At 44.0% G+C, this 57,671-nt stretch carries 38 protein-coding genes (1 of these 38 running past the window's edge); 7 read left to right on the top strand and 31 right to left on the bottom strand.

Annotated elements, in window-relative coordinates; genetic code table 11:
* The 5 genes from FIU99_RS16790 to FIU99_RS16770 all read right to left on the bottom strand — a co-directional run.
* On the bottom strand, positions 1-1,118 hold the 5' portion of the coding sequence (locus tag FIU99_RS16790; RefSeq protein WP_045985178.1) for an acetyl-CoA C-acetyltransferase. Its footprint begins 91 nt before the window's first position; 1,118 of the gene's 1,209 nt are visible here — the first part of the coding sequence; it begins with the start codon at positions 1,116-1,118; its stop codon lies off the left edge, out of view.
* Positions 1,119-1,129: 11 nt separating this feature from the next.
* A complete protein-coding gene (locus FIU99_RS16785; protein WP_006961113.1) occupies positions 1,130-1,870 on the bottom strand; it encodes an SDR family oxidoreductase in 741 nt (246 codons plus the stop codon).
* Positions 1,871-2,507: 637 nt separating this feature from the next.
* Positions 2,508-5,570, bottom strand: coding sequence for an efflux RND transporter permease subunit (locus FIU99_RS16780; RefSeq protein WP_099608294.1), 3,063 nt, complete (start codon positions 5,568-5,570; stop codon positions 2,508-2,510).
* Positions 5,567-6,622, bottom strand: a complete 1,056-nt coding sequence (locus tag FIU99_RS16775; protein ID WP_152472407.1) for an efflux RND transporter periplasmic adaptor subunit — start codon at positions 6,620-6,622, stop codon at positions 5,567-5,569. Before FIU99_RS16775 ends, FIU99_RS16780 begins: the two co-directional genes overlap by 4 nt.
* 1 nt (position 6,623) lies before the next feature.
* Positions 6,624-7,700 carry an efflux RND transporter periplasmic adaptor subunit gene (locus tag FIU99_RS16770; protein ID WP_152472406.1) on the bottom strand — a complete coding sequence of 359 codons (1,077 nt, stop codon included), beginning with the start codon at positions 7,698-7,700 and terminating at the stop codon, positions 6,624-6,626.
* 186 nt (positions 7,701-7,886) lie between these two features.
* Between FIU99_RS16770 and FIU99_RS16765 the strand changes: the two genes are divergently transcribed.
* Positions 7,887-8,618, top strand: a complete 732-nt coding sequence (locus tag FIU99_RS16765) for a TetR/AcrR family transcriptional regulator (RefSeq protein WP_099608292.1) — start codon at positions 7,887-7,889, stop codon at positions 8,616-8,618.
* Positions 8,619-8,632: 14 nt separating this feature from the next.
* Entirely contained in the window at positions 8,633-9,640 is a 1,008-nt protein-coding gene (locus tag FIU99_RS16760; RefSeq protein WP_152472405.1) for a substrate-binding domain-containing protein, read from the top strand.
* A 55-nt stretch (positions 9,641-9,695) separates the two neighbouring features.
* On the opposite strand, the gene FIU99_RS16755 is transcribed toward FIU99_RS16760, so the two are convergent.
* The 9 genes from FIU99_RS16755 to FIU99_RS16715 form a co-directional block, all read right to left on the bottom strand.
* The gene (locus FIU99_RS16755) at positions 9,696-11,273 is read right to left on the bottom strand and encodes a glycoside hydrolase (RefSeq protein ID WP_152472404.1); all 1,578 of its coding nucleotides are present in this window, start codon (positions 11,271-11,273) and stop codon (positions 9,696-9,698) included.
* A gap of 56 nt (positions 11,274-11,329) precedes the next feature.
* Complete coding sequence (locus tag FIU99_RS16750) at positions 11,330-12,283, bottom strand: hypothetical protein (RefSeq protein ID WP_006961122.1); 954 nt, start codon at positions 12,281-12,283, stop codon at positions 11,330-11,332.
* 25 nt (positions 12,284-12,308) lie between these two features.
* Positions 12,309-13,661 (bottom strand): melibiose:sodium transporter MelB, encoded by a 1,353-nt coding sequence (melB, locus tag FIU99_RS16745; protein ID WP_006961123.1) that lies wholly within the window; start codon positions 13,659-13,661, stop codon positions 12,309-12,311.
* A gap of 80 nt (positions 13,662-13,741) precedes the next feature.
* Positions 13,742-16,789 carry a beta-galactosidase gene (locus FIU99_RS16740; RefSeq protein ID WP_039952109.1) on the bottom strand — a complete coding sequence of 1,016 codons (3,048 nt, stop codon included), beginning with the start codon at positions 16,787-16,789 and terminating at the stop codon, positions 13,742-13,744.
* Positions 16,790-17,260: 471 nt separating this feature from the next.
* On the bottom strand, positions 17,261-18,052 hold the full coding sequence (gene icmH / locus FIU99_RS16735) for a type IVB secretion system protein IcmH/DotU (protein WP_006961128.1): 792 nt from the start codon (positions 18,050-18,052) through the stop codon (positions 17,261-17,263).
* Positions 18,049-19,374 carry a type VI secretion system baseplate subunit TssK gene (tssK, locus tag FIU99_RS16730; protein WP_039952110.1) on the bottom strand — a complete coding sequence of 442 codons (1,326 nt, stop codon included), beginning with the start codon at positions 19,372-19,374 and terminating at the stop codon, positions 18,049-18,051. The genes icmH and tssK overlap by 4 nt, the downstream gene beginning before the upstream one ends.
* Positions 19,375-19,385: 11 nt before the next feature.
* On the bottom strand, positions 19,386-19,886 hold the full coding sequence (tssJ, locus tag FIU99_RS16725; protein WP_019277701.1) for a type VI secretion system lipoprotein TssJ: 501 nt from the start codon (positions 19,884-19,886) through the stop codon (positions 19,386-19,388).
* Positions 19,879-21,264 carry a type VI secretion system-associated FHA domain protein TagH gene (tagH, locus tag FIU99_RS16720; protein ID WP_006961133.1) on the bottom strand — a complete coding sequence of 462 codons (1,386 nt, stop codon included), beginning with the start codon at positions 21,262-21,264 and terminating at the stop codon, positions 19,879-19,881. Before tagH ends, tssJ begins: the two co-directional genes overlap by 8 nt.
* A 12-nt stretch (positions 21,265-21,276) precedes the next feature.
* Positions 21,277-21,879, bottom strand: coding sequence for a hypothetical protein (locus FIU99_RS16715; RefSeq protein ID WP_006961135.1), 603 nt, complete (start codon positions 21,877-21,879; stop codon positions 21,277-21,279).
* Between the two features lie 498 nt (positions 21,880-22,377).
* Here FIU99_RS16715 and FIU99_RS16710 point away from each other — a divergent pair, with 498 nt between their 5' ends.
* From FIU99_RS16710 to FIU99_RS16700, 3 genes are read left to right on the top strand one after another with little or no spacing between them, the layout of a single operon-like run.
* Positions 22,378-23,715 (top strand): type VI secretion system ImpA family N-terminal domain-containing protein, encoded by a 1,338-nt coding sequence (locus FIU99_RS16710; RefSeq protein ID WP_006961137.1) that lies wholly within the window; start codon positions 22,378-22,380, stop codon positions 23,713-23,715.
* 2 nt (positions 23,716-23,717) lie between these two features.
* Positions 23,718-27,113 (top strand): type VI secretion system membrane subunit TssM, encoded by a 3,396-nt coding sequence (gene tssM, locus FIU99_RS16705; RefSeq protein ID WP_039952112.1) that lies wholly within the window; start codon positions 23,718-23,720, stop codon positions 27,111-27,113.
* Positions 27,114-27,150: 37 nt separating this feature from the next.
* A complete protein-coding gene (locus tag FIU99_RS16700) occupies positions 27,151-27,603 on the top strand; it encodes an Lrp/AsnC family transcriptional regulator (RefSeq protein ID WP_019277704.1) in 453 nt (150 codons plus the stop codon).
* 68 nt (positions 27,604-27,671) lie between these two features.
* On the opposite strand, the gene tssG is transcribed toward FIU99_RS16700, so the two are convergent.
* From tssG to FIU99_RS16635, 13 genes are all read right to left on the bottom strand, one after another.
* Positions 27,672-28,670 carry a type VI secretion system baseplate subunit TssG gene (tssG, locus tag FIU99_RS16695; protein WP_006961140.1) on the bottom strand — a complete coding sequence of 333 codons (999 nt, stop codon included), beginning with the start codon at positions 28,668-28,670 and terminating at the stop codon, positions 27,672-27,674.
* Positions 28,667-30,415: a type VI secretion system baseplate subunit TssF gene (gene tssF, locus FIU99_RS16690; RefSeq protein WP_006961141.1), complete on the bottom strand. Its 1,749-nt coding sequence runs from the start codon at positions 30,413-30,415 to the stop codon at positions 28,667-28,669. Before tssF ends, tssG begins: the two co-directional genes overlap by 4 nt.
* A gap of 18 nt (positions 30,416-30,433) precedes the next feature.
* Entirely contained in the window at positions 30,434-30,844 is a 411-nt protein-coding gene (gene tssE / locus FIU99_RS16685) for a type VI secretion system baseplate subunit TssE (RefSeq protein WP_019277706.1), read from the bottom strand.
* A gap of 63 nt (positions 30,845-30,907) precedes the next feature.
* Positions 30,908-32,383 carry a type VI secretion system contractile sheath large subunit gene (gene tssC / locus FIU99_RS16680; RefSeq protein ID WP_006961143.1) on the bottom strand — a complete coding sequence of 492 codons (1,476 nt, stop codon included), beginning with the start codon at positions 32,381-32,383 and terminating at the stop codon, positions 30,908-30,910.
* A gap of 9 nt (positions 32,384-32,392) precedes the next feature.
* Positions 32,393-32,902, bottom strand: a complete 510-nt coding sequence (gene tssB, locus FIU99_RS16675; protein ID WP_006961144.1) for a type VI secretion system contractile sheath small subunit — start codon at positions 32,900-32,902, stop codon at positions 32,393-32,395.
* A 27-nt stretch (positions 32,903-32,929) separates the two neighbouring features.
* A complete protein-coding gene (gene tssA, locus FIU99_RS16670; protein WP_006961145.1) occupies positions 32,930-34,495 on the bottom strand; it encodes a type VI secretion system protein TssA in 1,566 nt (521 codons plus the stop codon).
* 3 nt (positions 34,496-34,498) lie between these two features.
* Positions 34,499-36,493, bottom strand: coding sequence for a protein kinase (locus FIU99_RS16665; RefSeq protein WP_006961146.1), 1,995 nt, complete (start codon positions 36,491-36,493; stop codon positions 34,499-34,501).
* A gap of 211 nt (positions 36,494-36,704) precedes the next feature.
* Complete coding sequence (locus FIU99_RS16660) at positions 36,705-37,658, bottom strand: hypothetical protein (RefSeq protein WP_006961147.1); 954 nt, start codon at positions 37,656-37,658, stop codon at positions 36,705-36,707.
* Entirely contained in the window at positions 37,651-38,637 is a 987-nt protein-coding gene (locus FIU99_RS16655) for a DUF2169 domain-containing protein (protein WP_006961148.1), read from the bottom strand. Before FIU99_RS16655 ends, FIU99_RS16660 begins: the two co-directional genes overlap by 8 nt.
* Positions 38,618-39,937, bottom strand: a complete 1,320-nt coding sequence (locus tag FIU99_RS16650) for a hypothetical protein (RefSeq protein WP_006961149.1) — start codon at positions 39,935-39,937, stop codon at positions 38,618-38,620. The genes FIU99_RS16655 and FIU99_RS16650 overlap by 20 nt, the downstream gene beginning before the upstream one ends.
* A 19-nt stretch (positions 39,938-39,956) precedes the next feature.
* A complete protein-coding gene (locus tag FIU99_RS16645; protein ID WP_006961150.1) occupies positions 39,957-40,442 on the bottom strand; it encodes a hypothetical protein in 486 nt (161 codons plus the stop codon).
* Positions 40,442-42,520, bottom strand: a complete 2,079-nt coding sequence (gene tssI / locus FIU99_RS16640) for a type VI secretion system tip protein VgrG (protein WP_006961151.1) — start codon at positions 42,518-42,520, stop codon at positions 40,442-40,444. Before tssI ends, FIU99_RS16645 begins: the two co-directional genes overlap by 1 nt.
* A 71-nt stretch (positions 42,521-42,591) precedes the next feature.
* On the bottom strand, positions 42,592-43,110 hold the full coding sequence (locus FIU99_RS16635; protein ID WP_006961152.1) for an Hcp family type VI secretion system effector: 519 nt from the start codon (positions 43,108-43,110) through the stop codon (positions 42,592-42,594).
* 462 nt (positions 43,111-43,572) lie between these two features.
* Here FIU99_RS16635 and tssH point away from each other — a divergent pair, with 462 nt between their 5' ends.
* Positions 43,573-46,245 (top strand): type VI secretion system ATPase TssH, encoded by a 2,673-nt coding sequence (tssH, locus tag FIU99_RS16630; protein WP_039952115.1) that lies wholly within the window; start codon positions 43,573-43,575, stop codon positions 46,243-46,245.
* Positions 46,232-47,869: a sigma-54-dependent Fis family transcriptional regulator gene (locus FIU99_RS16625; protein WP_006961154.1), complete on the top strand. Its 1,638-nt coding sequence runs from the start codon at positions 46,232-46,234 to the stop codon at positions 47,867-47,869. The genes tssH and FIU99_RS16625 overlap by 14 nt, the downstream gene beginning before the upstream one ends.
* 152 nt (positions 47,870-48,021) lie before the next feature.
* Here FIU99_RS16625 and FIU99_RS16620 read toward each other — a convergent pair whose 3' ends face one another.
* The 4 genes from FIU99_RS16620 to FIU99_RS16605 form a co-directional block, all read right to left on the bottom strand.
* Positions 48,022-49,167, bottom strand: coding sequence for a lipoprotein (locus FIU99_RS16620; protein WP_006961155.1), 1,146 nt, complete (start codon positions 49,165-49,167; stop codon positions 48,022-48,024).
* Between the two features lie 131 nt (positions 49,168-49,298).
* On the bottom strand, positions 49,299-54,044 hold the full coding sequence (locus FIU99_RS16615; RefSeq protein ID WP_006961156.1) for an OmpA family protein: 4,746 nt from the start codon (positions 54,042-54,044) through the stop codon (positions 49,299-49,301).
* Positions 54,041-55,180, bottom strand: a complete 1,140-nt coding sequence (locus tag FIU99_RS16610; protein WP_006961157.1) for a hypothetical protein — start codon at positions 55,178-55,180, stop codon at positions 54,041-54,043. The genes FIU99_RS16615 and FIU99_RS16610 overlap by 4 nt, the downstream gene beginning before the upstream one ends.
* Before the next feature lie 71 nt (positions 55,181-55,251).
* The gene (locus tag FIU99_RS16605) at positions 55,252-56,997 is read right to left on the bottom strand and encodes a hypothetical protein (RefSeq protein WP_006961158.1); all 1,746 of its coding nucleotides are present in this window, start codon (positions 56,995-56,997) and stop codon (positions 55,252-55,254) included.
* Positions 56,998-57,671: the final 674 nt, after the last annotated feature.

Below are 57,671 nucleotides of genomic sequence, written 5' to 3'. Positions count from 1 at the left end.
TCGTGAACAAGGGAAACCAAAATACGGTTACCTGATGCACCTAGAGGGTGACCAAGAGCAATCGCACCGCCATTTACATTGGCTTTATCTAAAATCGAAGAAACGGATACATCGTGTTCTTGCGCTAGCTTATGGATGACACCGAGTGCTTGAGCAGCAAACGCTTCATTCAATTCATAAACATTGACATCATCTGTTGTGATTTCTGCTTTGCTCAGTGCTTGAGTCACAGCTTCTACCGGACCCAATCCCATGATTTCAGGGTTTAGTCCAGACTGCGCGTAACTTGCAATCTCAGCAATAGGTTGCAAACCATGCTTCTGAACCGCACTTTCACTCGCAACAATAATCGCGCTCGCACCGTCGTTAATACCAGACGCATTACCAGCAGTAACAGTGCCTTCTTTTTCGAAAGCAGGACGTAGCTTCTCTAAACCGCTCAACGTTGCATTCGCTTTCGGATATTCATCCGTGTCAAAAACAATCGTTTCTTTGCGTTTTTTCACGTCAACAGCAACGATTTCATCCACAAATTTACCTGCCTCAATCGCCGCAACGGCTTTCATTTGGCTTGCAAGTGCGTATTCATCCTGCTGTTCACGGTTGATCCCTACTTCGCGAGCAACGTTCTCAGCTGTTTTGCCCATATGGTATTGATTAAAAACATCAGTCAATCCATCGTTGATGAGCAGATCCGTTAGATTCATGTTGCCCATCTTGTGTCCGTCGCGAATGTTGCTAGGCACAATGAAAGGAATCTGGGACATCACTTCAACGCCTGCCGCAACCACGACAGAAGCATCACCAGATCGAATGTGACTAACCGCATCCATAACCGTTTTCATACCGCTGCCACACACCATATTGAGTGTGTAAGCAGGTACTGATTCTGGAATACCAGCATAGAGAGCAGCCTGGCGGCCAATACCCATACCTTGTCCGGCACCTACGACGTTACCAACGATAACTTCGTCCACTAGCTCAGGGGCAACTTTACCTTGCTCCAAAGCGGCTTTAATCGCAATTGAGCCTAGATTTCCTGCTGAAATGTCTTTTAACGTTCCGCCAAATGAACCAATTGGCGTGCGCTTAGCTGCAACAATATAAACTTTTTCCATCTCATTCATCCTTAATGCATGTATAAGCCGCCATTTACAGACAGTGTCTCGCCTGTAATGTATGCACCCGCATCGCTCACTAAGAAGGAAACTGACTTAGCAATTTCTTCCGGTGTTGCGAGGCGTTTCATTGGGATTTGAGCTTTGATTGATTCAAGTACTTCTGGCTTCATTTGCTCAACCATAGGAGTACCTGTATATCCAGGAGCAACAACATTGACCGTCACACCGCTTCTCGCACCTTCTGCGGCAAGCGCTTTGGAGAACCCAATCATGCCTGCTTTTGCAGCCGAGTAGTTTGTTTGACCAAACTGACCTTTTAGGCCATTCACTGAAGAGATATTGATAACGCGCCCGTTGCCTTTTTCACACATAGCAGCAAACAGTGGCTGCGTAACGTTGAACAAGCTGTTTAGGTTTGTTTCAATGACTTCTTTCCAAGCCGATGCTGTCATCTTTTTAAACACGCCATCACGAGTGATACCTGCGTTATTTACAACGACATCGATAGTCCCTTCCTCTTCTAACAAAAGAGCTAAACGTTCAGCACACTGCTCAGTATTGGTTACATCCAATTCGAACAAGCGAACTTGATCTTCATTGAATTCTTTATCGTTAAACCAATCTAAAGCACACTGATAGTTACCAGTAAAATAGGTAGCAATTACACGATAACCATCGTTAACTAGTTGAGAAGAAATTGCAGAACCAATTCCGCCTTTTGATCCCGTGATCAAAGCGACTTTTTTCATTAAGAGACTCCATTCTTAACAGCAATTAAAATAATTTATTCGCCATTAACCGGTGCCAACAATAAGCACCAACCAACGTTATTAATAATACTTAAATAAGGAACTTTCCGTCCTCGTTCTGTTAATTAAAACTAATGTCTTAATGTTACAGTTCAAATACTTTTTGAGTTTAGTTGCATAATGTTGAACAAGATCTCATAAGGAATGTAATGTTATATAGTTGTTAATCCCATATATCTTATTGTTTTATAAGGATAAAATTTAAACTCTTCTTTTATCAGCAATAGCTAAAACACTGTTTTAACTTCACTTTTCGTCGTTTGCACCTATTTCATCAATCTTTATCACCTTTTAAAACGTAATTATTTTCGTTACAGATAGGTTTACGTTTACATGACAAAAGAATCATTTCGTTATTAGACTTTGGTTTAACTATGCAATCCATTGCAATTTATAATATGGTTAATTAAATCGATAAGTTCATGTTAATTTTAATATATATATCGATTGACGTTATTTATACTAAGGTCTAGCCAAATCGGCGAATTCTGTACTTACTTTATAAAATAAAGACATAAAAAAACCCGGTAAAAATTACCGGGTTGGCCAATATCGAATCGAATTTCTATCCGTGAATTTATCCGGCAGTGGATGGTTTGATTCGGTAGAAAATGGCAAACAGAACTGGTACTACGATCAGTGTTAATACCGTAGCAAATCCCAAACCAGCCATTATTGTTATTGCCATCGAGCCAAAGAAAGCATCGAATACAAGTGGAATCATCCCTAATATCGTTGTCAGTGCGGCCATACTTACCGGGCGTACACGAGATATCGCACTATCAAATACAGCTTGGTAAGGGTCCTTACCCGACTCAAGCTCAATATTAATTTGGTCTAGTAGAACAATGCCATTTTTCAGAATCATGCCACTTAAGCTCAGCAAACCAAGGAAAGCAGTAAAGCTAAACGGCATATCTGTCGCCAGTAAGCCTATCGAGACACCGATGATTGACAGTGGAACTGTGAACCAAATAACCAGTGGTTTACGCAGTGAGTTAAATAGGAACATGGTGATAATGAACATCAGCATGTAACCCATCGGCAATGAACCAAACAAGGCTTCTTGTGCATCCTTAGATGACTCATATTCCCCGCCCCAGCTAATGCTGTATCCTTCAGGTAAGCTCATTGCCTGTACTTTAGGCTGAATACGAGCAAATAGACTTGCCGCAGTTTCATTACCTAACACATCATGATCAGCCAATACGGTTAAAGTACGTTTACGATCACGACGCTGAATCAGCGGTTCTTGCCATTGAAGGCTTACCCCATCAATCACCTGATCCACTGGGATATATGTCTGCAGTGACGGGCTCCAAATCTTCACATTGGCCAAGGATTCGAAATCAACGCGTTCTTCTTCTGGCAAACGAGCTATAATCGGCAGCATATGCGTTCCATCACGCAACAAGCCAATTGGAGTTCCACCAAATGCCATTTGCAAAGTGTTGGATACATCTTCTTTTGAGATGCCTAAACGACGGGCTTTTGACTCATTAAACTGAGGCACTAGCTCCTTGGTACGTTCACGCCAGTCGTGACGAACATTTCGTGCTCCAGGATCAGCCAGTAAAATGTCTTCAACCTTAGCCGCAATCGAACGTAGAGTCTGAGGGTCTGGACCAGTGATCCGTGCTTCAATCTTGGACGCCGGTGACGGGCCAAACTCCATCAACTTGAACTGGAATGTGGGCTGATTGAACTGAACTGAAAGTTCTCTATCAAGCTCCTCCAGAAGCGAGAACATCACTTCTCGATCTGTCGTTCGAACTTGAAGCTGAGTATACGCTTCGTAACTTTTCTCAGGCTGATAAGTCAGCGCGAATCGCTGCAAGCCTTGGCCTGTTGTGGTGGTTACAAATTCAACATTGTCTTTAGCACGAATGTACTGTTCCACCTTCTTCGTTTCTTCAACAGTTTTACGAATGTCCGTCCCTTCTGGCATCCACATATCTACGTAAAACATGGGGGTGTTTGAAGGTGGGAAGAATGATTGCTTGACCATGCCAAAACCAATTACAGCAACCACGAGCAGTCCAACCATGCTGGCGACAGTTAACCAACGAAAACGAAGCGCGAATTTTAAGCACGCACCAAAAACGGTAAACAAGATTCCTTTGTAAGGATCAACGTCTTCAGCGTCAGCATTCGTTTCATTTTCCTTGAGCATTAAATCCGCAAGGAAAGGGGTCAGCGTGAGAGCCGTGATCCAGCTTAGGAATAGTGAGAAACATAGCACCCAAAACAGAGAGCCCATAAACTCACCAGTCGCATCCTGAGACAGGCCAATTGGAGCAAATGCAGTAATAGCAATAACTGTGGCACCTAGTAGCGGCCACTGAGTCTGTTTGACAATATCAACAGCTGCTTGAAGTTTAGTCTTGCCCTTCTTAAGTCCGACCAATATCCCTTCAACGACAACAATGGCGTTATCCACCAGCATACCCAAGGCGATTATCAGCGCACCTAGGGAAATACGGTGTAATTCCACATCATACTGCTTCATTAAAATGAACGTACCAAATACGGTCAGTAAAAGCACAGCACCAATGATAAGGCCACTACGTAATCCCATGGCGAAAAGCAAAACGATGATAACGATCGCAACGGCCTGCCCTAGGCTGATAATGAAATCATTGACTGAATTATCGACTTCTGCGGACTGATTGTAGAAATAATTAATTTCTACGCCTGCTGGCTTAATGTTTTCCAATTCCGCAAGTTCCGCTTGAATCGCGTTCCCTACCTCGACAACATTGACACCAGATCCAAAAGAGATCGCTAGATTGATTGCTGGTTTACCGTTGTATGTCAGTACGTTAGAAGGTTTGTCTTGAATTCCTCGTGACACGGTCGCCACGTCTTTCAAACGAATCAGGTTACCCGTATCGCGGCCGTGGATAATGAGGTCTTCCAACTCCTGTTCCGAGCTCATAGTTCCGTTTGGTCGAATCGTTAGTGACTGGCCATTGACCATCACATCACCAGCGGACTGTACACTGTTTTGCTGACTTAACAGGCCAACCACGGTGTTCATATCCAGATTAAGGGCAGCGAGTCTTTCCAGCGAAACTTCGACGAACAATTGTTCCTGCTGATCACCTGAAATAGTTACCTTGCCGACACCATCAACTAATTCCAGCTCACGGCTCAAATAGTCAGCATAACGTTTTAGCTCGATATAATCGTAGCCATCTCCAGTTAGCATCAACATGACGCCATATACATCACCAAAGTCGTCAATGATCTGGATAGAGTTCACGCCACTTGGCAACGATGGTTGAAGATCATAGATTTTACGGCGCATTTCATCCCAGATTTGTGGCAATTCGTCCGGGCCGTATTCCATTTCCATGCTGACCATAATTTGTGACATGCCATTGGAAGACGTGGATGTGATCTTGTCGATATAAGGCAGCTTTCGAATTTCTTTCTCAAGCGGGTATGTTAATTCTTCCTCGACTTCCTGTGAGGTAGCCCCCGGGTACGTAGATATGATCATCGCATCTTTAATGGTGAACGCAGGGTCTTCCAAACGACCAAGATCCATAAATGACGTGTAGCCACCCACCGCCAAAATGACCAGAAATAGCCAACTAATGACTTTGTTTTTTATTGAATACTCCGCAATGCTCACTGCTGCGCTCCTTTAATTTCCATGCCTTCACGCAGCTTGCGTAAGTTAGAGTTAATAATGATGTCACCAGTATCGACGCCTCCTGAAATTAACGCGCCAGAGCCGTTAATCTGGCTCACCGAAATGGGATAACGATGTGCAATATTGTCTTCCAACTTCCATGCAAAAAAGTCCTGTGGATTAAAGCCTGTATCAACCGCTGTCATTGGCAATTGATAACCTTGAATGGTGTTGAGACCAGCCTTAACCAGATCGACTGAGACTTGCACACTCGTACCCGGCAAAATACGTTGCTCAATCTGAGGCATAGACAGCCAGAACTCATACGTTTGGCTATCTGGGTGCAGTTCACTCGTGTGCTCCAAATAAGACACGGTGTAAGTTCCATCATGACCCGCAAAAGTTGCTGTTGGCTGATATCTTTCTGAACTCAACTCGGGTTTGAGCATTGCTAGGACGGTATCCGACACGTTGAGTTTGACGTAAACTTTTTCGTCTTGATAAATGGAGACAACCATTTCACCGGGGCTGGTGTTCTCAAACTTTTGCTTGTCTACGCTAGACACCACACCATCAAACGGTGCTTTTAGACGCGTATAAACCACTCTGAGTTTGGCAGTACCTAAGTTCGCTTCTGCTAGTTTGAAACTTGCACTTAACTCATCAAGGTCAGCACTTGAGATCATTTTGTTGTGTCTTAATTCCTGACCACGCTTAAACTGCTTTAGTGCCAGCTCGTATTTGGCCTGAGCATCGGTAAGGTTTTGTTTTGCTTTCGCATCATCAAGAATCGCAACGACCTGTCCCTTTGTGACATTGTCACCTTCCTGAACCAGAATCGAAGATATCTCGCCATCAAGTCGGAAAGATAAAGGGGTCAGCTCAGCGGGCATCACCTGACCATTGAAGCTTCTATGTTGACTGGTGAGAGGCGAGCCAACTTCAAATGTATCAACTCGTAGTTCATTTTTTTCTCTGTGTTCCACAGATGGTTTACATGCCACAAGACCTAAAACAGAGAGCGCAATGATTGAGGCTTTAAACATTTTCATATCAGATGCCTCCCTCTCTAATCCAAGCTTTAACCTGCTGACCAGAGGCCAATTTGTCTACGCCAGCTTCTACAATCAGGTCGCCTTTCTCCAACCCGGAGATAACGTCACCATGTTCATCTAGCGTTACTTGAATTTGTTGGATGGTCTGATTTTCAGAATTAAATCGATACAAAAGTCCAGTCGTATCGTGCTTTGAAATCCACGCAGAAGGCGCAATTTTTATCGTCGCTTTCTTCTCATCATTAACCAAGCGAACTTGGCCCGTCATTCCAGGTAATAGGTTTAATTCTTGTGGTCGTTGAATCGTGACGCTGGCGCTGTAACTGTTGGTATCAACGTCAGGTTGCGTGGAAATCTCTTTGAACTCAGAAGGAATATCGACATCGCGATGACTGTCCATAGAGACTGTGAGTGTCGAAGCGCTGAACTTGTCTAATCCATATTGCTCGGTGTAAGTCACAGGTACGGTGAAAACAACATCCATGACACTGTTATCGATAAGGTTTAGGATCGGTTGGTTTGCACCAACTACTTGATGTTCTTTGGCAAAGGTAATGGATACAACACCATCAAAAGGAGCAGTAATACGGGTATAGTTTAGATCTGTGACAGCCTGTTCATAGGCAGCTTTGGCCGCTTTGTACTGGGTCTCTGTCTGGTCAAAATCATCCGTACTGATCAGCTTTTTTGAGTACAATTGATCTGCACGATTAAAGGCTGTCTTAGCTAAACTGTATTCGGCCTGACGAGCATCCAACGCGAGCTGATAATCATTAGGGTCCAAAATAGCAAGCACATCCCCTTTCTCAACCATACTTCCCATCTTTACGTTAAGGCTCTCAATTTCTCCTGCGACTTGAAAAGAGAGTGCAGCTCGGTCAGTGGCATCGATTTTGGCAATGAAGGAATCGACCTGGCTTAGGGTTACATCCGGCACTTCCATCAACTTCACTGGTGTCACAACGGGTGTTGTCACTTCTGATACGGCTTTATTACAGCCAACCAGCGTCAACCCAATCGCACTTGCGATCAAAAGCTTTGCTGATGGCCTCATTCTGAATGCAGATTTGATCATGTGGTGATCTCATTTTAATTTTATTACACAGTTGTGCAGTATATGGATAATATAAGCGAGATCAATGTTTATTTTCCATGTGTGCAGTATAATTTTTTGGTATGCTTGTTTTATAAGTGACGTATGAGATGAAAAGCGATTCGATTTCTGTTAGAAATACCGCGTCGTAAGCAATTGAACGAGAAAATGACTGAAAGAAAGCAAGGCCGCCGAAGCGCCCAAGATGCAGAAAAGACAAAATGTGAAATCATGAAAGTCGCGACAGAGCTCTTTTGTGAGCTAGGTTATGAACGCGTGTCACTTCGTAACATCAGCGAAAAAGCCGGAGTTTCGCATAGCTTGATCAGGCATCATTTTGGTAGCAAAGAGAAAATCTGGTACGCGATTAGCGATAGCCTGCACTGTTATATGGAGACCTATATCCATACTATCGTTGAGAACATGCCAAAAGACATCACCGCCAACGTTAAGCTTTATCTGTTCTCTGTTCGCCTACTCGCGCACCTGTTGACCTTTAAGCAACCCATCCAGTTGATTGCGGATGCCGTCCGTCAAGAAGATACGCTATTCGACTATTTCATCGATAACTCAGGTGAATTAGAAGATATGGTCAACCGCATCGCTGATGACTATAACGAGGCTTTTCCTCAAACTCCGGTTAAAATCTGGGAAATCAAATGGCAGATGATCATGTTTGCCCATGGTGCAGCCAGCCTCGGGCCGTTTATGCGCGAAACGTGGAGCGATGAGACCCGGGACTATCAGCAATGCTTGCTCAATCATTGGAGTATGTTTAACCAGATGATGGCATGCCGCTTTCAAGTTCCTCAAGCCTATATTCTTTCACCGGGTAAGGTTGAAGATTTGATCTTTGACGTCCCTTGTGAAGCATCTGAAGAATCCTTAACAACTGAATAAACCATTCAACGACTATGGCCAACATTCGAGATGTAGCAAAAGAAGCAAAGCTATCTGTTGCTACTGTATCAAGAGTCATTAATAAGCTTCCTCATACTAGCCAAGCAGCGATTGACGCCGTCCATACAGCGATGGAGAAGCTAAATTATCGCCCCAATGCCAATGCTCGCGCTTTGGTGAGCAAATCCTCGCCATCCATTGGGGTTTTAGTTGCCGATGTATCAAACCCTTTTTACGGTGCGATGGTACAAGCGATTGATGAAGTCGCCCGTGAATATAAGAAGCATATTCTGATCACCCATGGTTATCACAATGAAGCGTATGAGCGGGAGGCGATTGAGCTCCTCATTAACAATCGTTGTGACTCGCTGGTGATTCACAGTAAAGGATTATCTGATCAGGAGCTAATCAAGTTCTCTCAAGAGATCCCCGGCCTGATCATCATTAACCGTTTCATTCCAGAAATTGCAGAACGATGCGTGGCCTTGGACAACGTCAAAGGCAGCAGTTTAGCCCTCAATCACTTGTTACGTGCTGGCCACGAAAAAATTGGTTATCTTGCGTCTTCACATCAAATTGAGGACTCAGCTTATCGCAAACAAGGCTATCGCTCAGAGCTAGAAAAACATGGCCTATCCTATTCGGGTAGCCTGGTTGCTGCGGGCGAACCTGATGAACTAGGTGGTGCAGAGGCGATGAGAAACCTGCTAGCGAAAAACGTCCCGTTTACCGCCATCGCAACCTACAACGATTTGATGGCGGCCGGCGCGATAAAGGTACTGACGGAAAACAACATACGCGTACCGGAAGATGTTTCTGTCATAGGGTTCGATGATTCTTCTATTGCCAGTTATTTGTCCCCTACGCTGACAACAGTTCGCTACCCGATTCAAATCATGGCCAGTCACGCAGCAAGACTTGCTATCCATCTCGCAGAAAAAAGCCCTTACGAGCACGATAAGCACCTGTATGTGCCGACACTTGTTGTTCGCCATTCAGTCAAAAAGCAGTCCTCTGTATAAAGAAAAGCCCCGCTATGCTGTCAAAACATAGCGGGGCTTTTTGTTTACTTAACGCCTAGAGATTAGCGACAAATGTGACCGTAGAACGAGCCGGCACTTGATATTCATCACCTTGCTTCTCTAATTCAATTAAAGCTAAGTTGTGCTCTGAGTTCGTCACGTATGTCTGGTACGTAGCTTCACTTTGAGACCCTTCAAGGTCAATAGAAACGGCTTCGGCACTATCACCTGCATTCACTGCAACCACCACAAGCTTATCTTTCTCAGGGCTCACATAGGCTGACGTCATCAGCCCTTTAAGTTCATCCGGCCCATCAAGCTCTACACGCTGATAGCCCGGGCGAATAAAGCGACTGAAGTTACCGACCGTCCACATCATTTTTGAATCTTGCACGGTATCAGATTCCAATGATGGATCGATCTTAATCATACCGTCCTTATAATCGTATGGCGTCAGCCCCAACCACCAATGCCAAGCAGATGCGTTCAGTCGTGTTAGATCACGATGAATGATGCGACCCACATGCAGCGCATAATCCATATCATTCACATCGAACCCATGACCATCAAAGTTTCTCGCAAGCCCTGCATCGCCAAGAATGCTCATCTCACTCATCCATATCTCTGCATCCGGAGAAACCGATTTTAGGTTGCCGTAAGTCATCTCTCTAAGTTTTTCTAGTCGGTCTGGCCAAGCATCAGAGAAGTAGCCATGCACGGAGATCTGGTTACCGATAATGTCGCGAATCTCAGGGTCACCAAGTAATTCATCAATGTAATTGCGGTACAAGCCTACACCACGAGCATTCATACCGTTAGTTTGAGATGAGCCATCAAAATTACGCTTGTAGGCATCCTTGAGTGCAGCAGTAAACTCCACCACCTCGCCACCATCAATGTGAACATCATTTCGGATACCAGCATCTGCGAGTTTTTTATCTAGGCTACGATATACCGCTTTGACTTCTTCCATGTTATAGCGGTTTCCTTCTTGGGTTTGCCCTTCCCATTCCCAAGTTGGCTCGTTGATTGGACTAACGTAATTGACTGGCACACCCACTTCATCACTGCGAAGGTAAGTCAATACATCAACCAAAAAGTCAGAAAATTCATCCACTTTATCCGCTTTAAGGTTTGTTGAACCCACACCGTCGGCTGCCGTTGGATGAGTTAAGCCGTTTTTCGTCAGATAGTGAGGTGGACTATTCGCAAACGCAATAAAGTTGTCTACACCACGCTGATGCGCTTCCTGCATAAACCGGATTTGTCCTTGCTGCTTTGTGCTATCAATACCAGCACCCGATTCTGGGACCAGTAACTCGGCTCTTCGCATTGGATCACGGATAAAGCTACCGTCACCCTGCCCCGCACTGCCTGCACCAATGTTAAACCGCCAAGCTGACAACCCAATACCCTTCTCGGTAGAAAAAAGTAAATCCGCCAAGTGATCAATAGCCTTTTGATCGCCTTCAGCCTGCCACTTATTAATAGTCGGATTAATTGACCATGCATCAGACGCACCAAAACTATGAATGGTTTGCTTAGTATTATTTAATTCAACATCCAGTGTTTGGGCCGCAAGTGTCCCTGACAGTACACAACTCACTGCCATAGATAACAATATTCTCTTCATGCCTATCTCAATATATTTTATTAATTAGAAAAGATAATAGAAATTAAATATGAAAATTAGAATGATCGACGATAGCCAACTTTAAAGAAGAAATAATCATCTTCCCATTGCTTTTGACTCCAATCTTGTTCAAAGTTTTCTTTATCTTCGGTTTGATAATATGTTTCAAAGACGAATTTAGACTTGTCATCAATTTTATAATCACCCCAAAGACCAGCACGAACTCTTAACTCATCTTTATCGCCATAATTGACGCTTTCTGCCTGGCGATAAAAAGTATATCGAACAAACGGTGTAACCGTGAGGTCGTCGAAAGTCTGGGTGTAATTTACACGAATTTGCCACTCAACCCTTTTTTCTTCTTCCCAAGCTCGGTTATCTCCTTCGTAACCATTTTGTTTGCTTACTTCACTATACAATGTCGTCTGAAGCGTCTTATCGTATGAGAGACGTGTCCGCAGTCCAAAATCTATTTCATGATAATAGTCCGTGTAGCCTGTACGAAGATCGTTATTTGCTTCGTCCTGACAACCATTATCTCCCACACAGTCCGTACCTCGAGGCCTGTTTCTCACGCCTACCGGAGCAATAAAGCCGTCCAGAATGAGGTCATAATCTTCCGTCAAGTAATAAGCCATATTGTTATAGAAGCGATATTCAGTCCGGCGTGTGTCGTTGGCATACATCTCATTACGAATCTGGAATTTAGGCCCCCACCAGAAATCTTCGTAGCCTTCTGACCAACCAATGGCAACGTCCTGTCTCGCTCGGTTGTTCCACGTACGCTCATCGCTTTCTATCATATGACGATAGCTAAAGTTGGCGTAAAGAAACATCGACGATTCTTCAATGGGATTAAATTCCATCGCAATATAGGGCATGGTATTGGTTCGTTGTTCTTGTTCGCGCCAATCTTCATATTCATTGCCAAGTTCAATATAACCAGCAATACCAAATGATGAGAATACTACCGCTGCACATGCCAAAATGGCTGTGTTATTTATTTTCATATTTGACCTTTAGTATTGGATATAATTAAGTAGAAGAAATTTCTTTAAGAACCATATTTTGGTAATCACCGTTTAGGCGATAACTTCTCTTATAAATATAAGCGCTGAGCAAAACTAATAATGTTGGTATACCAATCATTAGTGCACGTAAACCTAATATTGTTTCGTCACTCTGCTCTACATTCGGTACATAACCAATTGCTGTCAGGCCAATACCTACGAAGAACCCTGATAATGCACCGGCAAACTTAACCAACATCGTTTGGATGGAGAAGATGATGCTTTCGCTACGATGACCAGTTTTGTATTCGCCATAATCCACCACATCCGCCAACATAACCGTCGACAGCCCATTAGACAAACCGCCGCCAAACTTCAGCGCCGCACCCGCAATTCCTACCAAAATGCCGTTCTCAGGCGCAAATAGCCCGGTCAGCGCGAGAATGAGACTGCATAGTAAAGGGAATGCGCAAGCCACCAGCCACATAAATTTACGATTGATGATGTTACATAGTTTAGGGAAGAGGAATACGCCTGCAATTTCCGCCATACCTGAGACCAAAGCGAACATAGGGAACAGATCTTCACGGCCAATCGCGTAGCTAAAGTAGTATATGGCAAAGCCACCAACCAACTGAATCGCAATGTTAAATGCCAGCACTACGCCAATCAGAGACTTCAATTGATCATTCTTGCTGATGATATCTTTAACATCTTTAAACGAGAATTTTTCTGTCGAAACTTTCTTGTTCTTGATGCGCTCTTTCACATTGAAGAAGGTAATCAACGCACTCGCGATAAACGCGACGATGATCGCCATACTCAAGTACAAAAAGCCGGAACCTTTGTCTTCACCACCTAAAAAACCAACCACATATAGTCCGTACGTTCCCATAAGGGTCCAAGCACAGCTAGCAAACAAGCGCGGCCATACGACTAACTTTTCGCGTTCTACTCGTAGGGAAGACATGGAAGGAATCATAGACCAGTAAGGAATATCCATAATGGTATAAGTCACGCCCCAAAGGATGTAAGTGACCGTCGCATAGATGTACACCATGTTGTCATCAATATTGTGAGTATTGAATACCATCAATAAGAAGACGGAGTTGACTAAGGTTCCGATCACAATCCAAGGGCGGAATTTGCCGAAACGACTGCGCGTGTTATCGACAATCATGCCCATGATAGGGTCAGTTACCGCATCAACAAATCGCGCAACAAGAAACAGTGTGCCAACAAACGCTGCAGATATACCGACAACGTCTGTGTAATAGAACATTAGAAAAATATAGATAATGGAGCAGGCAAAATCTTTGCCTAACGCCCCTAGCCCATACGAAAACTTGGTTTGAATCGATATACTACCTTCAGACATATAAGGCTCCTTAGCCTTTGCTATTGGTTTGAATTAGGGTCAGAGAATGGCCCACCTCTCATTGGAGGTGGGCTCAGTTGTTATTTCAGAGTGAACTGCCACTGATACTGTGAGCGAGTCAGACGATATTCTGGACGAACGCTTGGGGTCCACGAGTCATCGCCACCCACGCCCATATGGAAACCGTCAAAGTAAACAAACACGCCGGGTTGCTTTACAAGCTCATGGGTATGTTTCGCTTGCGTCAACTGTTGTTGACCAAATTGGCTGATACTGAAGTGGAACCTTCCATTGATTTCAATACCACCAACCAGCAGCCTCTCGGTATCGCAGCGCAATCCATTGTCTGAAGGGAAGATATATGGGGTATGCATATCGGTGACAGGCAACTCCCATCGCCCGTGATCTGCGCTCAACTTGCGATCAGGGTAATTTTCATGCGGTCCTAAACCTAGCCAAGCGACCTTGTCAGGAGTCTCAGTTAATTGCAGGCATGCTCCCACACGAGGCAATGGTGGCAGAGAATCATCAACATCAACACGAACGGAAATGTCGACCTCCCCAGCTTGAGCAAAACAGTATGACCAAATTGAAGTAAGCACGAGTTTGTCATCAGCATAGTAAGCGTGTCTGACAATTACTTCGCCCATGACCGCGTTCACCTCGACGCCTTGGCAGCGGTGCTGCAGGTCAAACAACCCCGCGTTTTGCCAGCGAACCATCCACGCGTTAGGGTCTTGCCTGTCTACTTCACTGACGCCAATGTCATTGTCTAACGGCGCGCGGAAAAAATTATCTTGCAACGGTGATAGCAGCATTTCACGGTTAGATTTTTTCCAACTTTCAATAACACCTGTCGTTGAGTCGATAAACCATTCATTCTCCGCAGCGGTTACTAGCAAACCTTGATTTTGCTGTGTGAACATTGCAGGCGTGAACGTAACATGTGTTATTGATTCAACGTGTAGTCGCTTGCCAATAGCCATCTGTTCTTGGGCGACAATATGGCCTGCGTCTGCCCAGGACGTCGCCTGTTTATGACGAATTGCAACATTTAGGTGGCAATTAGACGTAGGAAGTTGGAAGCTGGAGTCAAGCTCTAGCACACACGTTTCTTTTGCTTCAAGTGAGAGTTCCAGCTCCCCACTGTGAACAGTTTCGCCACAATCGCCAATAACTACCCAGTCCAAACTGCAATTTGAAGTGGCAGCAAACAATAACTCACTTGTTACTTTCACTGCTAATGGGCATGTTGATACTAACTCAAACGTGTAAGGCTGCTGAGCCCGTTTAGCCTCTAATAATGTTGGATGAGGTGTTCTGTCTGGAAAAACAAGGCCGTTGATACAGAACTGACGATCATTGATGGCATCTCCAAAGTCACCACCGTAAGCCCAATAGTGCGTACCATCATCAGAGTACTTGTCGAGTCCTTGGTCTACCCAATCCCAAATAAAACCGCCTTGTAATCTAGGATGCGTCCTAAACGCTTGCCAATATTCAGCGAATCCGCCCAAACTGTTGCCCATCGCGTGCGCGTATTCACACAAAATGATTGGACGATTTTCATCCCCCATACCAAGCCACTTTTTGAGTGCTAACTTGGGCTCGTCTGTGTGCCCTTGTTGCTGATCAGCATCGGTACGAGCATACATTGGACAAACAATATCCGTCGCGGCAGTATTGGAGCCTCCCCCTTCGTACTGGACGACTCGTGATGGATCAACCCTTTTAGTCCACTGATACATAGCATCGTGATTGGAGCCATAACCAGACTCATTGCCCAATGACCAGATGATGATACTCGGATGGTTAAAATCGCGTGCAACCATACGCGTCATACGCTCTAGAAAAGCGCTTGCCCACATTGGGTCGTCTGCAATGCGTCCCATTGGCGTCATTCCGTGTGTTTCAATGTTGGCTTCATCGACGACATAAAGACCAAGACGATCACAGAGCTTGTAGAAACCTGGCTGATTTGGATAGTGTGAGCAACGCACCGCATTGAAGTTATGCTGCTTCATCAACTTCAGGTCTTGTTCGACACGTTCAAGGCTCTCTGCATGGCCTGTCGCTGGATCATGCTCATGTTTGTTAACACCCCGAATAATCAAAGCTTCGCCATTTACGCAAAGTTGGCCATCAATTACCTCGATTTTGCGGAAACCAACGTCATACGCCTCACTTTCAATGACGTTGTTGTCATTGCTTAGCAAGCTCACAACCAATCGATATAAGTGGGGCGTTTCTGCGCTCCATTTCTTTGGCTGGGAAACGGGAAGCGAAACGTGGCAGCGATCATCATAGCCTCCCTTTTCGTCAATAGGTCTTGTTCCAACAGGAGTGACTTGGGCAACCACTTCATTTTGGTCATCGAACAACACCGTCCTGACTTGCAAACCTCGGTCGCGAGTGGTCTGTACTTCGATTTCTAGCTCACCCTCTTGATAACTGTGATCAAGATTCGCGGTCACCCTTACATCTTTAATATGCTCTAAGGGCTTGTTCATCAGTCTTACAGAGCGGAAGATGCCGCTCATCCACCACATATCCTGACCTTCCATGTAGCTTCCGTCACACCAGCGCAATACCATAACGGACAAGGTATTGGTGCCTGTTGTCAAATGAGGGGTCAGGTCAAATTCAGCGGCTAGACGGCTGTCCTGAGAATAACCTACCCAAACGCCATTACACCATACGTAAAAAGCGCTGTTTACGCCTTCAAAGACAACCCGGGTAAACGACGCCTGATCCCAGCTTTGTGGCAGTTGAAAGGATGTCTGATAACAGCCGGTAGGGTTATCTTTTGGCACAAATGGGGGATTACATGGAAACGGGTATTTCACATTCGTATAGATAGGATAATCAAACCCTTGAAGTTGCCAGTTACCTGGAACGGTAATCGTCTCACCATCTAGGTTTTCTTTTGCCCAGTCAGCGGCCACATGCTCAGGTGAAGGATATAAAGCAAACTGCCAATCTCCATCCAAACTCATAATGGATGAGCTCACACGATCATAGCGCGCGTCACACTCATCTCTCCAACTGAACAGCGGAGTATGCGCCTGTAGGCGATTGTATGAAGTAAATTCTGGTGTTTCCCAATTACGAGGGCTCATTGTGTGCATGTTTCTAACCTAAGCGTTTGTTCAACTGCTTATGATCCTAACGACAGAGGCGTTTCAGCACTGTGACAACTCTCACATCAATGTAAACGTTTCCAGAAATGAAAAATTGCAGATAATTAGAATGAAACCCATCTATCACTTTGATGGATTTTTTTGAAAATCTTTAGCGAAACCTTATAAATGATTTTCTTTACAAGCACTTAAACAACACCCAGTTAAAACCACATGCACAATTAAATTTATTACACATCAAAAATAGATATCATTAGTGAATCAATTACATGTTCCAAACCACCTTGTTACAGACAGTGTTACATAAACAATTAGCAAGTTACATTTATATAGAGAATAATTAAATATCATTTAATTTCAGAGATTTAGAAGGCGGTCACACTAATTAAACGTAAAAAGCCCAAGTACAGCTGTACTCGGGCTTGAATGAAGCGTGCAACTCAAGGTTTATGTATGAACTTACTGGAAGTTGGCGAGTAGGTTTTGGAAATTAGTATCAATGATAAAATATGTTGCAGCGTACATGATGGAAAATACGATGGCTGAAACACCTAAGGTCACTCGTGGTGGAATCACCCGTTTCAAAGGTTGTTTTAGGTATTTCGCTTTTAGATTAACTAAAGACACCTTTTCATTTTCCGCCAATCTTTCATCTTTTATAAGTCGATAAATTGTATTGGCAATATCCGCCAGCTTTTCCTGCCCACGCTCTTCACGACCATATTTACCTTGAAAGCCAAGCTGAATAAGCAGATAAAGCAACTCGATAACATAACGGTAGCGTCGTGGATCTGCCTTCAGACGTTCTAAGATCGTGAAAAACTTATCACCACCTGATGTTTCATTATGAAACTCCGCCAGCAAGCTATTTTGGCTCCAATTACTGTTTGCCCCCCACTCCTGGCGACATACCGCTTCATCAATAGCGGCACATAAGCAATAGCGAATGACCAGAATAGATGCACGGTCAACTTCCATTTCATTCAGCTTGCGCTCACCTTTTCGGATCTCTCGAGCGATCTGTTCCCTAAATGGCATAGGGTCTTCTAACCATGGGATAGAAGACATACAAGACAAACTAGCAATCAACCAAGAAAACTGATCAACCAGAGGGTTAACCCCCATCTTCTCAATGTTTGGATCTTTAACCGCTATGTTTCTTGAAAGATCAGGCGCGGGCATAACCTCCATCGGTTTGCCCGGCTCAGGCTGAAACAGTACTACGGTTACATCATTATCTATGTAACTCATGCTCTAACCGCCCACAGTTGCAACGATAGGTTTGCGAAGTCACCAGAAACATGAACCGCAATCGCAGAAGCGCTCTCCAATGCTGCCCACTCTTCACTCGCTCGGTCGAGTTCAAAGTATGTATAGCCCGCATGATAAGGCAATGCACGCGGTACCACTGGCATTGGCTTGATACCGATACCTGGAAGCTGGAGATTAATGAGGTCACGGATATTATCGATAGAGCCAATCTTAGTCTGACTAACAAATTGAGTGTGCAGAATATCAAGGGTGACATCGGCTTTAACCGCAAGAATAAAGGTCGCGGATTCAACCACTTTCTTATCTGGGATAACCGCAGTACGAATGCCGAAGTTCTGCTCTTGTAATGTCAGTGGTATTGCGCGTTGTTCAGACATAACACTTAACGTGCGCTTAGCATTGTCCAGAGTACGAGACAAACAACTGGTGAGGTCACCATGATTGTACTCGATAAACTCTGGAGGCCTGCGGGATGCTGAGCAAAGTGTCGACAGCTCGCCTTCGGCTTGAAGCAAAGTACGATAAAGCGACTCGGGGTGCACGCCTTCAACACTAGAGAAGTGCCAGAATAAAGGTTCATAACGGTTGAGCGCTTGTAACAGCATAAAATCAGAGACCGTTGATACACCTTGCTGGTCAACGGTACCGAGGCGTTCGACAATCGATTCCGCGCGGTGCTTTAACATCGAAGCGAATTCATTGGTAAACTTGCTAAGGACTTCCGACGCGTTGATGTCAATACAAGTCGGAATGTAGCGATCATCAAGCACGACACTTCCATCAGGTTTTACTTCTGACACTTTGAGTATTGGAATCGCTGTGTAAGCACTACGATCCTCATCTTCGTACATTAATCGGAACTTAAGTTGACCAACTGAAATATTAGCCGTGTCTTCACTTTCGTAAACCGCATCAACGGCATCTTGCTGACGGACAAGGTAACGAGCCCCATCTTTGTCAGAGCCGAACAACTCTTCTCTTTCAGAAGGTAATGGACAACAAAGGTAAATCACTTTGTCTGTAATCGAAGGATCGACTTCCTTTACGTCTGGTACCTCAGCTAAAAGCGGCAAGTCAAAAGGTGTCTTATCTTGAAGAACACCAATTGCTCGAGTGACCGCGATCTTGCCTTGAGTCAGCAGTTCAGTGTTAATCTCAATGCGATTCACACCCCAATGCAGTGGTGTGCTGCTGGCGTACAGCATGGTGCTTAGCTTTGTCTGAGCACGATCAAATTGCTGAAAATGCTGTGGTTTCATGAACATGCCATCTTGCCACACTACAGGATTATATAATGACATTTCGTTGTCCCTTAAAAGTAAGTTTGCTCGATTCCACGCGTAGAGTTAAACGACAGTTCGCTTCCCTCCAGCTTAAGTTTTAAAAAGTACTCAGACTGCTCTTCAATTAATTCAACTTTTCTCCAAGAGGAACCATTGATATCGCGAAACGCCGCAGAAAAACCTAATGCACGAGTTCCAGGGTCAAGAGTCAGCACCTCATGAATTTTCTCACCCGGCTTCAACTGATATTCATAGCGCTTAATGTACTCATCACCAAGAGAGGCTTTGTCATTCTCAAACAAAGCAAAGAAGTCTAAATTTCGAAACAAGACTGGCGAAGTCAATTCATGAATTCTCAATATCACAGGTGACGGCTGTCCGCCCTCCCGCATGTTAAGCAAAGGAGATGCCTCAATGATCAGCTCGATAGAGGAAGTTTCAGGTGTGATACCACTTGATTCCTTGAACTGGTCCCACATAGAACAACCAGTTAAAGACAGGAATAAGAAAAGAGTGATTAGTTTACGCATATTTTTCTTTTAGAAGTCGATTGTAATTTTCCTGAACGAGTTTCTTTGTGCCTACACCGTGTACACCTTTCAAACTCTCCAAATAATGCAGTTTGTAGGTATCCCACAACTTTTGCTTGGCAAGAAAACCCTTATTCTCGCTTTTCTGCTCAAATATAATCGGGTCATACTGACTAATACTTTGCTGTACATAGCTGTTGAGCGCTTGCTCATACAGTGACTTATGCTCGCTTATCTCATCCAACATTTGTTCAACCAGCTCATTTGGTGAAAGCATACTTTGCTTATTCAAATCAAGCATTAAACTGATCAAATCTGTATCTGCAGCCGTTGGGGACTGCTTCAGTTCCTCAATCTCAACGAGTTCATGCTGCAACTTTGTCATACATAAGCGCAAACACATTCCCATCTGCTCAAATAGTTGTGGATCACTTTCTAGTAACTCATCATCTGTGACCCCTAAACCCTTCTTAAACGACGTCAACAAATCGCTATGAGAAGAGCTGGCGTTGATCTGGCTAAATTGAGGTTCCGGTGAAGGTTGATGTTCCGCTTTAGGAGCAACCTCTTCCCATTGTGCGCTTGGCGCCTTAATTTCACTTGGTACAGTTGCAACTGTTTGTTTAGGAGAGCCAATGGTAGGCTCCTCCTTCACTGATGCCTGCTGACGTTGTGGAGCAGGTTTAGGCTTTTCAATTTTAGGAGTCGAGCTTTCCTCACCTCCCATCCAGTCTTCAGGGATGAGGCTTGGTGCATCAAATTCGGAATACACGCTCAGACTATCATCCGCAATCTGGCGAGTTGACTCGTTCGTCACAACAAACTGATCTAACTCTTCATTTTCGGTTCGGATTAGATGATCGTCACTGTTATCCATTGAAAAATCGAGGTGAGTCATTGGATCAGAGGCATCAGACTCTTCAGGCTTTGTCTCTAGAAAAATTTCTTCTAACGGCCCCTGCTGTTCTTGCTCGACATACGCCTCTCCAAGATTGACGAGAGGGTCTGTCGTGTCACGGTCAGGGGTGATATCAAACGCGATGTCCGTCGTATTGGTCGTACGCTCAACACTGACTGACAACTCGTACTGACCTAAAACAATCGTATCCCCTTCGTGAATAGGAATAGGCTGATTCTTCAACAACTTATTCCCATTGACGATGAGTCCATTGGTACTCACATCGCTAATGTAATAAGCATCACCATAAATACTCACCAGACAGTGAGTACTTGATATGTAACGATTGTGGTCGACCAAAGGAACCGAACAACCCGGGTTGCGACCAATAGAGCCACCACTTTCTGGTAGCTCTACAAATTTTGCTCCCGTGTATTCTTCAGGATGCTTTGATATGACTATAACCAAGCGCTCTAACAAAGCTCTAATCCCCTAAAATAGAAGTGACACTGTAAGCTCAACACCGCCAAGGCCATCGTTGTATACAGGCAAAATGTAAGAAGCCTGAGGGATGATCTGTAGGTGCGCATCAGGATTACTGCCAAGCTTGATGACTGTACCAATGGTGGCGACAGCACCTGCTTCAAACTGATCAATATCTTCTAACTGAGAGCCGTATTTAAAGCCATCACTATCAACTACCCAGCGGTTTGAATACTGGCTGTAACCTGCAGATAGACCAGCGCCAATGTAAGGGGTGAAAATAGACCAGCTTCCTAGAGCGTATTGTGGAACAACACGAAACTCGTAGTTGGTTACTTCCTGATAGATACCGTTAGCAGGCGCATCGATAGATTCGTTGACGTAATTGAATCCTAACCACCATCTCCAGCGGTTATTATCCTCATCGATTGGTCGGGTATGCACAAAGCCATATCGCATTGTGTCAGCTGTACCGCTTGACCCTTCCTTGTATTCAATGCTGTCTATACTCAGCATACTAATGGAGCCACCATAGCGCTCCCCTTTCGCGTTAGCCGCCGCTGACACAGTACATGCCAATGCTAATAAGCCCAATCGACTTAACTTGCTCATCCTTTTATCCTCAAAAGGTCTAAAGTCAAAAGATAAATTAAAGATTCAGCAAAATAGCAGGCTAACTAACAAATTCAATAGCGAAAAAAATTCTCCGCGTAATTATGTTCTTTCTCCTATTGTTAACTTCCTTTCTCCTACGAAAATGGACATTTCAACTATCGAGCCAAAATTGCGCAGGCGCACACGATAATCCGTGAAAAAACTGATTATCATGTAACGATTAAATAACAATCACACAACTTTATAATATGATGTACATGTAGCCATACTGTAAATATTACACTTTCCACTATTTACTCTTTTCTCAATTAAACTTTAGTAGTAAACGATAGCGGTCACATTTAATAAACTTTAATTAGTTTTAAGTAATATCTTATCTACAAATTACTTTTCTCCTACGTAAAATCCACCACGAGATAATTAAGCATTATTAAATAAGAAACGAATAGAAGTGCGATTACATTTTTATAATTAACGTCATTTGGGTAGGATTTAATGTACTTTTCAGACTTTGCTCGGCGGCCAGTGGACGAGCATGCTCCTTGTGGAGTTAACCCAAACAATCTCGAAGAGTTTGAGGAAATAAAACGGCAGATCAATAATATCAATAAGGTTACTGGGCGCGTATCGTGGAAAAAAGTACAGCAGTTATCTAAAGATATTCTTAAGCATAAAAGTAAAGATTTACGTTGCGGGTGCTATTATGCCGTAGCTTCTGCACACAATGACGGCCTAAGCGGATTTGTTGATGGGCTAAACTCTATACTCGATTTATGCGTAGTGTATTGGTCGTCTTCATATCCTGAAGTTTCGAAAGCAAGCGCGCGAATGGGTGCTTTTGAATGGCTGGTCGAACATGCCGAAAGACGCGCAAAGCAATTCAATGTCACTGTTGAAGATAGAGCAATGCTTGAGGCTGGGCACAGAGTATGTCTTCGTATTGAAGAAGAATTACGACTTCACTATGGTCATAAAGCACCTTCTCTAGGCACTATCAGACGGTTGTTTAGTCAGTATGTCGACGAAATCAAAGAGCTCGAAGATAAGCAAGAAGCTGCTCAGAAAAAAGCCAAAGAGCAGAAAGAATCCCAACAAAAAATGCCTAGTCCTTCCGTACCGGGTGGTATCACAGTTAATGTAAAACCACCTGTAGCAGGGAAACCTTCTCCTGTTGAAACGGAAGCCGAAAAAAGCCGCTCGACAATTTGGACCGTTGCCGCTGTTGTTGGTTTATTTTTGTTCGCGTTGAGTGCCTACTATATCCACAATGATAAGGTTTTAAATAGCTACCAGCAGAAAATTGCATCGAACAATATTCCTGCACTTCTTGAGGTTACAGAAGACTTAAAGCGTGAAAACAAAGACACACTTAATAAGCTTAAAGAACCATTAATTAGAACGGTAGATTCTATTGTTTACGACCTAGATAAGTCCCCAGAAAAAATAGGTCAAATATCAGCCTTGGTTAGCATTACAGATAATTTATCTGAGCTTTATTCAGACTCCTCCTCTGTTAAAGTACTATCCACTGAACTCCAACGAGTCAAGTTACAGCTAGAAAAAGACTTTGACGATATAACTTCACGTTTTTCACGCGCCCGAACAGCAATTGCTAATCTAAATCGTGATTCTAAAGATGTGAATACAAAACTCGCTTATCAGTATAGCAACTCATTATTCCCACTACTTGGACGAATAGAGTACGCAGAAAAAACAAACAGCGCTGAAGAACTCGATCGCTCACTAATTTTAATCAACGTTTACTTGCATAAAATCGCACAACTTAAGGCGACGCAAGAGAATAAATCATTAAACCAAGTCGTGGCTGAATAACTATGCTAAAAAATATTATACGTCATCCGATATTCATCTCCACTTTGCTTGCGTTAGTTCTCATTGGTGGTTTAACGGCTGCACATTTCTTATACCCAGAAACCGTTTCAACAAACATTTTGTATATTGGAATTGCGGCCATCGCATTAGTGCTTTGTGCTTATCAACTAGTTCTTTTCTTTAAGAAGAGAAAACAAAATCGTGACCAGCAGCTAGAAACAGAAGAAGAGGCCTTGAGCTTAGTTCTTAGACCTCTACTCGTAGGTTCAAAGAAAAAACCAATCTACTTAATGATCGGTAATAAAGCTGCTGGTAAAAAGCAGTTTCTTACTAGTTCCAATGCTATCAAATCAATTGATACATCACGTACCAAGAAAAATGACTTTTTCGAATGGTATGAGTCTGACGAAGCAGTTTACCTAAAACCCGATCAAAGATTGGTGTTCCAAGAAGTTTCCGCGGCTGACTCGCTACTGTGGGATACTATGGTCGCGGAAGTGATTCGCAGCCGTCCACGTAAACCATTTGCAGGTTGTTTATTCTTTACTGACTTAGAATTCTTAATCATCTCTGAAGAAGAGCAGATCGATTATGCTCTGACGGCACTGATTGACAGAATTACGTCCATTTGCGATCAAACAAATACCGCACTTCCAGTCTATATGGTCGTCTCTAAGTTAGATAAGCTTCAAGGCTTCAAAGAATATGTCCAATTGAGCCCTCTTAAGCACAACGTTGAATATTTATCCATCGCACTTAAGGACGCTAAAGGTGTTTTGGTCGACTACTATCGCGATAGTTTCAACAACTTGGTAAAAGTAATTGAAAAAAATGCGTTGGATTCAACATCACAGTCAAATGACACCAAAGAAAAACAAGCGATACTATCTTTCCCGAAACAATTAGAAATTTGTCAGAAGGAAGTTGAGTACGTTGTTCAGCGCCTAAGTGAAGTTAACCGCGGAGCGTACTTCATTGACCTTAGAGAACTGTTTTTCTCATCATGTCTCCAGGGTGGCAGGAAGTACAACCTGTTGGCAAAAAGCTGCAGCACATACTTTAACTTACCGATTATCGCTTCAGAGCACACTCAGCTATCTGAAACGCCTTATTTCACTCGCTTCCTTGTGGAATCTCAGATTCTTCCAGAAGCCGATTTTGCAGGTGAAAACAAAACCTATCTAAAACGAATATTGCGACAGAGCCGCTTAGCGATGATTGCCTCTATCGTTTTCCTTGCTGGCGGCGCTTATTTGTTGGGTACAACACTCGATAGCAACCTTCGCGTGATCTATCAGCTGCTAAACATTGAAACAGGAGATCAAGCATCAGGCCAAGTACGTTTGCTGGATGACAAGCTAGCACAAGCAATCACACAGATCGAACCTGTCTACGATGCTTGGGTTGAAGGCAGCGAAGCATTAGACAAAGAGATCGTGTCTCTGAATGTGAGTCGCCTTGAGCCTGCGACAAAAATGGCGTATCAAACGCTCCTTCAATCGATTCAAAAGGAACTGATCCCTGTTATTGAGCAAACTTACCGTGTTCAACTAACCAAGTATCAGGATAAGCCAATTCAAGCCTTACCAGTGCTAAAAGGCTACTTGATGCTGAAAGAGCCAAGTAAACGCGATCTGCCGTTTATGACAGCTCAAACGCAATCGACTCTCTCAAAAGTCATTGGTGATTCTGAACAAGTAGCCTCTGCGATGAAGTATCTTAATGCATACTTCAGAACAGACTTCGCGCCTGTGAACATTAACATGGACATCGTGCGTGCTACACGCAGAAACTTGCTTGCACAATCTAATGTCGACCTTGTTTATGCTCAATTGATCAACCAAGCGAACTCTATTGACCTTGGTACTTTAAACATTGAACGCGCGGTTGGTTTTGACTTTAACAATGTATTTAACGACCAAATTGACCAAGAATTGCTAGATATTAGCAAGGTCTACACAGCCACCGGATTTAGTACCTTCTATCGTCCACGCGTCGATTTGATGTCAAAAGACGTGATTACAAACAACTGGGTTCTGGGGTTATCTAAGAATGTCACACCTTCAAAAGAAGAGCATGAAGCATTCAAAGACCAGATTCGTAAGAAGTATACCGATGACTATATCAGCTACTGGCGTAACGCACTCAGTGAGCTAAAAGTTAAAAAGTACAATTCAATTGGCGAACTGACTAACGCTATCGACCTTGTTTCTGGCCCTTCTTCACCTCTAACGACGGTACTTAAGCAGGTGTATTCCAATACGCACTTCTCTCCAACAGGAGAAAAGGAGCTACTAGCGAATAAACTGCCTACAGCAGCAACCGAAGCGATAGATAAACTAGCAGATTCAGCAGAGGAATTTGTTCAACCTGATTACTTGCTGATGCAACGCGTCGAACAGGCTTTCTTCCAGCTTAACCGTCTGCAAATCAACGAGACACCAAACTCCCCTACTCCATGGGATGAGATAGTGACTGCGTTGAGCCGCCTACGTACCTACATGAAGGACATCGCCGACTCACCAGATCCACAAATGGCCTCGCTACTGGCTGCGCGTTCACGCATGCAAAGTTCAGAAGCAGACCCGATTATCCGACTTAAGCAGATTGCTCAAAAGTCTCCGGAGCCGGTACGCAGTTGGCTGCTTGGTATGGTTCAGCAAAGTTGGTCTGTCATGATCGCAGAGTCAGCAAAAGGCGTTCAAACTCAATGGTATAGTGAGGTTTACACTAAGTATCGTGATTTAGCATTAAACAAGTATCCATTTGATTTAAATGCAGAAGAAGAAATTGCACTAGAAGACTTCGAGCTCCTTTTCTCTACCGGCGGCATCATCGACACCTTCGTTCAAAAGAACTTGGCGTCCTTCTATGACACTAACCTTTGGACACCGAAGCGTGTTGATGGCGAGACAATGCCTTTGACGCCTGAGCTTCTGGTCCAATTGAAAAACTACAATGTGATTCGTGACACGTTGATTAACAAGAGTACCAACCGTGTTTCAATCCCATTTACTACTAAGATTCTCGACCTAGACTCCAGTGCTATTCGTGCGACAGTCAAAGTTGCAGATTCGCAAATGAGCTACTACCACGGTCCAAGTCGCATTAGGGAACTGGAATGGCCACCTAAGAGCGGTGACTTTAACGTGAGTATTACTATCCAAGACGTAACTGATGAGGGCAAACAATACGTACTAAGCGAAAATGGCCAGTGGGCGATCTACAGGCTGTTGGGCCAATCCACACTAACAAATCAACATGATGGAAGTTTTGTTAGTGACATTACCGTTTCAGGTCGTGATCTGAAACTACGAGTGAAGCCACTCTCGCAGAGGAACCCATTTACCCTTGCGGAGCTGTATAACTTCTCTCTACCCGAAACCATCGACCTATAAAAAAGTAAACTTATAAAAACAACGTAAGGCAGGATATATGATGTCAACTACTAACCTTCAGGGCTTAGACAAACTAGATCGGAAAATTCTATCTAACCTTTTGTCTAATGGCCGCGAGTCAATCGCTAACCTATCGCGTAACATTGGCTTGTCACGTACCGCAGTCGCTGAGCGCATCAACCGACTGGAAAAAACCGGTATTATTAAAGGCTATACCGCACAGATCAGAGTCGAGCAAGAAGGCAGATCAGCAGCAAGCTACTTGCTGATTTCATGTGAGAAAGGTAAGAAAAATAATGTGACGGAAGCTCTTAAAGAGCTTCCTGAGGTAAGGCTAACGAGTATCGTTGGTGGAACTTATGACATTATCGCTCTAATTGAAGCGCCAGATCTTCAGTCGATACATACCCTGTGCAATGAAATTGAATCGTTTAACGGCATTCAGTCTTTAAACAACACAGTAGTATTGCATCAACCTATCCGACGCTAATCTTTCTCAATGTTTGAGTAGGACACATTAAAACAAAACCCGCGATTTCGCGGGTTTTTTATTGCCTGTTAGAGTTGGCCTATTTGTTTGATTGACGCATCTTTTGTACCTGGGTCACCTAACCACATCGTCTGTCCTAACAAATTGCCTTCCCCCTGCCCTAATTCATTTTTAGGAATAGTATCAAGCTTAACTTTCATAATGAGGTCCCATGCCAACGGATCGCGCAATATAAACTGCATTAACCCGATCAATGTCTTGTAGTTTGCTCGGCCTGGAAGGAAAGTTTGATAGGTAGAGAAATCAATATCTTCAATACGTAGATGAAACTTGCCCACTAAATCTGGCAAGGTTTTACCTAAATGCAGATCTTGACCAAGTACGCAATTAACATGATTCAGCTTATTTCGTTGAGATTGATGGATCGCAACACGTCGGTAAATCCACTCATCGACAATAACATTCTGCAAGCTGAAGTAATGAGCCACAATACCCGATATCAATTTAGGAGAGCGTGTACGAGTCGAGAGCTGGCTAACGTACGAGAGTAGCTTTGCTCTGTCTAACTCACTAACTTCTGCTTCCTGCATCACCGACGATAAGCCTAGAAGATGCAGCATACGACCTGAAAATGGGTCCTTAGCTTCACTCTGATATTGAATATGATAGCGGTATTTTTTCCATACTCGATAAACCAATGAGATATGTCGATTATGAAAGAAATCAAAGAACTGCTTAACCGGGTTATCTTCGTCGTCGCGGCCCGCAAGCTTTTCAGTGTATGAGGATGGTAACGGTGAACTCGAGCCATGAAGACCTAAAAAGGTAACTTCAACGCGCGAATAAGGGTTACCGTCCATTTCATAATGAGAAACAAAGTCTATGTCGCTTTTCGGAAACGCTAAACTTGGAGAAACACTGAATCGAATGTGTTCCTGCCAGATATACTTGTTCTGACCAATACCGTTGTAACTGTATTCTGTCTGAGATTGATAATGTTTTTCCAGCAATGAGACAGCTTGAAAGAAGCCAAACTCATGGGTTTCTTGTTCAATCTGATTAATCATAGAACGGTCTGTTGCCCCGCTAGACTTGGCCAGTGATAGTTTTCGCCGGTTTTCTCATCAAACACTTCAAGCTCAGTAAATGAGTTCAGGCTGGAATACAATCGAATGAACTCATTTAAGACACTCACCAACAGGAACATATCACCTTCATTGACAAAATACGTCGAGTCTACCGTGAGAGTAAATTGAGTGCCTCGAATAGCCGTGCCTCTAAATACCCTGTCTGCTGGCTTCATCTCCGTTTTCTTTATCCCGTCCAAGCGATGTATCGACGCTCGATGCGCCTGACGATCGACGCGGGAATGAAAGTCATAGGTCGATAGAAGCACTTTCAGTACATCTATGTTGGCCAGAGACAGATAGTTCAACGACATGTTTGCGATCAATTGCCACTGCAATTCACCGTTTACCTGTGGGCTCACCGACTGAGTCGGCTTAGTGATATTGGTGAATGTTGCGTACGTAGGGGAATTGTGTGATGTGTAAGTCACATCGCCTACCGACAAACGTTCTGCTAGGTCGCCATTACTACACGTAAGCTTCATAAGCACCGTTTCTGAGCCTAACTCGGCAATATCACTGGTGTGCGTATGGAAAGAGATATAACGTTCTAAGCCACGTCCACTGACTCGCTCAGATACCTTGGTTTTGTAAAACTCACGCTTGTCGCGCTGATTAATCTGATGTTCGAACGATTCAAATTCAATCAGCTTCTTACGGCTACGCTCGTTCTTACTCCAGGTCTCTACATTTTCAATCGAGTACACTTCGTAGTGATCTTGACTACTACTCTGAGGCCTGACTTTGTATTCGCTTCGGCGATGCTCCAGTCGAATCGGGTCACCATCTTTGCTAAATAGGTTAACGGCTGGTGTACAGTGCAATCGTAAGTGCTTGTCTTTTAATACCACTTCCGAAGGCAATGCGCGTTTAAAGACAAAAGACATCTTAACGGTTGAACGTTGTGGAACGCCACTTAGCCACTCTAACCCAGTCACATCGAAGAACATAAACTTCTCTGGTAGAGAAAAGTATTCCTGAAGCAAGCGATACCCAGCAAAGGAGTTGGTTCCGTATGGCAGAATCGCTTCATCATCACCAAAGCCAACAGGCTTAATACTGCTTGCAGGCAATTTGTGTTTGTATCCACCGCCAACATCCAACTCGATATAGTCCAGGTAACGGAACAACCAGAGATATAAAGTTCGCGTTACATGCACTTCACCGTGAAGATAAAAGCGCAACGAGTCCATTTTTAGCCTAGAAAGTTCCTGACCGTATTCTGCGGCTATTGTGACGTCAACGTTTGAACTCGTGCGACTGTTGGACTGTTCCACATTCGTGATACTGACAGGATAGAGTGCCACATCGTAACAGGTACGGAACAAACACTGCGTCCCCTCAACCTGCTCACTTGCCATTTCAGCACCACGTTTGACTACTGTTTTCTCAGTCACACTACCCACATGCGGTGATAGCTCTGATACACACATAGACGGAACAGAGCGCATGTAGTGAGGCCAAAGCAGAGTCATCAATGACTGCGTTAACTCTGGCAGTTCGTCGTCAATCTTTTCCCGAATTCTTCCTGTTAAGAAAGCGAAACCTTCTAGTAGACGTTCAACATCTGGGTCATAGACACCTTCACCCAGGAAATTCGTCAGTTTAGGATGGTATTTAGCGAACTCGCTTCCCGCTTCGCGAAGATAAGAAAGTTCATCCTGAAAATATTTACTGCTGCTCACGAAGAGTTTCTCCTGACTTTAAACGTTGAACTTACCGTCAACGCCCATGAACACATTGATAGACATTGGAACCTGACCACCGTTGTGAGAAACCTCACCAGTGATGCCGAAACTCAGCTGTAAGGGATTATGAAAGTCCTGACGATATGTGACTTCGATATTGCCCAGTCTAGGTTCAAACTTATGAATAGTCGTGCGGATATTCTGCTGAATATGACGCACTAAGTTTGATTGGCTAGCAAGGACATCATTGAAATCAGGAAGACCATAATCATTGTCTATCATTGCATTCCCGGCATGTGTGTTAAGCAAATCTGCGAGATGAATATGTATAGATTCAATAAGATGTTTGTGTGAAACAACTTTTTCGTAGCAATTCTTGGGCTCACCCAATTCAATGCGTTCGAGTAAGCGATAACCTTTTTCCATACTGACCTCTAAAAAGAACGGCCAGCAAAACTGGCCGTTCGAATCTTAAATTAGCTACTCTGATTACTGATCCAGTTTACCAACTAGAGACAGGTCAAAGCTCGCACCCATGTACTTGAAGTGAGGACGTACAGACATTGATACCTTGTACCAGCCTGGATCGCCTTCAACGTCAGATACTTCAACCTTCGCTGCGCGAAGAGGACGACGACCGCGTACTTCTGCTGGCGGGTTTTCCTGATCAGAAACGTACTGACGGATCCACTTGTTCAGTTCGATTTCAAGGTCAGAGCGCTCCTTCCAAGAACCAATCTGCTCGCGCTGTAGTACTTTGATGTAGTGCGCTAGACGGTTAATGATGAACATGTATGGAAGCTGTGTACCTAGCTTGTAGTTCATTTCCGCGTTTTTGCCTTCTGGCGTATTCGCGTAAACCTTTGGCTTTTGGATAGAGTTTGCTGAGAAGAACGCAGCATTGTCCGAACCTTTACGCATCGTCAGAGCAATAAAGCCTTCTTCTGCAAGTTCAAACTCACGACGGTCAGAAACCAAGATCTCTGTAGGGATCTTCGTTTCGATCTGGCCCATTGACTCGTAGTTATAAACTGGCAGATCGAATACCGCACCGCCACTTTGTGGACCAATGATGTTTGGACACCAACGGTACTTAGCGAACGATTCACTGATCTTAGATGCCATAGCGTAAGCAGAGTTACCCCACAAGAAGTTGTTGTGGTCATCTGTTACCAACTCGTCGTAGTCAAACGCCTTGATTGGGTTGTCTTCCACTGAGTAAGGGTTACGTAGCATGAAACGAGAAGTACAAAGACCTAGGTAACGTGAGTCTTCATGTTCACGTAGACCACGCCATTTCGTGTATTGAGGACCTTCGAATACCGACTTCAGGTCTTTCATGTTTGGTAGCTCTTCGTAGCTATCCAAACCAAAGAACTTAGAAGATGCCGATGTGATGAACGGAGCATGTGACATCGCACCAACGTTCGCCATGTATTCCATTAGTTTGATATCTGGGCTTGAAGACGTTAGCTGGTAATCACAGATTACTGCGCCAACTGGCTTACCACCAAACTGACCGTATTCACGCGTATAGATCTGCTTGTATAGACCTGACTTCACAACTTCTGGAGCATCTTCGAAGTCATCCAGCATCTCGTCTTTCTTCGCTGAAATAAGTTCGATAAGGATGTTTTCACGGAAGTCCGTGTGATCAACCAGATACTTAAGACCACGCCACGTAGATTCGATAGCCTGTACTTCTTCGTTGTGAAGAATCGCATCAACCTGCTTTGATAGCTTCTGGTCAATCTCACCAATCATCAAATCAACCAGAGACTGGTCAACTTTCTCGGCAGAGTTGTTACTTAAAAGTTCACCGATGAACGCTTCAACACCGCGCTTTGCAACGTCAAAACCTTCGTCACTTGGCTTCAGGCGTGTTTCGTTAAGAATGCTATCCAGAAGAGAACCAGATTCAGCCAACGCCGCTTCTTGTTCTGGAGCTTGTGCTTCTGCTGTCATAATACCCTCTTATTCAGCCTTTTCAGCATCTTGGTTTTCACCAATGCTGAGTTCTTCTAGTAATTTCTTACGAGCTTCTTCATCCTGAAGAACGGCAGCGATCTTCTTACGGAATGCAGGTACGTTGCCTAGTGGACCTTTTAGCGCAACCAATGCTTCACGAAGCTCTAGCAGACTGTTTAGTTCCGGAACACTTTTAGCAATCGCCTCAGGTGAGAAGTCCTTCATGTTCGTAAACGTTAGATCAACGCCAAGCTGTGCACCTTCTTCATCAGTCAGACGGTTTTCAACATTAACTTTTAGGTTTGGAGCATAGCCTTCCAAAACTTCGTTAAAATTGTCTTTGTCAATATTGATTGGCGTACGTTCTTCGATTGGTGTCTCATCAGCACGTGCTGTAAAGTCACCAACAACCATCATATTCAACGGCAGTTCAACGTCTTCTTGCGCATCACCAGTCGCTGGAACGTAACGGATATTAATTCGCTCTTTAGGAGCTACCGAGCCATCGCGTGACATAATTAGTTCCTTATCTAATTGTGTTGTTTAGTTATAGATTGACTCCCACTCCTCAAACTTTGCAGGCAACAATTCCTTGTTTGGATACAGCTGCTTCAGAATTTTTTGAGATAATTCATCTAGTTGCAAAGAGAGGTGTGGTTCCCAGCTGCTTAGACTCATTTCATCTCTGATGACCCATAACTTTTCAAGATAAGGTAAACAGAGCGCGTAAAGACCAACAGCTTGGTAAGCTTTTACGATTTGTAAATGCAACATAAATTGCCCTCGCCCAGAGCTATCAAGCTCAAGGTTTTGTGCAACTTCTGCTACGCGTTCTCCCAAATTTTCGAGAGTAACATCGTCCATTGACACCAAATCGCCTTCTTGCACGACTACGCTAGGCAAAGCCTGTTGACCTGCATTGGACGCCGATGAGCTGGCTTTATTTAGCCATTCGATCGTTGCTTCGTTGGCAAATGGAATCGAATTCTTAAATGACAGAGCCTCTATACCCGGTAAGGATTGAGCAAAGGCCTTCGCTTCCTCTGAAACGGCTTGAGCTGCTTCTTCCAGGCTCAAGTTTTTCAGCATCTGATAAACGTAGTAATGGCCAGTCAGCCAAAAAGGCGCATCAGTTAATGTGCGCTCTAAACGTTTTATCGTGTCGATATCACTTTCTTGCTTAGCTTTGTCTCGGTATTCGGATTGTTTGTCCTGAGAAACCGCAAGAATTAAAGGTGTTTCATTGTTCTGATGGTCTGGCAACTCTTCGATGTCTGACCAAGTCAAATGTCTGTGGATGCGGTAAGACAGCGGCAATTCAGGCTCCGAGGCCAATATCATTTCTGCAACCTTCTTCAACGTTCGTTTAGAGGCTGTAGGTGAAGAAAAGTCGGTGTCGATATCCACTTCTTTTTGCTGTCGACTTGCTGGTTTCGCAACACTTGGTTTAGCGACTGCAGGTGTAGATTGTGCCGGCTCTGGTGAAGGTTGACTTTCAGGTTTAGGTTGTGAAACTTCAACTGGAACTTGCTGAGACTCTGGCTCAGAAGGTGCCGCGTGTATATCGTCAACTCCAGCAGATTGAAGTAGACGATTGAGCTCGCTACGCAATTCAAAAAAATCGGCTTCTGAATCTTGGAACACTTCATCAAAGTGGCGTTGTATCTCTTCTACTGCATCATTACATCGCGACAACGCTTCCCAAGTTAGCTGCTCATTCGGCAGCTTAGGCAGTGCAAGCTTTAGCTGATGGTTCAACCATTCCACTGCTCCGTCGCGGCCACGTTTTCTACGTGGGTATAAATCTGAGCCAAAACGAATTAAGGACTCAGCAAGCAATGCTAGGCCCTGCTCAAGACCAGGTAGCCCTTCACTTTCTAACAAAGCACGCGTCAGGTAACACATCGCTTTAAAGTCTTTGCTGTGCTTAGTGATAACTTCTGTTGCATGGTTTTGTACTACTGCCCAATCAACCGTTTCACCAAACAAAGAACCGAATTTTTTGACTTCAGCTTCCATCATTTCAAAACTGAATTCATAGCGCGCGTCTTCGCCAGCTGGCGAAGCTTCGTTAATTGGCTCAAGAAGTGTATTTATTTCTGCTGTCACTGCTTAGCCCCTCACGCTCGGCTGATAATCGCTAATTGCTCGCTGAACGGCTAAAGCACCACGTGCAGGCTTTGATTTTTTGTGACTCTTGCGAATTGCATCGCTCGCCATACTATTGAGTAGTTGGGTGACTTCACTAAACTTCTTAGGAGCATTAACCTCAAGATCGTTGAGTGACGAATTAAGCTTTGCCGTTTCGAATATCGCCTGCTCTGTCACAGTGCTAAACAGAATGTATTCGCTACGTGCTACTTTTAGAGCTCGAACCTTTGCAATCAAATCTGGGGTATTACCAAAAAACTGCTTTGCCGCCTCTGCTTGTTCAATAGCGCGTGAGTAGTAATGCTGCTCGGCATTGGCATCAATGGTCGCATAAACCTTGTTTAGCACGGTATTGGGCAGCACTTGGCTGTAGTAGTAAGACTCAGCTTGGTGATTTGCCCAAGCTGTTTTCATGTAGTCATCAACTGCTTTTGCACGGCCGCTTAAAATCAAGCTGACAAGTTCGTTATCCTGCTTACCCATATAATTAGACACTTTCTGTGCCTCAACGGTGAGCTTATTCAAGTTAGACATAACTTCATTAAACGAGCGCTCAGATTTCGCGAAAAGGACGCCGTCGTTATTTAGACTTTGATGCAGTGAAACCAACTGAGAACGAATATCTTTAAGTACAACTGGGATGTTCTCAGCAACTTGTCTTCTCGCCGCTAAGCTGTCTTCGTTGTGCTGGTAGACATTAAGAAGTTTGGTTTGCTGCACGCGGTAAGCGTCCTGATAAGGTGCCATCATGACAACATCACTAGACATATCGTCTAGCGCGTATTCGATTTTCCATGGAGGCTGAGCTAGAAACGCAGCCGTTTGAGCAGGCTTAATCGTATTGACCAGCGCTGTTGAATCACCAAAACCGGATTTCACCGACGGCTTCCACTCTGGCTGTACATAGTCATAAAAATAGGTTCCGGTAACCAACACAACTGACGCCACCAACGCAGCTTCAAGATACTTAAAGCGGCCGAGAGCAAATTTGTCAGCCACACTATGTTGTGTCAGAACGAGATCCGCATTTCTTAGATTAGAGAAGATCGGCGCACTGTTATCTGACTTCAAAGCCTGGGTATCAATTCGAGCTAATGCCTGAGCGAAAGAAATTGCGGTATAACCATGCGCTCGCGGCTTGTTAAGTACGTTTTTAAGCAGTGACCAAACGTGTTTAGGAATCAATTGGCAGCGTTTGTTCTGACCCAATAGCTGACGCCAAACGTCACCATAGGTAGAGCCAAGGAATAAGTGCCCAGTCAACAGTGCCAGAGAATAAACATCATCTTGAGGTTTAGCGATTCCGCTTTCGACATACATTGGTGAGGCATAATTCATGCTCACTTCTGAAGGCCCTTCCGATTCTTCAGTGTATCGAGCAGCCCCAAAATCAATGAGCTTAACGCTGTCGTCTTCGCCAACAAGTACATTGGCAGGCTTAATATCTAAATGACATACACCACGAGTGTGCATGTATTCCAAAGCGCCAGCTAACTGGTAGATAAGCCAGGCGATATGATCATGACGGAAGCCTTTTTTGGCGTGTCTTTCTATCTTTTCAGCTAACGACTCACCATGTATCCACTCATACATGATGTAAGGGCGATCAAATTCATTGCCGATCTTAATGAAATCAGCAACGCTAGGATGTTGAGATATTTCAAGCTTACTCGCTTCACCAATCAACATTGAGTGTTCATGGTTGGAGGTGCCTTCATTTGCGACTTTGCAACACACTTGTTTTTCCGGCTCACCTTGCTTGGCGAGGTGATAAAGTGTTGTATTACCGTTTTTTGAAGGAAATGACTCCAATACATCGAATTGCGAGAATAAAACATATTCCAACTTAGGCTTGTTTCTTTGTGCTTCCTGCTGCTCTAACTGTTTTTTTCTCTCAATCGCTTTATGAACTAATTGATTGATATAGCTGTCGCTTGATCCATTTTGATCAGACACGTTTTACTCTTTGGCCAACTGATAATAATAACTAGGGGGGCATATTAATTATTTTGAATATTGCTTTTCAACTGCGTAAAAATAAAAAGCCCACTATATCTATCAATTTAGTCAGAATGACAGCTCAGCAGATATAACACGTGACTCTTTAACAGCTTAAATATAATTTTATTAATTAATATTAACGCATTGTGGAGCAGTATTGAGTTTGTTACTCGTAGTCACACAAAGAAGCTCTTAATAAGCCACGATCACCGTTCAAACCGTACATGAAGATAGAAGCTGGTTCTGATGAACGATGCATTTGTGTAAAGCTACACAGTATTGCCAATGCGGACGCCTGACCTATCGTTCCCCACAAGTCATTGATTAACGTGGGTTGTTGAGGGTTAGTAAATTTTTCCGCTCGAGCACCCAGTGCAAAACCGTAATCTTCGGTATTATCACGAGAATTATTCATGTCTGAATAAACCCGCCCTAGTTGCTCAAAAGTACTTGCTGCTTTTCGAACTAAGCGCATCATGCCTCTACGATCAGTCGTATTCCACTCAGCGAGGAAATATTCCAGGGTGGCAATCGGCTTCAGCTTAAGTGTCTCAACAATATTCTTCTTAGTTAAAATGACACCTGCCCCCCCTTCACTAGGGATCAAGCCCCAGGGGTTTTGACTCCCCATCACTTTCTGGTCTGAAATAAGGCTTTCTAACTCTGAAAATAACGAATCAACTGCAATACAAATAACGGCGTCTTGTTGGTTAAGCATGCCTAACGATTCATTAATAAAGCGAGGACCGCCTGAATTAGAAACCTCAATTTTGGACAACCACTTAGCGTGAGCACTTTCTTCTACCCATTTCAACAAGTAGCTATTTTCCACTGACCCGGGTACAGACAGAATGACAGGAACTGGTTTTAGTGTTTTAGGCAGTTTATTCAGCATGGAAGAAAGTAACGTATCCACCATTTCCACTACTCTTTCCTGCTTATCCTCTGCTTTAATATAATCAGCTTTAGCATAAGTGAATTTATCCACGCCATTTTCTGCTTCGTGCTGATTAAAACGCGCTAAGTCAGCTTGAGCCACGGCGAGAGAAATATCCAGATTCATCCCCATTGGGGTCAGGACATCCACATCCAGTACGTATCGACCGTAAACATTACTCATGCGCTTTCTCCGCTTTTGAAACTGTTGAGGAAACCAGAAGGTGCTCTTTCGCCTGACACGGGAAAGAGGCGGTATAGCTGATCGTAAGACGTTTTTCTTCTGTATCGATAAACACAGTGTACATTGGCATTGGAGCACTAAGCTTTTCGTCACCGAAATCTGCAATCGCCACAAATTTCTCAGAGGGGATTCGGAAAGAAAACACGTCATCATGAGAAAATCCACTCATCATTAACCGTTCTCCCCCCTCTAAGAAACCATCGCACTGCTGGTCAGCGGGTGCCGATTGATAGAACTTCCGGTCAAAATCTTCAGGCAGCAGTGGACGTCGATGCTCTTCCCAGTGCTCATCAAATGTGCCGGCGTATCGCGTTCTTTCTGAAAAAAATGGAGGAATAGGTCCAAGGCCAGCAACTCTCAGAGGCTTGGTGTTCGGCGCCCACTCTTCATTAGGAAAGAAAACCGATGGAACGGGTCTGGCTAATAATTCTTCACTGCTTTTTGCAATACCAGAACCGACACGGTTTCTCTCATCACCACCTAAAGCCCTAGAGTGGTCAATCTCAGCCTCGACATAAGCTTTGGGGTGAGAAACCGTCACACTTCCGCCATGCTGTACCCATTGTCGCTCACCGTGCACGGCAATACTTTTATCAATGTGATTATCGATAAGTATTCTGCACTCGTGATAAGTCACCGGACGTTTGGCATAAGCACGAGCTTTACCGTAAACCAAAACATCAGTGTTTTGTTTAGAGACAGGAAACTCATGGTCAACTTTCATCGCAGATAAACCTGGCTCACCAAGGTAGATCGGGTCATCGTAGATTTCTTCGGCCGGAACCTCTTCCCACACTTTTTCATTAAGGTTCCACTGGCGCTTAGCCGTAAGAACCCAGACTTCATGACCATTTTCATCACGTTGAAAGCGACCTTTCACCAGCAGGTCTGTTGCTTGTTCAATATCCCACAGTTGCATTCTGATTCCTTAGGTTAAATCGCTCGATAGCAGCAGGTTGATCTGATACTTTGCTAAACAACCAATCTTGCTGCACCGCTGGCATGGACCATTCCCATGGAATGTAGACGCGGCCATGAATACACAAATGTCTCCATATCCACGTTCGATAATGCTCTGGAATTCGTGCGTTAGTCATTGCACGCATAGTCGATTCAAACGTCAGAGCCTCACCTAATCGCATCGACTTGTTCACGTTGTGCTCGTTGGAATCACGCCAATCCTCAAGTGAAGCGATGGCTTCTTCCCATTCATACTCAACACCCAATTCATGAGGATTAAGAGGGAAGCGCTCGCCATAAACAACATCGAGAGCGAACAGCCACTCCTCGCCCTGCTCTTCGTCAAGCGTCATTACATGATCTAAAGCAGCTAAGATCCACTCTGGTTTGCCAGTCAGCACCATCTGAATCGGAGCCATATCTTTACTAGGGTCAAACTGGTTGAACTCAACCAATTCCAAAAGCTTCGCAAAGGTTATGACGTACTCACTTGGTAAATCTTCTTCTTGAACACCAAAACGTTTTCTAAACCAAGTACCACGGTCATGCTTACAAAGTAGCAACTCAAACAGGTATTTTTCGTCGTTTTGGATTTCATTGATCCACTCAACGCTGTCTTCAACATCGAACTTGGCCAGAACAGGATGTACATCTTGCTCTTTCAGTGCTTCTTCTTTCATCCAATGCTTGGCAAGACCAATACTTAATGTCTGACGTAAGCTCATTAAGTCAAAACATAACTGGCTGGCAGACACCTTCCCTTCAATAAGTCGAGCTAAGGTAATGTCAAGGTGCGCTAACTTGGAGTGTAGGATTAGCAATGTCGCGTCTTTAGAATCGATAGTTTCAGCAGTTTTGATTGCTGCGAGCAGGTGGTGACGCTCCTGCTCAAACTCAGGTTCAAGCATCAGCCAAATAAAAAGCTCTGGTGCAGAGTCTTTTAGTTCATACACCAACCCGGGACTTAATCGGTAGAATGCAATATAAACTTGCTTCACATCTCGCATCTGACGTTCAACCAAACGCAGGTAATCTTGTGAACTCGAAGGGTAACCTTTTCGATGTAACCTCACCCATTGCCTGAAAAGAAAAGACAGTGATTCAATGGCGATTGCGGATTTTTCGCGACAGAATTCGAGCCACGTTGGATTTAGCTCGACCAGCTGGGCAATTTCTGCGTCTAATGTTTCTATCGCTTCAGCAAGATCTTCGTTGGTTAACGCAGAGCTAAGCTGTTCTTTGGTAATTCGTTGTCTCATAGTTTATCTGCATGTTCGATCAGTTGATGGCAATCGTTCCACCTTGAATCTTCTGTGCTTTTTCGGCTTGAGAGGTCACGTACTTAGCTTGTGTAGTTATTCGCCCATCTCTGCCGCTGTAGCGAGTTTGAGTCTCGCCACTTTTCACAATCAACTCTTGAGACGTTTCTATCGTCATTTTCTCTGCGCGAATAACAAGCTCATTCCCATCATCGAGCATTGAGAAGAAAACATCAGTGACTACAGGTAAGCTGATGTCCTGATTAATGAATTCAATACGACAATTCAACTTATTATCTATCGCCAACTGAAGCTCAGATTTTCTAAAGCCACGCCCCAGTCTTGCTGACAGAGGTTGTCCGAATGGGTTGCCTTCAAAGTCGACTCTGACACTGTCTTGAGTTTCGTTAAAATCTACTATGGTGCCAAAACGGGAAAAGCAAGCCGATTGCTCGGCTTGCTGGGTTTGTTGTTCAAATTGTTCTAGGTGTTTGTGTTGTTTCATTAGTTAATCGCTACGTTGCCACCTTTAATCACAACTTTGTCGCTGCCTTCAACTGTGATGGAAGAACCGGAAAGCTTGATACTTCCATCACTGTTCATAACCAAAGAAGAGCCACCTGTTTTCAGTACGATTTTGTCACCACTGATAACCTGTGTTGCGGCATCTGCTTTGTATGAGGTGTTTCCTTTCACAGAAACCGTAAGGTTGCCACCGACTGTTAGATTATCATCAGCACCAATATCAGCAGAACGAGAAGCACCGACAGTCAGGTTACTGTTTTCACCAACGTCTAGATCGTCGTTTTTGCCGATCTTAGTTGAGCGATTGTCGCCAATTTCAAGTGTCGAGTTATTCTTAACCGATTGAGTTTGGTTTGCGTTGTAAGTAACCGTGACATCTTGTTCAACGGTCTCAGTAAACGTGCTGTTCACCTGAGTCGTTTTATGGCCGTCGATGGTTTCTTTGTGATCACCGTGAACTTCGTTTGTCTGATGGCGCCCTACTTTCAGAAACTCATCCTGGCCGATATCGCGGTAACGGTTATTAAGCACCTTCGTCGACATATCTTTTTGAGCATGGAAGTAGATTTCTTCCTGATTTGCTTCGTCTTCGAAGCTCATCTCGTTGTAACCCGTACCCTTATGGGTCTGAGTTCGGAATGTCGTACGCGTTTTATTCTCAGGCAATGAGTAAGGAGGGTAATGTAGACCGTTGTATACCGCGCCTGTTACTAGTGGACGATCTGGGTCTCCCTCAAGGAAGGTAACCACAACTTCGTGCCCAATACGCGGCAGATAAACGGCACCCCAAGTTGGGGCTGCCATTGATTGGCTGACACGAATCCAGCAGCTAGCATGCTCATCATTGTTACCGTATCTGTCCCAATGAAATTGAACCTTGATTCGGCCAAGTTTATCCGTGTAGATTTCTTCGCCCGCAGGGCCAACAACAACCGCGGTCTGAGGACCATCAACCATAGGTGCTGGCAGTTTAGGTGCTTTGAAAATCACATCACGTGGGATACAGATAAACTGGTTCTGATAAGTAGTTGGCAAGCCGCTGTTTTCATCCTCATGTACCTGAGGGTCATGACCACTATGAATAACTGACAACATAGTGTAATCACGGTTAATCGCGCTACGTGGGTGCTCACCAATATTAAAGCTGTAACCCGGCACCATTCTCATGATGTTAGACGCCGCTTCAATCTGCTGATTTTCTACCTGATGATCAGCAATCCACTCTGACGCACGGACTTGTCCCATTGCAGGGTCAACATAACGACCAGGGTAGTCAAACTGCTTAAGATCTTGATCTAAAGGACCATCACTAGACATTTCCTGAGGGATCTTAGGTTGTTCATAGTTGTAGTCGGTATATGTTGTACTACCGGTTCTAACTCGGTTGATCGCTGCAAGGTCAAAGATATGTTCACGGTCAGCCACGCCGCCGTCATCCGAGTGATACACCACTGGACCTATGTAGGATGCGTTCAGCGGTGTACTTAACAGCTCTGGAATCGCGTCATTGCTATCAACAATGACCATTGTGTGGTTGCCTTCTGTATGCTCGAAGTAGTACCACATACCATGCTCAGCAAGCATACGTTGAACAAAGTTACTGTCGCTTTCACGGTACTGAAGCACATATTCCTTAGGAGGATAAACACCAGAAAGGTCAAGACGGTAATCGGTGACAGAGGCATCGTCTAGCACCTGAGAAATGATGTCTGGTGCAGCTAAATTCTGGAAAATTCGGCAATCTTGGCGTTGGGTCATAAACCACATCTGTGGAACAAGGATAATCTGGTAGCGCGAGAATCTGCGGCCAGAGCCAAGGAATCGTACCTCATTTACTACGCCGTGGAACAAACGAGCAGAACCAACACCCTGACCAAACAATGTCAGTAATGCTGGTTTGCGAATAAGTTCGTCGAACGTAATATCAGCATCAAGTGAAAGTAATGAGAGGCTGACTTGAAATGGTTTCGACAGTTCTTCAGTCACTTGAAAACTTTCAACACGAAATTCATGGCCACTACCCTGAACTTCAAATTTAAATTCTACGTCAATCGTCATACCTTTTACCTGATACAAATAATAAGATCAGGGCCAACATAGGTTGGCCCTTAGCGTTCGGTAAGAAAATCTTACGCTTCGCGTGGAGCACGCCAGTCGTCGTTACCGCCTTTACCCATTACTTCGTGAGTAACTTCGATTGCACGGTAAGTGAAGCTCAATACTTCTTCAGTTACACGGTCAGAAGTAGCAGCATCTTGACAGTGAGCCATACGAGTTTGCATATCAACTAGAAGAGCATCAATTAGTTTGATTGTGTAGTAGTGCTCTTGCTTACCTTGTACTGAAGTACGGTAGAACTTGATGTTACACTCAGGTAGTTTTTCACCAGAAACTAGTGCGTTGAATAGAAGTGGTGAACAGCAGTCTTGTGCCTTAGTTACGATTACAGGCTTGTGAACACGTTGACCTGTTGGCTGACCACTTTGTGGATCACGTGGAATAGTTAGTACGTGATCAAGTTCTTGAACTAGAAACTCATCAACGTGTGCTTCTTGCCATGAGTTACCAACTGAATCAGCTGAGTAAGCATCTTTTGTGATATCGCCTTGAGTTTCGCCCGTGATAGACATATACGCAGGAGTTGGCATCTTATATTCCTTCTAAAAAATTTCTATTTATTTAAATTCACCAAATCGCTTATTACCGCGACCCGATTAGCTTAATACAAACACCGTGCCAACTTTTAAATCATTATTTTTCAACAACTTATGATTTTAATGTTGTAATTAGCGCAATTTATCAATTCAATAAATTGTAAAATTAAACAAGTTATTGTCGATCGAAAACAATTAATTGTTACTTATAAATCTTGATAAAAAAACGGATGACAAAAGACTGAAAAAAGCGTTATTAACGGGCATTTAAGACATAATAACTAAAACAATAATCATACTGACCGCCACATATAAACAATAGGGTTTTAATCTATTCAATATCGGATAACAAACAACCATAAAAAGCCTGTCAAAATAGCTAGGCAAAAAAAATGACTTTTATTATTTAGTATAATTCGAGCCAATTTTAAACAAACCATAAGCTCGATAAAGACAATGATAAATATTAATCTATCTTCATTAATTCAACGTCTGCACCCTATCGCAAAAGTCGCGCTAGAAGACGCCGCAGCTTTGGCTGTATCAGAAAAGGCCAACGAAGTTCAAATTGAACACTTCCTTTTAAGTCTACTAGAAAGACCAAACAGCGATTTTGATGTTCTACTTGCACACTTTGACTGTTCGGAAAACATTTTACGCCAATCGATTCGCTCTACTTTAGATACAAGCCCAACAGGTAACGGTGGCAAACCTGTATTTTCTGCTTTATTGATCGAATGGTTACAAGAAAGCTGGCTAGTATCTTCACTAGACTTATCTCAAACACAGATCCGTTCAGGCGCGCTGCTACTTACTTTAGTGAGTAACCCTCTACGCTATGGTCAGCACGGATACGCCGCGATTCTTGAAAGCGTCAATCCAGACAGCCTAAAACGCAATTTTGGTGAACTTACCAGCCAATCTCTTGAAGCGCAGGTTGCGACTTCTGAAAAGACACAAGCACGTGAAGACGGTTCTGCGCTGAGTAAATTCACAACAGACTTTACTGGCAAAGCACGTAAAGGTGAGATCGATCCTGTATTCTGTCGTGATCAGGAAATCCGTCAAATCGTCGATATCCTTGCTCGTCGTCGTAAAAACAACCCTATCGCAGTCGGCGAACCAGGTGTTGGTAAAACTGCTGTCGTTGAAGGACTAGCACTTAAAATCGTCCAAGGTGAAGTGCCTGATAATCTGAAGGGTGTTGAACTTTATGGCTTAGATATGGGCCTACTTCAGGCTGGTGCGAGCGTAAAAGGCGAATTCGAGAAGCGTTTGAATGCCGTTCTAGACGAAGTGAAAAATTCGCCAACACCAATCATTCTATTCATTGATGAAGCACATACGCTTGTCGGTGGTGGTAACCAAGCAGGCGGCAGTGACGCAGCAAACCTACTAAAACCAGCTCTCGCCCGCGGTGAAGTAAAAACAATCGCAGCGACAACTTGGTCTGAATATAAGAAATACTTCGAGAAAGATCCTGCCTTAGCTCGACGCTTCCAACTGGTTAAACTGGATGAGCCATCACCTGAGCAAGCAGCTCTGATTATTCGTGGCCTACGCCCTGCTTATGAAAAATCTCATAACGTTTACGTTCGTGATGATGCCATCACTGCCGCAGCCGCACTTTCTGCTCGTTACATTTCAGGTCGCCAACTACCGGACAAAGCCATCGATGTTCTGGATACAGCTTGTGCCCGCGTAAACATCAGCCTAAATGCGGTACCAGCTTCAGTTGAAACATTGCAGCAAGAGCTTGCAGCTCAAACTCGCGAACTTGAAGCCCTTGAGCGTGACCAGCTTCAGCAAACTGGCGACAAGCACAGCCTAGCGTCTATCCCAGATCTAAAAGTAGCGATGGAGAAAACACAAGCTGAGCTAGAAGTCCAACAAGCACAATGGAAAAACGAGAAAGAGCAAATCGAAGAGATGATCGCGTTGCGTACTCGCCTTCATGAGCTAGTTTCTGGGGAAGAGATTGAAGTTGCAGAAACTGAGGAAGAAGGCGAAGAAGCGAAAACCTCACCTTATGCAGAAATGGACGAAGAATCGGTACGCATCGCCATTGCAGCTTGTCAGGAACAACTTGATGCCATTCGCGGCAGCAATCCACTTGTACATTTCGAAGTTGGCCCAGATGAAGTAAGTCATGTAATTTCTGACTGGACTGGCATCCCAATGGGTAAAATGCTTCAAGACGAAGCAGAAACAACTCTAAAGCTAAAAGACAGCTTAACCAGCAACATCAAAGGCCAAGAGTATGCGATCGATGCTCTGGCAGAAGGCATTCAAACAGCGAAAGCTGGTCTAGGCAACCCTGACGCTCCAACTGGTGTGTTCTTGCTTGTCGGCCCAAGTGGTGTCGGTAAAACAGAAACGGCACGCGCTATTGCAGATCAGCTGTTCGGCGGTGAGCGCTTTATGACCACCATCAACATGTCTGAATTCCAAGAGAAACACACAGTGTCACGTCTGATTGGTTCTCCTCCGGGCTATGTAGGTTACGGCGAAGGCGGCATGCTGACTGAAGCAGTACGTCAACGTCCATACTCTGTTGTTCTTTTGGATGAAGTTGAAAAAGCAGATCCAGAAGTACTTAACCTTTTCTATCAAGTATTTGATAAAGGCACACTCAACGACGGTGAAGGCCGTTCTATCGACTTCAAGAACACCTTAATCATCATGACAAGTAACCTTGCGACTCATGAGATTGAGTCACTGGTACAGCAGTCGAAAGACATCAATGCTGGCGTGATTGCAGAAGCTATTCGTCCGACGCTGAACCAACACTTCAAACCAGCACTACTCGCTCGTATGTCTGTGTTGCCGTTTGTTCCTCTGTCTGACGAAGCAATGACAGACATCATCCACCACAAATTGGGTAAAGTGTCTGAGCGTCTTCAAAGCCATCACAAACTGTCGTTGAACTACGACGATACCTTAGTCGAATTCGTACTTGGCAACTGTCGCTTAGCGGAAACAGGGGCACGTAACATCGATGCGGTAATCAACCGTCAGTTACTCCCTCAGCTATCGACACAACTGTTAGTGCACGACAAGGATGAGTCGCACAGTCAGATCACTGTATCTGTCGATGAGCAAGGAACGCTATCTTATGCGTTCAGCTAATCAGAACGATCTGAGTAACGCGCTTTTAGCGATCAGCCAGTCTCTGGCTGATCGTACTCAGCTTGCGCAAACTTTGGACGCGGTGCTCACAGCAGCGCGTCAGATGACGTTTTCCAAACATGGCATCATCTACGTTCTCGATCAAACTGGTCAGGCATTGATTCCAAGCATTGTTCACCATAATGAGCAGGCTCTCACCTCTCATCCATGGCAACCTCTATCGTTTGAACAAACCAGCCAAACAGATCCATTCAACTACGCAATACAGAATGGCGAGGTTGTCTTGATTAACGAGCTGTATCAGTACAACGGTTACGATTGTGAAGCTGTCTATGAGACAGAGCTAGCGCTTGGCATTAAAAGCGCCAACCTGCTCGCTTGGCCACTCGTTGACGACAGCGGTAAGACTATTGGTCTATTAGCTCTATTCGACTTGAGCGTAATTGATAATGAGTCGGCTCTAACAGCGTTTTGCAATATGGCAGCAAACAGTATTCGACAAGCAGTCTGGCTTGAAGAATACGGCCATATGATTAAAAGCTTGAGCGCCGATAACGCAGCTCTAGTACGCGAAAACCAACATCTCAAACAACGCAAACAAAGCCACTACAAAGGCCCGATTGCGGAAAGTGAACAGATGCTCGAAGTGCTACGTCGTTTAGAGAAGGTACTGACACTTCCAGTAGACGTTCTACTACGAGGTGAAACAGGCGCAGGTAAAGAGGTTATCGCGAAGTATATTCACGAAAACTCGAACCGCGCGGATCAGCCGTTAATCGTCCAGAACTGTGCTGCCATACCGGAACAGCTACTTGAATCTGAGCTGTTTGGTCATAAAAAAGGATCATTTACCGGTGCAGACAAAGACAAAATAGGTTTGTTTGAAGCGGCTCATGGTGGAACCTTATTCCTCGATGAGATTGGCGACATGCCATTGTTGCTTCAAGCTAAGCTATTACGTGTTTTGCAAGAGCGTAAAGTGCGTCCGGTGGGTGCCAGCAAGGAAGTCGAAGTGGATGTTCGCGTTGTTGCCGCTACGCATTGTCATTTGATGGATAAAATCAAGAATGGTGAATTCCGTGCGGACTTGTTCTATCGTCTGAATGTATTCCCGATAACGCTCCCTCCGTTACGCGAGCGCGAAGCTGACATTTTGCCACTAGCCGAACACTTCGTGAAGCAAAGCGCATCTAACTTGGGCCTTTCACAGGCTCCTGGGTTTAGTGCAAACGTGCAAAAGCAGCTTCAGGAGTACTCATACCCTGGTAACGTTCGTGAGCTAAAAAACATCGTCGAGCGAGCCCTGTTGCTTTCTGACTTCGAAACCATAAGCCAGATAGAGTTTGGAGAAGCGGCAGCACTTGCTGAAGCTCATCAGACGACACCTGCTATGGTTGAGGTGATGCAACAGCCTGTCGTTGAGAGTGTGCAGCAAGATGCAGCGGAACAAGCAGACTATTCTAGAGGCCTTAAAGAAGCCGTAGGAGAGTATGAGAAGACCGTCATCCTTGATTGCCTGAATGCATCAAACTGGCAAATAAAACGCGCTGCAGAGCAGCTCTCACTGCCCGTCAGCACGTTGAGCCACAAGATGAAGAAGTACGATATTTCCGCAGCGGGTTAACGAACAGCTTTTAGTCTTTAAGCCATAAAAAAACCGCCATTTCTGGCGGTTTTTTGTTTTGCTAAATCTGTATTACCTTAGGGGAAAGTAAGGTCGGCACCGAATAAATCATATTCGACAAGTAACGAAAGCTTAGGTTACGGAAGATTGACTCATAACTTATCTCCTTTAACAAAATCTCCATCGTTTGCAAAAGCATTATAAAGCGATGAATCAGTCGCACTTTGACCAGTACCACCGGTTTGCTTCCAAGTTAAATAACTTTCAATATGATTTTGGTCATTGAGTTTATAAAGTAGAACCTGTGCGCCACCACTGCTACGAGCATACTTGGCATCTTTGCCCAATACATCAAGTCCATCGAACTCACCAGGTTGATACCCCACCACTTTCTCCGATATAAACGTTTTATTTTCCACATCAATTAAATAACGATACTTTCGACTTTCCCCCCACACGTAGCGACCTGCAGGACTTATACTTCTCTTACGAAATTCGTAGTCTTGAAGATTTTCTTTATCTGGTTCAATTCCAACCCCAAATAGAAATTTATCTTTGGTTTCATCATACACGGCCACACCAAACTCATTGGCAACTACACGTTTACCGTTATAAATCGTTGAGTACTCATTAAATTCAGTTTCGACTTCCTTCTTTTCACCGCTCGCTAAGGTATATTTCCAATCTTTAAATTGATCCACATAGTAGAGATAGCTACTATCTTCGGCCCATAAAAACTCCGGATAACCTCTTGAGCGGCCAAGCTCAATGTACTCTCCAGTTTTAAGGTCTTTAATTACCTTAAACATGCCTTCTTCGGCCGAATAGGCTAGTGCTAAATAACGGTTATTAGGCGACATACGCATCAGTCGAACCTTGCCATTAAACTCATCGGCCACCAAACGAAGATCGGTACCATCAGTTTTGACACTCCAGACTTTATCGCGCTGATCGTAATGATCTTTCGAAACATTTCGACCATTGTCCCAGCGAAATACTACACGAGGTAAATCGTATGACTCCGTATTGCTTAGATCTTCTCGAGGCCATTCTTTCGCTTTATAGATTGCGTAACTTGGTTTGCCAGTCTCTTTGTCATAAGTCACATAGTTGTGCTCTGTGATATAAACGCGACCATCTTCCCATTGCTGGGCATTTTTTGCCGCAATCTTCTCTTCGACCGTAAGCGTTTTTTGTTCTTTAACTACGCTGGCCTGCTCGCTTGGTTCAGTGTCCTGGCCATTGCAACCTGTCAGCAAAGCCAACGCCAGCAAAGTTAATATTGAATACTTTTTCATCGTTTTCTCTTTATTTCCGCTGCAGATTAAGTTTAAAGTCAGCTCAAGTTTTGCAAGTACACCAAAATAAAAAGCCATTTCATTACTGAAATGGCTTTTTGATAGTGGCTAAATCTCCAGCGCACTCTAGGTTAGTTTGAGTTATCTAAAGACTTTTCTAGTGGTTTTGGCGCTAGTACCACTGTCGGTTGTTTCTCAATCCAATCCTTGAGCCATTTCTTCCGCTGAGCTTCATCGTATTTCTTCCATGTTTCTGCGGCCGATTTATCTAAGTCATCAGAAGACAACTCTTTCGTCACCAGCCATGGCATGTTTTCAAAATAATTTCCAGCCAAAGCAGTGTCATCGCGCAAAGAAGGGATAGAAACCACCAAATCTCGGTTTTTATCGTAATCTTCGCCCCCAACTAAGCCGACCTGTTTAAGGTGAGCCACCGATAGCTCTAGGTTGTATTTACCGCCAATGACTTTGCCAAAGGGTCTTAAACCCTTTAGGTTAACCCCTGTTGGAGAGACATATCCAAGCTCAAAACGCATGCAATACACAGCATAGTCCTTACCACGAGAAAGATCGTTATCTGACTCTAGCTTAGTAATAGCTTGGTCTAAAAATCCTTGCATGGTGTTCATATCACTTAATGTATCCACTTTTGCAGAAGCTTTAAATGACCACTTACCCGAAGAGTGTTCAAACCCTCCAACATGGTGCATCTTGGTAAAATAGATTGGACCTTTTACTTTCTTACCATCATTACCATCTAGATCTAACTGCATACACATATTGACCGATTGCCAATCCATTTTGATGCTGTCATATACGTCTTTTTCGTGCTTTTCTCCCAAAAGCAGCATGTATATAGCGGCTGGGTCTTCTTTACCCCGATTACCCCAACTAAATCCATCGCGGTGAATATTGTCGGCTGAATCGTACCACTTTCGCTCATTGAAAAAGTTCAATCCAGAGGCTTGTGTTTCTATAGCAACAACCTGCTGTTTAATTCCGTGAAGCACAGGGATAGTATTCTTACCTCCCTCCTCGCTTCTCAATGTAAAACTTTCAACCAACAAATCTCTCTCGCGCAGTTGGAGATCTTTCTCACCAACACTGGTTTGCAGCAAGACATATTTGCTCTTATTTAGCGCACCAACCTGAATTTCGTTTTCTTCATTTATCGCTTTGCCTTCCTCAAATGCAAGAGGAAGATAAAACGCACTTTTGCCATCTTTCTGTCTTATTGCCAGAGAGTAACGCATATTTTTAAAGCCGCCGGCCTCAACATAGCGAGTAAAGGAATCGGTTTCACCATAGTTATAACTGGCTTTATATGTGCGAGCCTCTGCTGATGCTGCCATACCAATTAGCGCATCGGTTAACAACAATCTTGCTTTTGATGTCATGGGTTTTAGCCCGTCGATCATCACGTCACCAAACCGATAGGAGGGAATGTGTTCTATTGCAATAAGCTCTCCGTCTTCATCCAGTCCTTGGCTAGCGTAATAGGCTTTTATCTCACGATTTTGCTCAAATTCACTGGCCTTCATCGGCAACATCCAATCGCTAAACGCAGGGCCTTGAATATTATAGCCGTCAACCCTGTCGCAACCTATAGTCACGATACATGGCGAATTATACTGTTGTTTCAGTACTACCTGCACTTTGACTTTATCGTATGGTCCAACATACTCATTATCCTCTTGCTTAATCCAATCTTGGTAAGCTACCCACGAAGGCTTATCTTCTGGCGCTTTTCTCGCCGATTGAATCAATATTCGGCAGTAACCGATAGCCTCTTGCTTGAGCTCGTACACCTGCGGGTTAAATGACTTAGCAAAGTTGTCAAACATTGACTCTTCGGGATGATCGTAGAGGACAGTTTGAACAGGAAACACTCGGTTGAATGCACCAGACGCTTTTGGAGTACTGTGTAAGGGCATGTAACTGTATGGATAAAAACCCTCTACTGAATGGCTTCGCCTCGGTAGTGGCATGTACCTGCTCCCTTCGGGCATCTTCTTGACCAGTTCGTCGTAGTACTGAACGTCACAACTGTTTTTCCAGTTGGCGGCAAGCGTTGTTCCTTTAATGGTTTTAACAGACCAATTGTCGCTGAGTATATATTGCTCGATGTATTGCTTAACTTTGTATCGTTCAACCAAGTTTTTAAAACTGACGTCGGAACGGTGCTTAGCTTGCACGCCCAAATCCGCAAGTAGTAATATCAAGCCGTTCATTGCTAGTGCCCTGAGCTGGTAGCGTTTCAACAACTCTTTCTGTGCCTTTTCACTGTCTAGATAAGCAACCAACTCTTTATAACTGTGGCATGTGAACTCTAACTCTATGTTGGTATTTCTCAGCTCAGCCAACAATTCCATATGAATCTTAGACAGACGCTCTAACTCTCGCACCACATCGTGCTTTTTGTTGAGATCAGTTAAAAACGAGTCTAAGAAGGCATTGTCTATCAACTTAACGGCTGACGTCAGCGCATTGCCAGCTTCCTTAGCAAACAAGATACCTCGCGCAACGGGAGCGACGACTGGGATATAAGAGGCGACATCCACTATGCCTTCAAAAATGGCCATGCGTAGCTCGACTTCGGCTTTGTCTTCTTTCGTCATGGCCGTTTCTAGCGCTAACCGAGAGCGTTCCATTGCTTGTGAGCCATAACGGCTAGGGTGAAATAACACATCCAACGATGACATGTAAATTCGAATCTCTACCCGACGGTTTTGGCGAAGATTAGGGTTATTGCGGTCAATGCTCTCGCCTTTTTTCGGTATATAGAGTGGCTTACTCTCACCAAATACAGCCACAGAGATCCTGTCTTTAAACACATCCGAGCTCTCAATCAGTAGCTGCTTAGCATAATTAGCACGGTCCGCAGAAACCTTCATATTCGCTTCTTCGGTATCAACCTGACAGGCGTGGCCTTCAATCTCGACCCTCAAGTTAGATTCACTTTCAAGCACCTCAGCCAAAGCGCTTGCTAGCTGACTAAACAACGGAGCGTTCCGTTCAAGCTCACTTTTGCGAGAATTGAAATTAAACTCAATTTTAATTCCTGCGCCGCGGCTATTATTGACCATAGTAGCTGTGATCTCATCACTCGCTGCTCTGGCTTTTTCGAGTACTTGCTCAATCTTCTCTTGCTGATTTTCTCGGCTGGTATTCCAGACAGGAATTTTATCTAGATAGTCATAAGCGACTTCGCCTATGCCTTGCTTGGCGCTTTTGGCCTTCTTCGCCATCTCAAGAACAGCTTTACCCTTGGTGTATAAGTCAATGCCGCTGTTTATGGTACTAAGCGCATTAATGCCTAACGTTGCTCCACCGCTAAACCAGGCCTGAACCACCCGACCAGCGACCACTTGTTGGTTACCAAGCCTAGATTCCATCACAGATGATACAGCCGTTGCCAATGCGGTTTGACGATCAAATACCTTGTCTTTAAACAGCGCTTTCCAACCGAGGTTTGCTAAGGCGGGATCATGCAAATTACGCAAGTTGTCAAGGGTCTCTTTGGTGCTGTATACACCGTAATAGAGCTCCCCTGCGGCCTTCATCGCATCAGGCATATCCGATTTAACCGCATCCCAATACAATTTGGAGACATTATTAAATACCGCCTGTCTTCCGTCCGAGTTTAGGGTTTCTTGTAAACTGCCACTCATTAGCCCCGCGCCAAGTTGAGCAGACGCATCACGGATGTTTTTCAATAGTACTAAACTTCTCGCCGCTGGGGTATTGGCCGACTTTCCTTGCGGGTTACCTGTGAGGTAGTGTTTCATATGGGTAAAGTACTGTGGGTACTGATACATCAGCGACTCTTCGAGTGAAATCATATCACCGCTGACGATGGCAAACTGGCCCAATGGCGTTTGTGGTGAAAAGGTGATTTTTTCACGCAGTTCGTAAGTGTAAATGGTATCGGCACCATCTTCATAACTTTCAACATTTGCTTGTTGAATAAAATCCGGTACTTCGGCTTTCATACTGCTAGGGATAAACTCTACGCGAATACTGTATAAGCCTTGTTCAAACTTAGCCGGATCAAGATGAAATAATGCGCACGGGTATTGCTTAGCATCTTCTTGGTCTATATTTTTTGGTAGAGCGGCTTGCACGCTATCGCCGATTTTTACGTACTCTCCTACTTGTGTGCCTTCCTTCTCTATAATCTGGAACTTATATAAGCTAACCGTTGCATCCTCATACTCTTTGTCTGAGAAAACTACAGCGCAACTGGCCACCACAGGCAAGACAAAGCCTTTAATCGGCTGTTCGGCATCACTGATCTTTTGATACCAGTCATTATAGGTTTGCTGATCCGGCGTTAGCTGGCCGCTAGCGTCAGCTTTATAAGGAGGCGCAAGCTGAGCTGGGCTAATTTCAGTCAGGGTCAGTTTGGCCTCGCTATTATTCAGCTTCTGGCCCAACTGAGTAATTTTCTCGCTGATCTCTTTTGCGCTTAAATCAGCCAGTGAGGCAATCAGTGGCAACGGAGGAAAACGAAAGGTGTGTTCGCGTTTTTCGCTGTTGGCAATATCTGAGCCAAGGATATGAACTGGTGATTCAGGTTTTAGTGCCTCAAATACACCGCTATCATCTGGCTCACCGCTACCTAGCATGCTGAGCTTAAAATCATGGCGAGTCGCCCAAAGTTGGGGATTAGCGCTATCGGTAATATTGATCATTGGCACCCGAGCTAAAGGGCGGACATTAGTAATATCTTGGTTATCGATTAAGCTCGTTTGCGCGTGCCAGTTTGGAAAAGCCTTTTCATTGGTTTTACTATCTACTTCCGCTGTAAAGTACACGCCAAATAAATAATACTCAGCTTCTAATGGAATAACATTAGTTGAGGTAGATTGACTCATAATGTCTCCCCTTTAACAAAGTTACCATTATTAGCAAACGCATTGTAAAGCGATGAGCCCGTTGCACTATGCCCTGTACCTATTTGCTTCCATTTCTGGTAGGTAATTAGCTCCTTATCTTGAGATAACTTACTCATCAGCGCCCTAGCAGCACCTTCGCGAATGTAGTTCGCCTCTTTACCCAGAATCTCAAAATAGCGTAGCTTGCCCATTTCTCGCGGGATAATTTCTTCTGATTGAAAAGTTTTATTTTCCACATCAATTAAATAGCGCTGTTTACGGGTTTCAGCCCATACATATCGACCTTTAGGGCTAATACTTCGCTTACGAAACTCATAGTCTTCAAGATTATCTTTATCAGGATCAACCCCAACCCCAAATAGAAACTTATCTTTGGCTTCATCATACACGGCCACACCAAACTCATTGGCTACCACACGCTTGCCATTATAAATTGTTGAATATTCATTAAACTTAGTATCAACTTGCTGCTTTTCACCCCTACTTAAGGTGTATTTCCAGTCTTTAAATTTATCCACATAATAGAGGTAGCTGCTGTCTTCTGCCCATAAAAACTCGGGGTAGCCGCGCGAGCGGCCAAGCTCAACATACTCACCGGTTTTAAGATCCTTAATCACCTTAAACATGCCTTCTTCAGCGGAATAGGCCAAGGCTAAATAACGGTTATTGGGCGACATACGCATCAAGCGAACCTTACCGTTAAATTCATCGGCCACCAAGCGAAGGTCGGTGCCATCGGTTTTAATGCTCCACACTTTATCGCGTTGCTCATACAAATCATCAGAAGAGTAATTACCATTGTTCCAGCGAAATACCACGCGCGGTAAATCGTAAGACGCCTTGTTATTGAGATCTTCTCGCGGCCATTCTTTGGCTTTAAACACAAAGTAGCGCGGTTTACCGGTTTCTTTATCGTAAGTCACATAATTATGCTCTGTGATATATACTCGGCCATCTTCCCATTGCTGGGCATTTTTTGCCGCAACCTTCTCTTCGACAGTAAGCGGCTTTTGCTCTTTGACCACTTTGGCCTGCTCGCTAGGCTCTGTGTCTTGACCATTGCACCCTGCCAGCAAAGCCAAGGCAAGCAAGGTTAAGATTGAATGCTTTTTCATAGTCTTCTCTTTTTATTCTTAACGCGCGCAGCTTGCTGCCCACATATTATTTATCGACAAGTCAGCGCTTATTAGGGTTTATAGGCTAACAAGTCACTCAATTTTTTATCGCTAAAAATAACGGTTTGATTGTCACGTTGATGACGGCTGTGGCCTAGATAACCTCTTACCAAGTCAACATTTTTTACCTCAGCAGACCAACCTGAAAACTTAATATGTCGAATACCTTTCTCATTAGGCATACAATCTCTTAAGTAAGTGCGCTGACTCCAGTCACCTTTCGTATCTCGTAGCTCAAAATAATCGTCAGACTCATCAACCATGGGGTCGCTCGGATAGGCAAAGATTAACGGACTCAGTGGTCCATTTATGTAAACACCCGCAATTGTTTTCTCCAACTGACTGGCAATCACGGTATATTGGCTAACCTGCTCTGGAGAAACTTTTGGTATCGCTAAGGCCCTTGTAACGCCCTCTCCTGTTTTAAAGCTTTGAGCACTGCTGTAGTACTCCATATCAGTTAGCTCAGTCGCTTGACTTGGGTCAGACTCAAATGCCGTAAGTTGCTCCGGGCTTAGTTGATCCTCACTATAATAGAGCGAGACACTTTGTTGCTCACCAAGTATTTTGTATGGTATCCAGATATGCGGCAAAGCCCGACCACTTGCCTCTCGGTGAGTCTGGCTAGCACCTTTGAATGGACTAAGCATGGTTTCAACTTTCACTACAACATGAGGGTCATAATCAGTCATCACAACTTCAACTTCCTCTTCAGTTAAGTTAAAAACGCGCACTTCTCCGACATCATTGAGTATCCCTTCAGATACTACTTCTCCATTTTGGCGTATTTGAAATGGCTCGTAGGAAAATGGACTGCCCCTCTCCGGGTCAGTAATACGAATATCAGCGTGTCGTTTAGGTTTCGCGCTCTCTGGTTGTGCATTACGGTAATAGTCAATATTGATGTCTGAAAAGTATCCTTTCTCATCAATGGCCAACTCGCGCCATACCTTATCTTTCCAAAGTACGTAAATGTAACCTGACATATGACGAGCAGCAGACTTTTCGGACTTTTCTCCAGTTAGGAAGTAAAGTGGAACCACAGGCACCAACACATTATCCCACTCGTCCATTTCATCACTGGAATCAACTGGCTCAACATTTTCTGCCAGTAGAAGTTTGAGAGGCGTTGCAGAACCACTTAGGGGAATAGCTAGGTATAGGTTTCTTGGCTCTTCTTCTAGGCTTTTAAATACTGAAACGCTGCGGTGATTTTTGCTGGAGTCTTTGCGTGGTTTAGCGATTTTTTCTTTTTGAGTGCCGGTCTCCGACAACATGAGGTAGGCAGCGTTGTTCGGCCACTGGCCCGCAAACTCGACCACAATTTTTTTATCCGGAGAAGGTTCTACGGGAGTGAAACTAAGGTTGCGTGCCAAAGGTACATCGTCAGTGACTGTATCGTAGTTCGCTTTGACGACTTTTTTGGGTTGCTCGGAGGCAAACTCATCGACGCGCATTTTTAACGCAGGGTAAGCCTGAAGCTGTGCATCTGAAAGCGGGGTTCGACGTGCAAAAGAGGATAACGCGACCCACTCTACACGAACAAGGCGCTGTTTGATGTTAGATAGTAGGCTGTGGATGTCTTTTTTAGCCGACTGGGGGATAGTATCAGACAAAGGCTTTGGTAGCTGTCTGAGCACATCCTGAAGATTGCGCGTACGCGAGAGCTGCCCGATGCATTCATCTGGCGACAGTATGTAGTCTAACACGTCCCTAGAAACTGCGTTTCCTGGAACAAATTTGCAAACTAATTGCATTTTAGTTCTCCACAACCATTGATGTCCTTTGATTGCGGTAACAAGCAAACCCCTAAGGGTTTATATAACGATTTGGCGAAAGGCCATTCTACGTATAAATCTAATAATTGCAACCCATACAAAAGACACATTATTTACATAAAGCTCAATTAAATTTTCACTACATCTGTTTTTTAAATAAAAAAAAGACGCGATTAATAATCACGTCATTGTATCAAACAATAATTTAAGATACGAAACAGATAGTATGTACCACCTGTGCAGGATAGCACCCTCTGGGTGCAGCGCTACTATACAAAGTCTTTGAGACAATGCAACGTGGCAATATTCAGGTCATATATTTCAATTTAACAGCAATAATCGATTTCGATGATAGTTAAATAAAACGACAAATGAAAAAAAAGAACGTTTCAATATTCATTCTGCTCATTTCTACATCATATTTAATTTAAATTACTTTCTTTTTTTTACGAAAACTTCAAAAACCTTCCCATTTTAGACGTTATAGCAACCCAAATTATCCTTTCTAATCAAAAAAACAACTAGATAGAAAGCAACAACCGCGACTGGCCAACAAAGCGAGACTGGGACAAGGCCTGACTACTCACATATCCAATACTGACGTCTCATTTTCTACAAAATGCATTTAACCTTTAACTTAAATTAAGCGACAG

Origin of the sequence: Vibrio sp. THAF64, from assembly GCF_009363455.1 — a bacterium.
Lineage (GTDB): Bacteria > Pseudomonadota > Gammaproteobacteria > Enterobacterales > Vibrionaceae > Vibrio > Vibrio coralliilyticus.
The sequence above is the reverse complement of the archived record's forward strand: the minus strand, read 5'-3'. Positions and strand labels throughout refer to the sequence as shown.

What these genes read in the sequence shown, in the direction of transcription:
- FIU99_RS16785 (WP_006961113.1), bottom strand. Translation starts at nt 1,870, where the DNA reads ATGAAAAAAGTCGCTTTGATCACGGGATCAAAAGGCGGAATTGGTTCT.
- FIU99_RS16775 (WP_152472407.1), bottom strand. Translation starts at nt 6,622, where the DNA reads ATGAAAATGTTTAAAGCCTCAATCATTGCGCTCTCTGTTTTAGGTCTT.
- FIU99_RS16770 (WP_152472406.1), bottom strand. Translation starts at nt 7,700, where the DNA reads ATGATCAAATCTGCATTCAGAATGAGGCCATCAGCAAAGCTTTTGATC.
- FIU99_RS16765 (WP_099608292.1), top strand. Translation starts at nt 7,887, where the DNA reads ATGACTGAAAGAAAGCAAGGCCGCCGAAGCGCCCAAGATGCAGAAAAG.
- FIU99_RS16760 (WP_152472405.1), top strand. Translation starts at nt 8,633, where the DNA reads ATGGCCAACATTCGAGATGTAGCAAAAGAAGCAAAGCTATCTGTTGCT.
- FIU99_RS16755 (WP_152472404.1), bottom strand. Translation starts at nt 11,273, where the DNA reads ATGAAGAGAATATTGTTATCTATGGCAGTGAGTTGTGTACTGTCAGGG.
- FIU99_RS16750 (WP_006961122.1), bottom strand. Translation starts at nt 12,283, where the DNA reads ATGAAAATAAATAACACAGCCATTTTGGCATGTGCAGCGGTAGTATTC.
- melB (WP_006961123.1), bottom strand. Translation starts at nt 13,661, where the DNA reads ATGTCTGAAGGTAGTATATCGATTCAAACCAAGTTTTCGTATGGGCTA.
- FIU99_RS16740 (WP_039952109.1), bottom strand. Translation starts at nt 16,789, where the DNA reads ATGCACACAATGAGCCCTCGTAATTGGGAAACACCAGAATTTACTTCA.
- icmH (WP_006961128.1), bottom strand. Translation starts at nt 18,052, where the DNA reads ATGAGTTACATAGATAATGATGTAACCGTAGTACTGTTTCAGCCTGAG.
- tssK (WP_039952110.1), bottom strand. Translation starts at nt 19,374, where the DNA reads ATGTCATTATATAATCCTGTAGTGTGGCAAGATGGCATGTTCATGAAA.
- tssJ (WP_019277701.1), bottom strand. Translation starts at nt 19,886, where the DNA reads ATGCGTAAACTAATCACTCTTTTCTTATTCCTGTCTTTAACTGGTTGT.
- FIU99_RS16715 (WP_006961135.1), bottom strand. Translation starts at nt 21,879, where the DNA reads ATGAGCAAGTTAAGTCGATTGGGCTTATTAGCATTGGCATGTACTGTG.
- FIU99_RS16710 (WP_006961137.1), top strand. Translation starts at nt 22,378, where the DNA reads ATGTACTTTTCAGACTTTGCTCGGCGGCCAGTGGACGAGCATGCTCCT.
- tssM (WP_039952112.1), top strand. Translation starts at nt 23,718, where the DNA reads ATGCTAAAAAATATTATACGTCATCCGATATTCATCTCCACTTTGCTT.
- FIU99_RS16700 (WP_019277704.1), top strand. Translation starts at nt 27,151, where the DNA reads ATGATGTCAACTACTAACCTTCAGGGCTTAGACAAACTAGATCGGAAA.
- tssG (WP_006961140.1), bottom strand. Translation starts at nt 28,670, where the DNA reads ATGATTAATCAGATTGAACAAGAAACCCATGAGTTTGGCTTCTTTCAA.
- tssE (WP_019277706.1), bottom strand. Translation starts at nt 30,844, where the DNA reads ATGGAAAAAGGTTATCGCTTACTCGAACGCATTGAATTGGGTGAGCCC.
- tssC (WP_006961143.1), bottom strand. Translation starts at nt 32,383, where the DNA reads ATGACAGCAGAAGCACAAGCTCCAGAACAAGAAGCGGCGTTGGCTGAA.
- tssB (WP_006961144.1), bottom strand. Translation starts at nt 32,902, where the DNA reads ATGTCACGCGATGGCTCGGTAGCTCCTAAAGAGCGAATTAATATCCGT.
- FIU99_RS16660 (WP_006961147.1), bottom strand. Translation starts at nt 37,658, where the DNA reads ATGAGTAATGTTTACGGTCGATACGTACTGGATGTGGATGTCCTGACC.
- FIU99_RS16655 (WP_006961148.1), bottom strand. Translation starts at nt 38,637, where the DNA reads ATGCAACTGTGGGATATTGAACAAGCAACAGACCTGCTGGTGAAAGGT.
- FIU99_RS16650 (WP_006961149.1), bottom strand. Translation starts at nt 39,937, where the DNA reads ATGAGACAACGAATTACCAAAGAACAGCTTAGCTCTGCGTTAACCAAC.
- FIU99_RS16645 (WP_006961150.1), bottom strand. Translation starts at nt 40,442, where the DNA reads ATGAAACAACACAAACACCTAGAACAATTTGAACAACAAACCCAGCAA.
- tssI (WP_006961151.1), bottom strand. Translation starts at nt 42,520, where the DNA reads ATGACGATTGACGTAGAATTTAAATTTGAAGTTCAGGGTAGTGGCCAT.
- FIU99_RS16635 (WP_006961152.1), bottom strand. Translation starts at nt 43,110, where the DNA reads ATGCCAACTCCTGCGTATATGTCTATCACGGGCGAAACTCAAGGCGAT.
- tssH (WP_039952115.1), top strand. Translation starts at nt 43,573, where the DNA reads ATGATAAATATTAATCTATCTTCATTAATTCAACGTCTGCACCCTATC.
- FIU99_RS16625 (WP_006961154.1), top strand. Translation starts at nt 46,232, where the DNA reads ATGCGTTCAGCTAATCAGAACGATCTGAGTAACGCGCTTTTAGCGATC.
- FIU99_RS16620 (WP_006961155.1), bottom strand. Translation starts at nt 49,167, where the DNA reads ATGAAAAAGTATTCAATATTAACTTTGCTGGCGTTGGCTTTGCTGACA.
- FIU99_RS16615 (WP_006961156.1), bottom strand. Translation starts at nt 54,044, where the DNA reads ATGAGTCAATCTACCTCAACTAATGTTATTCCATTAGAAGCTGAGTAT.
- FIU99_RS16610 (WP_006961157.1), bottom strand. Translation starts at nt 55,180, where the DNA reads ATGAAAAAGCATTCAATCTTAACCTTGCTTGCCTTGGCTTTGCTGGCA.
- FIU99_RS16605 (WP_006961158.1), bottom strand. Translation starts at nt 56,997, where the DNA reads ATGCAATTAGTTTGCAAATTTGTTCCAGGAAACGCAGTTTCTAGGGAC.